Annotated in this window: 42 protein-coding genes (1 of these 42 running past the window's edge); 22 read left to right on the top strand and 20 right to left on the bottom strand. The window is 71.0% G+C overall.

Annotated features, from left to right (window positions below):
• The 5 genes in view from ACWED2_RS30545 to ACWED2_RS30525 are tightly spaced (at most 8 nt apart) and all read left to right on the top strand, a layout consistent with a single transcriptional unit that may run on beyond the window.
• Nucleotides 1–19, top strand: the 3' end of a protein-coding gene (locus ACWED2_RS30545; protein WP_449693959.1) for a hypothetical protein. Its footprint begins 629 nt before the window's first position; 19 of the gene's 648 nt are visible here — the last part of the coding sequence; its start codon lies beyond the left edge, outside the window; the stop codon is at nt 17–19.
• Nucleotides 16–264, top strand: a complete 249-nt coding sequence (locus ACWED2_RS30540; RefSeq protein ID WP_449693958.1) for a phosphopantetheine-binding protein — start codon at nt 16–18, stop codon at nt 262–264. Before ACWED2_RS30545 ends, ACWED2_RS30540 begins: the two co-directional genes overlap by 4 nt.
• Before the next feature lie 8 nt (nt 265–272).
• A complete protein-coding gene (locus tag ACWED2_RS30535) occupies nt 273–1,220 on the top strand; it encodes an acyl-CoA desaturase (protein ID WP_449693957.1) in 948 nt (315 codons plus the stop codon).
• Entirely contained in the window at nt 1,210–2,868 is a 1,659-nt protein-coding gene (locus tag ACWED2_RS30530; RefSeq protein ID WP_449693956.1) for an AMP-binding protein, read from the top strand. The genes ACWED2_RS30535 and ACWED2_RS30530 overlap by 11 nt, the downstream gene beginning before the upstream one ends.
• Nucleotides 2,865–3,737: a class I SAM-dependent methyltransferase gene (locus ACWED2_RS30525; protein ID WP_449693955.1), complete on the top strand. Its 873-nt coding sequence runs from the start codon at nt 2,865–2,867 to the stop codon at nt 3,735–3,737. The genes ACWED2_RS30530 and ACWED2_RS30525 overlap by 4 nt, the downstream gene beginning before the upstream one ends.
• Before the next feature lie 9 nt (nt 3,738–3,746).
• Here ACWED2_RS30525 and ACWED2_RS30520 read toward each other — a convergent pair whose 3' ends face one another.
• From ACWED2_RS30520 to fabG, 4 genes are all read right to left on the bottom strand, one after another.
• On the bottom strand, nt 3,747–4,730 hold the full coding sequence (locus ACWED2_RS30520) for a zinc-binding dehydrogenase (RefSeq protein WP_449693954.1): 984 nt from the start codon (nt 4,728–4,730) through the stop codon (nt 3,747–3,749).
• A 38-nt stretch (nt 4,731–4,768) separates the two neighbouring features.
• Nucleotides 4,769–5,035, bottom strand: coding sequence for a phosphopantetheine-binding protein (locus ACWED2_RS30515; protein ID WP_449693953.1), 267 nt, complete (start codon nt 5,033–5,035; stop codon nt 4,769–4,771).
• A 67-nt stretch (nt 5,036–5,102) separates the two neighbouring features.
• On the bottom strand, nt 5,103–6,086 hold the full coding sequence (locus tag ACWED2_RS30510) for a 3-oxoacyl-ACP synthase III family protein (RefSeq protein ID WP_449693952.1): 984 nt from the start codon (nt 6,084–6,086) through the stop codon (nt 5,103–5,105).
• Between the two features lie 47 nt (nt 6,087–6,133).
• Nucleotides 6,134–6,910, bottom strand: coding sequence for a 3-oxoacyl-ACP reductase FabG (gene fabG / locus ACWED2_RS30505; protein ID WP_449693951.1), 777 nt, complete (start codon nt 6,908–6,910; stop codon nt 6,134–6,136).
• Nucleotides 6,911–7,188: 278 nt separating this feature from the next.
• Here fabG and ACWED2_RS30500 point away from each other — a divergent pair, with 278 nt between their 5' ends.
• From ACWED2_RS30500 to ACWED2_RS30485, 4 genes are read left to right on the top strand one after another with little or no spacing between them, the layout of a single operon-like run.
• On the top strand, nt 7,189–8,607 hold the full coding sequence (locus ACWED2_RS30500; RefSeq protein ID WP_449693950.1) for an NAD(P)/FAD-dependent oxidoreductase: 1,419 nt from the start codon (nt 7,189–7,191) through the stop codon (nt 8,605–8,607).
• Nucleotides 8,608–8,635: 28 nt separating this feature from the next.
• The gene (locus ACWED2_RS30495) at nt 8,636–9,451 is read left to right on the top strand and encodes an alpha/beta fold hydrolase (protein ID WP_449693949.1); all 816 of its coding nucleotides are present in this window, start codon (nt 8,636–8,638) and stop codon (nt 9,449–9,451) included.
• Entirely contained in the window at nt 9,448–10,713 is a 1,266-nt protein-coding gene (locus tag ACWED2_RS30490; RefSeq protein WP_449693948.1) for a cation:proton antiporter, read from the top strand. Before ACWED2_RS30495 ends, ACWED2_RS30490 begins: the two co-directional genes overlap by 4 nt.
• Nucleotides 10,714–10,768: 55 nt before the next feature.
• Complete coding sequence (locus ACWED2_RS30485; RefSeq protein WP_449693947.1) at nt 10,769–11,263, top strand: MaoC family dehydratase; 495 nt, start codon at nt 10,769–10,771, stop codon at nt 11,261–11,263.
• Nucleotides 11,264–11,305: 42 nt separating this feature from the next.
• Here ACWED2_RS30485 and ACWED2_RS30480 read toward each other — a convergent pair whose 3' ends face one another.
• Nucleotides 11,306–11,917 carry an enoyl-CoA hydratase/isomerase family protein gene (locus ACWED2_RS30480; protein ID WP_449693946.1) on the bottom strand — a complete coding sequence of 204 codons (612 nt, stop codon included), beginning with the start codon at nt 11,915–11,917 and terminating at the stop codon, nt 11,306–11,308.
• Between the two features lie 117 nt (nt 11,918–12,034).
• On the opposite strand from ACWED2_RS30480, the gene ACWED2_RS30475 reads away from it, so the two are divergent.
• The 3 genes from ACWED2_RS30475 to ACWED2_RS30465 all read left to right on the top strand — a co-directional run bounded on the left by ACWED2_RS30475 (nt 12,035) and on the right by ACWED2_RS30465 (nt 15,407).
• Complete coding sequence (locus ACWED2_RS30475; RefSeq protein WP_449693945.1) at nt 12,035–12,727, top strand: GDSL-type esterase/lipase family protein; 693 nt, start codon at nt 12,035–12,037, stop codon at nt 12,725–12,727.
• Between the two features lie 185 nt (nt 12,728–12,912).
• Nucleotides 12,913–13,794, top strand: coding sequence for a TIGR03621 family F420-dependent LLM class oxidoreductase (locus tag ACWED2_RS30470; protein WP_449693944.1), 882 nt, complete (start codon nt 12,913–12,915; stop codon nt 13,792–13,794).
• Nucleotides 13,791–15,407: a DHA2 family efflux MFS transporter permease subunit gene (locus ACWED2_RS30465; protein WP_449693943.1), complete on the top strand. Its 1,617-nt coding sequence runs from the start codon at nt 13,791–13,793 to the stop codon at nt 15,405–15,407. Before ACWED2_RS30470 ends, ACWED2_RS30465 begins: the two co-directional genes overlap by 4 nt.
• A 42-nt stretch (nt 15,408–15,449) precedes the next feature.
• On the opposite strand, the gene ACWED2_RS30460 is transcribed toward ACWED2_RS30465, so the two are convergent.
• Both ACWED2_RS30460 and ACWED2_RS30455 read right to left on the bottom strand, forming a co-directional pair.
• Entirely contained in the window at nt 15,450–16,670 is a 1,221-nt protein-coding gene (locus ACWED2_RS30460) for a cytochrome P450 (protein WP_449693942.1), read from the bottom strand.
• A 42-nt stretch (nt 16,671–16,712) separates the two neighbouring features.
• A complete protein-coding gene (locus ACWED2_RS30455) occupies nt 16,713–17,453 on the bottom strand; it encodes an SDR family NAD(P)-dependent oxidoreductase (protein WP_449693941.1) in 741 nt (246 codons plus the stop codon).
• 360 nt (nt 17,454–17,813) lie between these two features.
• Here ACWED2_RS30455 and ACWED2_RS30450 point away from each other — a divergent pair, with 360 nt between their 5' ends.
• The 4 genes from ACWED2_RS30450 to ACWED2_RS30435 are packed head-to-tail and all read left to right on the top strand — an operon-like array spanning nt 17,814 to nt 22,496.
• Nucleotides 17,814–19,010, top strand: coding sequence for an acyltransferase family protein (locus ACWED2_RS30450; RefSeq protein ID WP_449693940.1), 1,197 nt, complete (start codon nt 17,814–17,816; stop codon nt 19,008–19,010).
• 42 nt (nt 19,011–19,052) lie between these two features.
• A complete protein-coding gene (locus ACWED2_RS30445) occupies nt 19,053–19,922 on the top strand; it encodes a sterol desaturase family protein (RefSeq protein WP_449693939.1) in 870 nt (289 codons plus the stop codon).
• Nucleotides 19,919–21,124, top strand: coding sequence for an FAD-dependent oxidoreductase (locus ACWED2_RS30440; RefSeq protein WP_449693938.1), 1,206 nt, complete (start codon nt 19,919–19,921; stop codon nt 21,122–21,124). The genes ACWED2_RS30445 and ACWED2_RS30440 overlap by 4 nt, the downstream gene beginning before the upstream one ends.
• Nucleotides 21,111–22,496 (top strand): MFS transporter, encoded by a 1,386-nt coding sequence (locus tag ACWED2_RS30435; protein ID WP_449693937.1) that lies wholly within the window; start codon nt 21,111–21,113, stop codon nt 22,494–22,496. The genes ACWED2_RS30440 and ACWED2_RS30435 overlap by 14 nt, the downstream gene beginning before the upstream one ends.
• 2 nt (nt 22,497–22,498) lie before the next feature.
• Here the strand turns inward: ACWED2_RS30435 and ACWED2_RS30430 are convergent, their stop codons facing one another.
• The 9 genes from ACWED2_RS30430 to ACWED2_RS30390 are packed head-to-tail and all read right to left on the bottom strand — an operon-like array spanning nt 22,499 to nt 31,949.
• A complete protein-coding gene (locus tag ACWED2_RS30430) occupies nt 22,499–23,206 on the bottom strand; it encodes a lysophospholipid acyltransferase family protein (RefSeq protein ID WP_449693936.1) in 708 nt (235 codons plus the stop codon).
• The gene (locus ACWED2_RS30425; RefSeq protein WP_449693935.1) at nt 23,203–24,936 is read right to left on the bottom strand and encodes an AMP-binding protein; all 1,734 of its coding nucleotides are present in this window, start codon (nt 24,934–24,936) and stop codon (nt 23,203–23,205) included. Before ACWED2_RS30425 ends, ACWED2_RS30430 begins: the two co-directional genes overlap by 4 nt.
• A gap of 3 nt (nt 24,937–24,939) precedes the next feature.
• Nucleotides 24,940–26,553 (bottom strand): acyl-CoA dehydrogenase family protein, encoded by a 1,614-nt coding sequence (locus ACWED2_RS30420; RefSeq protein ID WP_449693934.1) that lies wholly within the window; start codon nt 26,551–26,553, stop codon nt 24,940–24,942.
• A complete protein-coding gene (locus ACWED2_RS30415; RefSeq protein WP_449693933.1) occupies nt 26,550–26,954 on the bottom strand; it encodes a nuclear transport factor 2 family protein in 405 nt (134 codons plus the stop codon). The genes ACWED2_RS30420 and ACWED2_RS30415 overlap by 4 nt, the downstream gene beginning before the upstream one ends.
• Nucleotides 26,951–27,220: an acyl carrier protein gene (locus ACWED2_RS30410; protein WP_449693932.1), complete on the bottom strand. Its 270-nt coding sequence runs from the start codon at nt 27,218–27,220 to the stop codon at nt 26,951–26,953. The genes ACWED2_RS30415 and ACWED2_RS30410 overlap by 4 nt, the downstream gene beginning before the upstream one ends.
• Nucleotides 27,221–27,224: 4 nt before the next feature.
• Nucleotides 27,225–28,937: an FAD/NAD(P)-binding protein gene (locus ACWED2_RS30405; RefSeq protein WP_449693931.1), complete on the bottom strand. Its 1,713-nt coding sequence runs from the start codon at nt 28,935–28,937 to the stop codon at nt 27,225–27,227.
• The gene (locus ACWED2_RS30400; RefSeq protein WP_449693930.1) at nt 28,934–30,022 is read right to left on the bottom strand and encodes a pyridoxal-phosphate-dependent aminotransferase family protein; all 1,089 of its coding nucleotides are present in this window, start codon (nt 30,020–30,022) and stop codon (nt 28,934–28,936) included. The genes ACWED2_RS30405 and ACWED2_RS30400 overlap by 4 nt, the downstream gene beginning before the upstream one ends.
• Nucleotides 30,019–31,134, bottom strand: a complete 1,116-nt coding sequence (gene aepY / locus ACWED2_RS30395) for a phosphonopyruvate decarboxylase (protein ID WP_449693929.1) — start codon at nt 31,132–31,134, stop codon at nt 30,019–30,021. Before aepY ends, ACWED2_RS30400 begins: the two co-directional genes overlap by 4 nt.
• On the bottom strand, nt 31,131–31,949 hold the full coding sequence (locus ACWED2_RS30390) for an isocitrate lyase/phosphoenolpyruvate mutase family protein (RefSeq protein WP_449693928.1): 819 nt from the start codon (nt 31,947–31,949) through the stop codon (nt 31,131–31,133). Before ACWED2_RS30390 ends, aepY begins: the two co-directional genes overlap by 4 nt.
• A gap of 313 nt (nt 31,950–32,262) precedes the next feature.
• Between ACWED2_RS30390 and ACWED2_RS30385 the strand changes: the two genes are divergently transcribed.
• Together ACWED2_RS30385 and ACWED2_RS30380 are read left to right on the top strand one after the other, a co-directional pair.
• A complete protein-coding gene (locus ACWED2_RS30385) occupies nt 32,263–33,018 on the top strand; it encodes a lysophospholipid acyltransferase family protein (protein ID WP_449693927.1) in 756 nt (251 codons plus the stop codon).
• 158 nt (nt 33,019–33,176) lie between these two features.
• On the top strand, nt 33,177–48,467 hold the full coding sequence (locus tag ACWED2_RS30380) for an SDR family NAD(P)-dependent oxidoreductase (RefSeq protein ID WP_449693926.1): 15,291 nt from the start codon (nt 33,177–33,179) through the stop codon (nt 48,465–48,467).
• Between the two features lie 44 nt (nt 48,468–48,511).
• Here ACWED2_RS30380 and ACWED2_RS30375 read toward each other — a convergent pair whose 3' ends face one another.
• The gene (locus tag ACWED2_RS30375; RefSeq protein ID WP_449693925.1) at nt 48,512–49,426 is read right to left on the bottom strand and encodes a hypothetical protein; all 915 of its coding nucleotides are present in this window, start codon (nt 49,424–49,426) and stop codon (nt 48,512–48,514) included.
• 213 nt (nt 49,427–49,639) lie between these two features.
• On the opposite strand from ACWED2_RS30375, the gene ACWED2_RS30370 reads away from it, so the two are divergent.
• The 3 genes from ACWED2_RS30370 to ACWED2_RS30360 all read left to right on the top strand — a co-directional run bounded on the left by ACWED2_RS30370 (nt 49,640) and on the right by ACWED2_RS30360 (nt 52,668).
• Nucleotides 49,640–50,701, top strand: a complete 1,062-nt coding sequence (locus ACWED2_RS30370) for a hypothetical protein (RefSeq protein ID WP_449693924.1) — start codon at nt 49,640–49,642, stop codon at nt 50,699–50,701.
• Between the two features lie 48 nt (nt 50,702–50,749).
• The gene (locus ACWED2_RS30365) at nt 50,750–51,259 is read left to right on the top strand and encodes a SixA phosphatase family protein (protein WP_449693923.1); all 510 of its coding nucleotides are present in this window, start codon (nt 50,750–50,752) and stop codon (nt 51,257–51,259) included.
• Between the two features lie 107 nt (nt 51,260–51,366).
• Entirely contained in the window at nt 51,367–52,668 is a 1,302-nt protein-coding gene (locus ACWED2_RS30360) for an alginate lyase family protein (RefSeq protein ID WP_449693922.1), read from the top strand.
• A gap of 48 nt (nt 52,669–52,716) precedes the next feature.
• Here the strand turns inward: ACWED2_RS30360 and ACWED2_RS30355 are convergent, their stop codons facing one another.
• The 3 genes from ACWED2_RS30355 to ACWED2_RS30345 form a co-directional block, all read right to left on the bottom strand.
• Nucleotides 52,717–53,433: a S1 family peptidase gene (locus tag ACWED2_RS30355; protein ID WP_449693921.1), complete on the bottom strand. Its 717-nt coding sequence runs from the start codon at nt 53,431–53,433 to the stop codon at nt 52,717–52,719.
• A 225-nt stretch (nt 53,434–53,658) separates the two neighbouring features.
• Entirely contained in the window at nt 53,659–54,030 is a 372-nt protein-coding gene (locus tag ACWED2_RS30350) for a hypothetical protein (RefSeq protein WP_449694030.1), read from the bottom strand.
• Between the two features lie 22 nt (nt 54,031–54,052).
• Nucleotides 54,053–54,418 carry a hypothetical protein gene (locus tag ACWED2_RS30345; protein ID WP_449693920.1) on the bottom strand — a complete coding sequence of 122 codons (366 nt, stop codon included), beginning with the start codon at nt 54,416–54,418 and terminating at the stop codon, nt 54,053–54,055.
• 449 nt (nt 54,419–54,867) lie between these two features.
• Here ACWED2_RS30345 and lanKC point away from each other — a divergent pair, with 449 nt between their 5' ends.
• Nucleotides 54,868–57,432, top strand: coding sequence for a class III lanthionine synthetase LanKC (gene lanKC, locus ACWED2_RS30340; RefSeq protein WP_449693919.1), 2,565 nt, complete (start codon nt 54,868–54,870; stop codon nt 57,430–57,432).
• Nucleotides 57,433–57,671 lie beyond the last annotated feature (239 nt).

The raw sequence follows: 57,671 nt of genomic DNA, 5'->3' as shown, positions 1-57,671 counted from the left end.
GCAGGAAGGAATCCGATGATCACCGCCGAAGACGTGGCCCGGCTGGTCCGGGCGCAGCTGCGCGGCCGGGCACGCACCGACGTCCGGCTGGCCGCGGACACGGAGCTCGAGCAGGCCGGGCTGTCCAGCCTGCAGCTCGCCGAGGTCGTGTTCACGCTCGAAGAGGAGTACCGGGTGCAGTTCGACACGTCACGGGCGGCCGGCGTCCGGACCATCGGCGACCTGGTGTCACTGGCCAACGAGAGCCTGGCCCGCGAGGCGTAGGGGGTGCGATGAACGGGCGTCAACACCACGGGTACGTCCTGGCCGCGTCGGTCATCCCGCTGCTCGGGTTCGCCGTGGCGATCGTCCTGCTGTGGAACACGCTGGTCGGTCCGGCCGATCTCGCCGCGCTCGTGCTGATGTACCTGCTCACCGGCCTGGGGGTGACGGTCGGCTACCACCGGCTGCTGGCCCACCGGTCGTTCCGCACGACCAGAGCGGTCAAGATCGCCCTGGTGGTGTGCGGCTCGATGGCCGGCCAGGCACCCCCGCTGATCTGGACCGCGCACCACCGGCGGCACCACCGCGTCGCGGACCGGCCGGGCGACCCGCACAGCCCCTACGACGACGAGCGGACCGGGCTGATCGCGGCGTTGAAGGGGCTGTGGCACGCCCACATGGGCTGGCTGTTCGACACGAACCTCAGCTCGGATCCGGTGCGCTACTGCCCGGACCTCGCGCGGGACCGGGACATCCGCGTCATCTCGCGGAACTTCCTGCCGATCGTCCTGGCGGGGGTGGTGCTGCCGGGCCTGCTCGGCCTCGCGCTGACCGCCTCGGCCGCGGGGATGCTGAGCGCCGCGCTGTGGGGCGGCCCGGTGCGGATCCTGCTGCTCAACCACACGACCTACGCGGTCAACTCGGTCGGCCACTACTTCGGCACCCGCCGGTTCGCGACCCCGGACGAGTCCCGCAACGTCGCCTGGCTGGCGATTCCGTCACTCGGTGAGTCCTGGCACAACAACCACCACGCCTTCCCGAAGTCCGCCTCGCACGGCATGCGCTGGTGGGAGCCGGACCTGAGCGCGCTGCTCGTGCGTGGCCTCGAGGCGGCCGGGCTGGCCTGGGACGTGGTCCGGGTCGACCGGGAACGGCAGGACGAGAAGATGCGGACCTGGGCCCGGATGCCCCGCAGCGGGCGGCACGCCCGGATCACGGACGCCGCTCATGACGAGTGACCGGGGATCGTTGTGGGACCGCGTGTTCACCGCCGCCGGTTCCTCCGGTGCGAAGCTGCACTGCTGGACCGGCGCGGCGTTCGTCACCGCCACCTGGGCCGAGGTGGTCCGCGACGCGGAACGCATGACGGCGGGACTGCGGCGGCACGGCGTCCGCCCGGGCGCCCGGGTCGCGGCGGTGCTGACCAATTCGCCGTCCGCCGTCCGCGGCGTGCTCGCGGTGTGGCTCGCCGGCGGCACCCTGGCCTCGCTGCCGGTCCCGGCCAGGGGGATGAGCTTCGAGGAGTACACGCGCCAGCTCGGAACCATGTGCGCGCAACTGGAGCCCGAGCTCTTCGTGGTGGACGAGACGCTGCTGGGCCTCGTCCCGGCCGGCATCGCGGCGGGCCGGGACGCGCTGTCGTGGGAGTCCTTGGCCGACTCCGGGCGGGTGCCCGCCACCCCGCCCGAGCACGACGACGTGGCGTTCGTCCAGTACTCCTCGGGCAGCACCAGCACGCCGAAGGGGTGCCTGCTGAGCGCACGGGCGATCGCGGCCCAGCTGGACCTGATCATGGCGATGCTCGAGGGCGAACCGGGTCGCGACGTCACCGTGTCCTGGCTGCCGCTGTCCCACGACATGGGCATGTTCGGCTGCCTGCTCACCCCGCTCGCGCACGGCTTCGACCTCTGCCTGTCCACTCCGGAGCGGTTCACCCTTTCGCCGCGCACCTGGTTCGGGGACGTGGCCGACTTCGGCGCGAACATCACGGTGGGCACGAACACCGCGCTGCACCTGGCCGCCCGCGCCCACGCGAACGGCCGGGCCCGGCTGGGCGGACCGCTCGCACTGAAGACGTGCATCCTGGGTGCCGAACGGGTCGAGTGGGAGACCATGCGGTTCGCCACGGAGACCTTCGCCGGGTACGGCTTCCGTGAGACCGCCTTCATGCCCGCGTACGGGCTCGCCGAGGCGACCCTCGCCGTCACCCACACCCCGCTGCACGAGCCGCCCGCCTTCCTCAGCCTCGACGCGGCCGCGCTGGCGGCCGGCGAACTCGTCGCCGCCGATCCCGCCGGTGCCGGCGCGCGGTTGCTCGTCAGCGCGGGTGTCCCCGCCGCGGGCGTGCGCCTGCCGGGCGTGCCGGAAGCCGCGGTGGGGGAGGTCCGGGTCTCGTCGCCGAGCCTGGGCGACGGGTACTGGGCGGACCCGGACCGGACCCGGGCGCACTTCCACGACGGCACCCTGCTCACCAACGACCTCGGCTTCCTGCGGGACGGCCGGTTCTACCCCGTCGGCCGCAGCGACGACATGCTCACCGTCGCGGGGCGCAAGGTCTACGCCCAGGAGATCGAGCGGGCGATCGACACGATCGGCGTGGTGCGGCGCGGCTGCAGCTCGCTGCTCTCCGAAGGAGGCCGGCTGACGCTGTTCGCCGAGCTGTCCGAGCGCGTCGACGACTACACGAGCGTTGCCCTGCGTGCTGCCGACGTCGCCATGGCCAAGGCCGCCGTGGCGCTCGACGAATGCGTCTTCCTCGAGCGCGGCAGCCTGCCCAAGACCCCGAGCGGGAAGATCCAGCGGCACCGCTGCGCCGCCCTCCGCGAAACCGGCGGCCTGGACCCGCTCGCCGTCATCGAACTCGGCCGGAAAAGGAGCGGTGGATGACCGCGGACTACGCGGGGGCCTCACCCTCGGCGATCAGGAGCCACTACGACGCCGGCAACGGCTTCTACCGGCTCTGGCTCGGCGGATCGCTGGTCTACTCGTGTGCATTGTGGACAGACGACGAGCGCGACACGCTGGACGCGGCGCAGTACCGCAAGCTGGACCACCTGAGCGAGGCGGCGCGGGCCACCGGCGCCGGACGGGTGCTCGACGTCGGTTGCGGCTGGGGTGCGTTGCTCGACCGGCTGGTCGAGGTCCACGGGGTCGGGCACGCCACGGGGCTCACGCTCAGCCCGGCCCAGGCCGCCCACATCGCCGGGCGGGGCGACGAGCGCTCCGAAGCGCGGGTCGAGAACTGGGTGGATCACGACCCCTCGGCCGAGTACGACGCCATCATCTCCATCGGCGCCTTCGAGCACTTCGCGGACTTCGGGCTGGGCCGGTCCGGCCGGGTGGCGGCCTACCGCCGGTTCTTCGAGCGGTGCCGGCACTGGCTGCGGCGCGCCGGCGGCCGGCTCGTGGTGCAGACCAACATCAAGGGCAACAACGTGGTCATGGACCGGGAAACCGTCCGCGATCTGCTGTTCATGGCCGACACGGTGTTCCCGGAGTCGGAGCTGCCGTGGCTGTCGGAAGTCATCGAGGCGAGCGAGCGGCTGTTCGACGTCGTGCGCGTGCGCAACGACGGCGACCACTACGCCCGCACTTGCGACGCCTGGCAGCGGGCGTTGCGGGCGCGCTCGGCGGAGGCGGCCGAGCTGGTGGGTGCGAAGGTGGTGGCGGACTACGACCGCTACCTGGGCGCGGCCAGGAGCGGCTTCGAACGCGGTCACCTCGGACTGGCCCGGCTGGTGTTCGAAGCCCGCTGACCGGCGGGGTCAGAACGTCAGCACCGTCTTCCCGATGTGCCGTCCGGTGGTCATCGTGCGGAACGCCGCCGCCGCGTCGGTCACCTCGTGCACCGAATGCGGCAGCGGGGCCAGCGTGCCGTCCGCCCACAACGGGGCGAGCTCGTGCAGCAGCGCCCGCACGAGCGGCCGGTCGACCCGGCTGAGCAGCAGCAGATCGACGCTGTACATGCTGATGTTGTTCCGGAACGGCGCCAGCGCGATCGTCCCGCCGCCGTGGATGTCCCGCTTGCCGATCTCGACGAACCGGCCGTGCAGGCGCAGGAGGTCCAGACCGGCCTGCTGGGCCGCACCGGTGAGGCAGTTCAGCACGACGTCGACGCCGTCCTCCGCGACCGCGCGGGTCTCCGCCACGAAGTCCAGCGACCGCGACGGCATGACGTGCTCGAGGCCGATTTCGGCCAGGTACTGCCGTTTTTTCCCGGTGCCGCTGGTGGCCAGGATGCGGGCTCCCCGGTGCGTGGCCACGTTCACCGCGGCCAGGCCGACTCCGCCGGCCGCGGAATGGATCAACGTGGTCTCGCCCCGGGCGAGGCGGGCCAGGCGGACCAGGGCGTACCAAGCGGTCAGGTAGGCGACCGGGAGCGTCGCGGCCTCGGCCGCGGTGAGCGGACCGGGCACGGCCACGACCAGCTCCGCGGGCACCACCACGTGCGAGGCGAGGGCGCCTTCGGCGAAGAAGACCACCCGGTCGCCGGGGCTCAGCCCGTCGGCTCCGGGCCCGGTCCGGGTGACCGTGCCACTGCCGTCGAGGCCGAGGGCGTGCGCCCCGCCGGCGCCGATCGACTGGTACATCCCGAGGACGACCAGCACGTCCGCGAAGTTCAGGCTCGCCGCCGCGACTTCGACCTCCACCTCGCCGGGACCGGGCGCCCGCCGCGGGCGTGCGGCAGGCGCCAGGCTGCCGGGATCACCGGGCCGGTCCAGCCGGAGCACGTAACCTTCGTCGACCACGCCCTGCCCTCCTCTGCGCCCGGTTCCGCGGTGGCCGGCTACGACGCCCGCGCCTGCAGGCCGGGGAAGAACTTGCGCTGCAGGGCGGCCAGCGTGCGGAAGTCGTCGGGCTCGATCTGCATCCGGTCCACTTTCCGCCCGCCGGCCTGCTCGATCACCACCAGGAGCTCGATCACCTGCAGCGAAGTGAGGATCCCGGTCTCGAACAGGTCGAGGTCGGGTTCGAGTTCGGCACGCCGGGAGTCCGTGTCCTGCTGATCGGTGATCCAGGCCACGACTTCGTGCCAGCCGTCCGTGCTCGCCATGCTTGCCTTCTTTCTCCGGTTGTGGGCACTTTTCACTGAGCCGGTGGGAACACCGGGCCGGCGCCGCTCAGTACCAGGTGAGCAGGACGGCCCCGGTGCTGAGACCGCCGCCCACGGCGGCGAGCAGGATCCGCTCGCCGCGGCGCAGCGGCTTCCGCCGGTGCGCGGCGGCGAGGGTGATCGGCACCGACGCGACCGCGGTGTTCCCCAGTTCGACCGCGGTCAACGGCAGTTTCCCGATCGGCACCCCCAGTTCGGTCGCGCACATTTCGACGAGCTTCGGGTTCGCCTGGTGCACGATCAGCCGATCGATTTCGCCGAGTTTCATCCCCGCCTCGTCGAGGACCGCCCGCACGGCCACGGGCAGGGTTTTCAGCACGTACTCGCGGACCGTGAAGCCGTTCATCCGGAACAGGTAGTCCTCGTCCGCCGCGTCCGGGGACCCCCACGGACGCCGGGTCCCGCCGCCGGGGACCTCGATCATCTCGCTGTACTGCCCGTCGGTGATCAGGTGCGTGGCGTGGATCCCGTACCCCTCGGGGACCCGGCCCAGCACCACGGCCCCGGCACCGTCGCCGAAGAGGCTGACCGTTCGCCGGTCGGCCCGGTTCATGATCGCCGAGTACTTGTCGGCCCCGACGACCAGCGCGGTCGCGTCCGGCGTCGACCGGGTCAGCATGGCCTCGGCCACCGTGACCGCGTAGAGGAAGCCCGAACACACGGCGTTGAGGTCGAACGCGGGCACCCCGGGCAGCTCCAGCGCCCGCTGGACGAGCGCGGCGGTGGCCGGCTGCGGCTGATCCGGCGTCGAGGTCGCCAGGATGATCACCGCCAGCCGCGCCCGGAGCTCGGCGTCGTCGCCCAGCGCGGACCTCGCGGCGGCCACGGCGAGGTCGGACGTGGCCTCGTCGCCGGCGGCGTACCGGCGTTCCCGGACCCCCGTCGCCGTGGCGATCCAGTCCTCGGTGGTGCCCGCCCAGCCCGCGACCTCCGCGTTCGTCACCCGGCGCGCCGGGAGGTACGAGCCGAAGCCGACGATTCCGATGGACACAGGCACTCCTCAGGGTCGTTGAGCTGGATCGGGCCGGCGGCCGCCGGTCACATCGCGGCGCCGCCGTCGACCTGGAGCACCTGCCCGGTCACGTACGACGCGCGGTCGGAAAGCAGGAACGCGGCGACGCCGGCGATCTCCTCCGGCCGGGCGAAGCGGCCGAGCGGGATGTTCTCCAGCGCCTTGGGCCGGGCCGACGGCGGAATGTCGTCCAGCAACGCCGTTTCGGTGATTCCCGGCGCGACGACGTTGACCCGGATCCCGTACGGGGCCCCTTCGCGCGCCAAGGTCTTGCTCAGGCCGATGAGGCCGGCCTTTCCGGCCGCGTAGTTCGCCATGGTGACGAATCCGCGGATGCCGACGATGGACGAAATCGTGACGACCGCGCCACGGCGGCGGCGCATGAACCGGAACAGGACCGGCTGGCACACGTTCCAAACCCCGGTGAGGTTGACGTCGAGGACGTCGTGCCAAGCGGCGTCCGACATCAGCGCGACCGGCCCGTTGCGGGTGATGCCGGCGTTGTTGACCAGCGCGGTGAGCGGGCCGATTTCGGTGTCCGCGCGGTCGACGAGCTCTTCGACCGCCTGCCGGTCGCGGACGTCGCACGAGGCGAACAGCGCCCGCCGTCCCAGCTGCTTCACCTCGTCCGCCAAGGCTTCCGCTTCCGCCGCGCCGGTCATGAAGCAGCCGGCGACGTCATAGCCGGCGGCGGCCAGTTCGAGCACCACGGCGCGGCCGATACCGCGCGAAACGCCGGTCACGAAGGCGCAACCGGGCTCGCCGGTGCCGGTGCCCGATGGGGGGGACGCGACGTCGGACATGCACACTCCTCGAAGCGGTCGGAGACGACTGGGCACCGCGTCGCCGACGATAAACCCGGCCGCCAAACAATCGGCAGGAATTCGCTAAATTCGCTCTTAGTGCACTCTAGTGGGTTTCTGAAATCCAGTTCCCTTGACAACGCCGAATCGACGTTCATATCCTCCGAAAGGAGCCGGAATTCGCCAGGCGAGCGGCCCTCTTCGGTGCCGGGCGGAAAAATACCCGGCCCGCCCCGGGCAAGGAAAGTACCCGAGTACTCCACGAGCAAGGGAGCCACATGACCAAGAAGGTACTGGTGATCGGCGGCGGACCCGGCGGTTCGACCGCGGCCGCGCTGCTCGCGCGCAACGGGGTCGACGTGCTCCTGCTGGAGCGGGAACACTTCCCGCGGTACCACATCGGTGAGTCGCTGGCCTCGTCGTGCCGGGTCGTGCTCGGCCTGTCCGGTGTCGTGGACAAGATCGACGCGCAGGGGTACCCGGCCAAGCGCGGCGCGCTCCTGCGGTGGGGCGCCGAAGAAGACTGGACCATCAACTGGTCGGAGCTGTTCGGCACCAACGTTTCCTCGTGGCAGGTCGAACGCGAGCACTTCGACCAGATCCTGCTCGAGCACGCGGCGGAGCAGGGTGCCGACGTCCGGCAGGGCGCGAACGTCAAGCGCGTCCTCTTCGAGGACGGCCGCCCCTACGCCGCGGAGTGGACGGATTCCGCCGACCCCGGGAAGACGAACACCACCGGCTTCGACTACGTGATCGACGCCTCGGGGCGCTCGGGAGTGCTCTCTTCGCAGTACTTCAAGAACCGGCGCCCGCACGAAATCTTCCGCAACGTCGCCATCTGGGGCTACTGGAAGGGCGGGAAGACCCTGCCCAACACGCCCGCCGGCGGGATCGACGTCATTTCCCACCCGGAAGGCTGGTACTGGGTCATCCCGCTGCGCGGCGGTGTGCACAGCGTGGGCTTCGTGACCCACCAGGCGAATTTCCTCGAGAAGCGGCGGAAGTACGGTTCGAACGAGGAGATGCTGCTGAGCATCGTGGACGATTCGGACACGGTCAAGGAGCTGATGAGCGAAGCCGTCTTCGAGCAGCCCGTCCGGATCGAGCAGGACTTCTCCTACGTGGCGGACCGGTTCTGCGGCCCCGGCCACTACGAGGTCGGCGACGCCGCGTGCTTCCTCGACCCCCTGCTGTCGACCGGCGTCCACCTGGCCCTCTACAGCGCGATGCTCGCCTCCGCGTCGATCCTCGCGACGATCCGCGAGGAGGTCACCGAGGCCGAGGCGGCCGGGTTCTACGAAACCCTGTACCGCAACGCCTACGCGCGCCTGCTGGTCCTCGTCTCCGGCGTGTACGAGCAGTACAAGGGCAAGGACAGCTACTTCTGGCTGGCCCAGCGGATGGTGCGGCAAACCGAGAACCTCCAGCGGGACGGCTCCAACGCGGCCTTCGTGGAGATCGTCGCCGGGCTCAGCGACCTCCGCGACGCCGAGGCCGCCGAAGGCACCGCCGTGCTGACCGAGCTGGTCGAAGAGGCCGAGCGGGCGAAGGCCCGGGCCGACGCGGGCAACGAAGACGGGCAGCCGTCGAACCTCGCACCGCTGCGGATCGACCCGAGCGACCTGCACGACACGGCCTCCGGGCTCTACCTGGTGACCAAGCCGCTCGGGATCGGCCGCGAGCGGCCGGCCGGCTGACCCTGCCTGCCGCCGGGAGGGCACCACGATGCCGACCGTCGAAATCAGCGACACGGAGGTGTCGTACCAGGACCGGGGTGCGGGTGAGCCGGTCCTGCTGATCCCGCCCGCCGCCTCACGCGCCTCGATCTGGCAACGGCACCAGGTGCCCGCGCTGGAGGCGGCGGGCTACCGGGTCCTGACCGCCGACCTGCGCCACACGCGGCGCACGCGGGAACACCCGAAGCCGTTCACGCTGGCCGATCTGGTTTCGGACGCGGTGGAGTTCGCCGAGGCGCTGGAGCTCGGGCCGTGCCGGCTGGTCGGTGCCTCGCTCGGGGCGATGATCGCCCAGGAGTTCGCGCTCGCCCGGCCCGATCTGGTCCGGGCCGTGTGCCTGCTGGGGACCCGGGGCCGGGCGGACGCCTACCGGAGTGCGCTCGGCCGCGGCTACGCGCAGGCGATGCGGGCCACCGGCCCGGACACCGGGCTCTTCGAAGCCGTCGTGTCGATGTCCCAGCTGTTCGGGCCGGCCACCCTGGCCGACGACGATTTCGTCGCGGCCTGGCTGTCCGCCTACGACTTCTTCCGCCCGGGCGGCGAAGGCGCGGCGGCCCAGTACGAGGCGACCATCGGCTACGACCGGGTGGCCGAGCTGCGCGGGGTGCGCTGCCCGGCGCTGGTCGTCGCGTTCGGGCGCGATGTGATCATGCCGCCCGCCGAGGCGCGTGCCGTCGCCGGCGCGATCCCGTCGTGCCGCTACGCGGAGTTCCCGGACTGCGGGCACTTCGGTTTCCTCGAGCGCCCGGCCGAGGTGAACGCCCTGATCACGGACTTCTTCGCCGGGGAGGATCAGCCGAAATGACTGCTGCCGTCCAACTGTTCGCCGCGGTCGCCGTCATCCTGGCGCTGGGCCGGCTGCTCGGCGGGCTGGCGGTCCGGCTCGGCCAGCCCGCGGTCGTCGGGGAGATCGTGACCGGTGTCCTGCTGGGGCCCACGTTGTTCCACGGCGAGCTGGCGGCGACGTTGATCCGGCCGGCCATCCGGCCGGAGCTGACCGCGTTCGCGAGCCTCGGCGTCGCGCTGTTCATGTTCGCCGTCGGGCTCGAGGTCGACCTGGCCCGCACCGGCGGGGCCCGGGCGGCCGTCGCGGTGTCCGCCGCGGCCACCTTGCTGCCGCTGGCCCTGGGCACCGGGCTGGGGTTGTTCCTCGCTTCGTCCCGCGGCGTCCCGGACCGCACCGCGTTCGTCATGTTCTTCGCGGTGTCCATGGCGGTCACGGCATTCCCGGTGCTGGCGCGCATCCTGTTCGAGCGCGGCCTCCAGCGCAGCAGGCTCGGGGTGCTGGCGCTGACCTCGGCGTCGCTCAGCGACGCGCTCGTGTGGTGCCTCCTGATCGTGGTGGTCGCCCTGGTGAACCCGCTGGGGGCGAGCCCGTGGCGGCTGGTGCTGCTCGTGCCGTACCTCGCCGTCCTCCTGGCGGTCCGCCCGCTGGTGCGGCGGCTGCTGCGGCCGGGTGGCGCGCGGTCGTCGCGGAGGCTGCCGAAAGACCGGTTCGTCGTCCTGTTCGTCGGCATGCTGGTCTCCGCCGGGATCACCGAGTTCCTGGGGCTGCACTTCATCTTCGGCGCGTTCCTCTTCGGCGTCGTGCTGCCGCGCGACGTCGAACCGGGGACCCACGCGGAAATCATCCGCCAGGCGAGCCGGCTGGGCGGGCTGCTGCTGCCGATCTACTTCGTGATCGCGGGCCTGCAGGTCGACCTCTCCGGCTTCGGCCTCGCGGACCTGCTGACGCTGACGGTGATCCTGGTGGTGGCCGTGGGCGGCAAGCTCGGCGGCGGTTACCTCGGTGCCCGCGCCGCGCGGCTGGACAACCGGACCGCGCTCGCGGTCGGCGCGCTGATGAACACCCGCGGGCTGACCGAACTGGTGGTCCTGACGGTCGGCCTCCAGCTGGGACTCCTGGACCCTCCGCTGTACACCCTGCTCGTGGTCATGGCCGTGGTGACGACGGCCATGACGGGACCGTTGCTGGTGGCGCTGAAGGTCACCGACCTGAAGGTGCCGCCGGCCGGTGTCGACGGCTTCCTCCCGGTGGGCACCGACTCGAAACGATCCGTCTCCTGACCGGTCACGCTCCGTGCTACGGTGGGCGCGAGCCGTGGAGACTTCAGGAGATGGCATGAGTGAACCGGCGGCGAGCCAGGAGTTCGCCACCCCGCTCGACCAGCGCTACTTCGAGGACTACGTCCCGGGTTCGACGTACGAGTTCGGATCGGTGTCGGTCACCGAGGCCCAGATCGTCGAGTTCGCGAAGGAATACGACCCCCAGCCGTTCCACGTGGATCCGGTGGCCGCGGCGGACGGGCCGTTCGGCGGGATCATCGCCAGCGGCTGGCACACCGCGGCGCTGATGATGCGCTTGTTCGCCCAGCACTACCTTTCCAGTGTCGCAAGCCTGGGCGGCCCGGGCGTCGACGAGCTGCGCTGGCTGCGTCCGGTGCGGCCGGACGACCGCCTGCACCTGCGCGTCACCGTGGTCGACAGCAAAGCGTCGAATTCGAAGCCCGATCGTGGTCTGGTGCGCACGCTCGCGGAGCTGGTCGACGACGCGGGGGAGCCGGTGTTCCGGGTGACCGTGCTCAACTTCCTCCGCCGGCGCGAGCCAGGAGCCTGACGGCGCCTGCACTGTCCGCAAAGGACAGTGAACCCGGTCCGGTCAGGCCGGCGGACCGGCGAACCGGGCCGCCCACGCGGTGGCCGCGGTGAGCACCTCGCCGGCCGGGACCACGGTGTCGACCAGGCCGATTTCGTGGGCACGGCCGGCAGGCAGGACCTCGCCGGTGTAGATCAGCTCCTTGGCGCGGGAGACGCCGACCAGCCGGCTGAGCCGCTGGGTTCCGCCCGCGCCGGGAATCACGCCGAGCGTCGTCTCCGGCAGCCCGATCCGCGCGGTGTCGGCGCAGATCCGGTGATCCGCGGTCAGCGCGAGTTCGCAGCCACCGCCGACGGCGAACCCGGTGATCGCCGCGACGACCGGTTTCGGGATCTCCGCGACGGCGGTGAACGCGTCCTGCATCCGCTGCACCAGGGGAAGCACTTCGGCGTAGGCCAGCGTGGCGATTTCCCGCACGTCGATGCCCGCCGAGAACTTGTTGCGGCCGCCGTACAGGATCACGGCCGCGACGTCCGGATCTTCCGCCGCCATGGCCGCCGCCCGGCGCAGTTCCTCCCGCCCCCGCGCGTCGAGTGCGTTCAGCGGCGGGGAATTCAGCCGGATCGTGCCGATTCTCCCTTGCACCGCAAGGGTCACCGCCGGCAACGAGGTCACGGACTTCCCCCTGGGCCCGGAATGTGCGCTCGACCCTAACCGGCTCGCGCGAGCCTCGTCAAGGTCGGCAAGGCAGGATTCCCGTTAGCATGAAGGAAAAGCGGAGCGGGGGCACGCGTGGCGTACGCGCACGAAAGCGACGATCCGGATGTGCTGGGCCGCGATCAGGAAGACGAGCTGCTCCGGGGCGCGCCCTGGCGGCGCGTCGCCTTCCTCGGCGACAGCCTGGCCGAGGCGAAGTCGGCCGACCCCGTCGCGGGGTACGAGCGGCTGGGCTGGCCGGACCGGGTCGTCCGCGCGCTCCGGCGGCAGCAGCCCGGGTTGGCCGCGCTCAACCTGGGCGAACGCGACGCGACCTCGGCGCAGGTGGCGGCGACCCAGCAGGCCGCGGCCGTCCGGTTCGGCCCCGGCCTCGCGTTCGTCGTCTGCGGGGGCAACGACGTCATGCGGCGGGACTTCCGGCCGGCGCGCACCGCGGAGAACATCGACGGGATCATCCGGGCGCTGCTCGCCTGCGGCAGCGACGTGGTGCTGGTGGCGACGTTCGACACCGGGCCGCTGCCGGTCCCGGAACCCTTGCGCGGCCGGATCGCGGCCGGGATGCCGGTGGTGCGCGAGCTGGTGCGGGAACTGTCCCGGGCGCACGAGCGGGTGACCCTGGCCGACCTCGCCCGCCATTCGCGGGCGCGTGATCGGGGAATCCTCAGCGCCGACGGCATTCACGCCAACGACGCCGGTGAAGCGATCATGGCTTCCGCCGTTCTGGCGAGCCTGCCGGTCGGCCGCATTGATCACTCTCGGTACCGCTGACCGCCGGGCGCGAAACCGTGTCCACGACCGGGCCCGCCGTGTATGCTGGCGAAGATTGAGCCGAGTACCCAACAGGCCGTTACCGGGGGATAAATTGGTGGCATGGGCAACAAACGGGCCAATTTCGGACAGTTCAGTTCGCCCTGATCCGGGCATTGAGACCCGCGTTACGGGGTGGTGCTGAAATGGCGGACAGCACGAGACCGTTCCGGTTCGGACTGAGTCTGCACAAACGCTGTAGCCGCGAGGACTTCATCGCGAAGTGCAAACGGGCCGAAGAGCGAGGATTCGACGTGCTCGTGGTCCCCGACCACCTCGGCATGCCTTCGCCGTTCCCCGGTGCCCTGCTCGCCGCGGAGTCCGCCGGCTCGGTGAAGGTCGGCACTTTCGTGCTGAACAGCGGGTTCTGGAACGGCAGCCTGCTGGCCAGGGAGATCGCGACCGCGCAGCTGCTGACGGGCGGCCGGTTCGAGCTCGGGCTCGGGGCCGGTTACGTCGCGGCCGAATACGAGCAGGCGGGCATTCCCTTCCCCAGCCGCGCCGGCCGGGTCGCCAACCTGCGGCGGGCGGTGGAGGTCGCCCGCTCCGAAGAGGCGTCGCCGGGCGCGCTCCCCAAGCCCCCGCTGCTGATCGCCGGCCGCCAGGACCGCACGCTCGGCCTCGCCGCGCAGTACGCCGACATCGTCGGGCTGAGCACGCTCACCGATGAACCGCCCGGGCCCGGCGAGCCCGCCCAGCTGCGCGCGATCACCGCGGAGGAACTCGACACCCGCGTGAAGACGGTCCGCGCCGTCGCCGGTGATCGCTTCGCGGACCTCGAGCTGAACCTGATGATCCACCACGTGCACCCGACGGAGAACCGGTCGGCCGCCGCCCAGGACCTCAAGGCGATCGCCCCGCGCATGTCCGACGAGGAGCGCCTGGGCGCCCCGGCGGGGCTCATCGGCACCACCGCGGAGATGGTCGAGAACCTGAAAGAGCGCCGGGAACGGTGGGGGGTCACCTACATTTCCGTCCACGAGCAGTACCTGGAGGCGCTCGCTCCGGTGATCGCGGAACTGAAGTGACGACGACCCCGGACGAGCTGGCCGGTGCCACCCGCAAGGGCGGCGCGCTGCGCGACCCGAAGCTGATCCTCGCGATCGTCAGCTTCGGGTCGTTCATGTCGTCGCTCGACATGTCGATCATCAACATCGTCACGCCCGTGCTGGCGCGGGAGTTCGGCAGCGGCCTGGCCGCGATGACCTGGGTCATCAACGCCTACCTCATCGCCAACGCGGCGCTGGTGATCCTCTGCGGCCGGCTCGGCGACATGTTCGGGCACAAGCGGATGTTCGTCGCCGGGGCCACCGTCTTCACGGTCGCCTCGGTGGCGTGCGCGCTCGCCCCGAACCTGAGCGGTCTCCTCGTGGCGCGGGCGGTGCAGGGCGTCGGATCCGCGATGCTGTACCCGCAGGCGATGGCCATCATCGTGGCCGTCTACCCGCCCGCCCGGCGGGGCGCGGCCATCGGGATCTGGAGTGCGGTCTCGAGCCTGGCGTCCGTGCTCGGCCCGCTGATCGGCGGCACGCTGACGTCGCTGCTCGGCTGGCGCGCGAACTTCACGCTGAACCTGCCGATCGGCTGCGCGCTCGTCATCGCCGGCCTGATCGTGCTGCCCGCGGCGGGCACCCGGAAGCGGCAGAGCCTGGACTGGCCGGGCGCGGCACTGGTGACGGCCGCGGTCACCGGCGTTTCGTTCGGGCTCATCGAAGGCGCGAACTACCACTGGGGAACGGTGTACGGCTGGATTTCGATCCCGCTGATCCTGGGGCTTTCCGCGGTGCTGTTCGCCGCGTTCGTCGTCGTCGAGCGGCGCAAGCAAGGGCATTACCCGCTGATTTCGTTCGAGTTCTTCCGCGATCGCAATTACACGTTGATGGTGCCGGCGACGACCACGGTTTCGCTGGTCATCGTGGGCACCATGTTGCCGATGGCGATGTTCGGCCAATACGCGCTCGAATTCAGCCCCGCGCAGGTCGGCGCGCTGATGTTCCCGATGTTCCTCACGGTCGCGATCTGCGCCCCGCTCGCCGGGAAGCTCGCGGACAAGATCGGCGGGAAGCGCGTGTTCCTGGCCGGGCCGGTGTTGTTCGGGGTCGGCATCCTGTGGTTCGTCGCCGTCGCGGAGGTGGACACCTGGTGGCTGCTGCTGATGCCCGGGCTCCTGCTCGTCGGCATGGGCCTCAGCTGCACGTTCACGCCGCTCAACTCGCTGGCCATGCACAACGTGCCGAAGCAGCTCGCCGGAGCGGCCTCGGGTGTCCTGCACACCGCCCGCCAGTTCGGTTCCGTGATCGGCGGTTCGGTCATGGCGGTGTTGATGCAAGCCTTCCTGCTGAGCGCCGTGACGTCCGAAACGGCCGCGCACGCCGCTCAGCTCCCGCAGTCCGACCGCGCGGCCTTCGAGGCGTACGTCGGCGGCTCCATGTCCTCGATCGGCAAGGCCGCCGAGTTCGCCGGCACCCGCGGCGGAGTGCCCGTGCCGGGTGGCCCGGCCGGCGAAGCCGCTGCGCGGGAAATCCTCCGCGAGTCGGTGATCAGCGCGGTGCGGCCGACGCTGCTGGTGCTCGCCGGGATCCTGATGATCGCCCTGGTGTGCGCCGTCTTCGCCCGGTCGCCGCGCCGGCAGGCCGCTTGACCGGTGGTGCTGCCGTCCACAGTGGACGGCAGCACCACCGGCTCAGCCGAGCGTCACCGGGATGGTCTCGTACCCGTTCATGTTGAACGTCCTGCGCCGCACCGGCTCGCCCGCGGGCGCGAGCTTCGGGAAGTGTTCGAACAGCGACCCGAAGACGATGTTGCCTTCCAGCCGGGCCAGCCCGGCCCCGAGGCAGAAGTGCGAGCCGAAGCCGAAGGAGGCCAGCGGCGCCCGGGATCGGCCGAGTTCGAAACTGTCGGGATTTTCGTAGGCCGCCGGATCGCGGTTCGCCGAACCGAGCATGAAGACGACTTCGGTGCCGGCGGCGATCGGCGTGTCGCCGATGACGACCGGCTCCGCCGCGATGCGGCTGACGAACTGCAGCGGCGGGTCGTACCGCAGGACCTCTTCGGTCACCGCCTGCCCGCCGGCCGCCGGATCACGCCGGATCTCGGCCACGACTTCCGGCCTGCCGAGCAACGCGACACAGCCGTTGCCCAGCATGTTGGTCGTCGTCTCGAAACCCGCGGCGAACAGCAGGAAGACGGTCTGGATGAGCTCGGCTTCCGAAAGCATCGAGGAATCCTCGTCCCGGACGCTGATCAACGCCGAAGCGAGGTCGTTCCGGGGCGCTCGCCGGCGTTCCGCCACGAGGTCGAGGAAGTAGTCGTGCAGGGTCTGCCCGGCCGCGACGGCGCCGTCCGACGCCTCCGCCGCGTGCACGGGATCGATGACCAGGAGGAAGTCGAGGACGTGCGGCAGCAGCTCGAACTGGTCTTCCTCGGGGACGCCGACCAGGTTCCCGATGACCTGCATGGGGATGCGCGAACAGAGGTCGCGGGCCAGGTCCGCTTCGGGGCCGGCTGTTTCCATGCGGTGGTACAGACCGGTGGTGATCCGGGTGATGCCGTCGGCGAGCTCGGCGACCCGTTTCGGGGTGAAGGCCTTGTTGACCAGCCCGCGCAGCCGGCGGTGGGTGTCGCCGTTGTGCCACAGGAGTGACTGGTAGAACTGGGAAAGACCGACCCGGTCCCGCCAGCCGGGGTGCTTCACATCCCGCCGCTGCGGGTCCTGCTTGACCAGGCCCGCCAGCCGGAACCCGGCCGTGACGTGCTCGTACTTGCCGACGCAGACCATGTTGAGCCCCGGAACGGCGAACGGCGACCGCTCGCGCACGGCGTGGTAGAACTCGTACACGGCCTCACTGCGCTGGTTCGTGAACATCGCGCCGACTTCCGCGCTGAGGTCCGGGGGTGTTCGCACGACCATTCTTCCCTCCCGAATGGATGGACCGCCCGAGCGGCTTCAGCCGAGGTAGCCGCCGTCGATCTCGAGGACGTGCCCGTTGACGTAACTGCTGGCGTCGGTGCAGAGGTAGACCAGCGCCCGCCCGATGTCCTCGCCGGTGCCCGCGCGGCCGAGCGGGATCTTCTCCAGGTACTTCTCCCACAGGCCCGGCACCTGCTGGAGGTCCGCGCCCATGCCGACGTCGAACAGCCCCGGCGAGATGCAGTTGACGGTGATCCCGTAGCGGGCGAGCTCCACGGCGCTGGTCTTGGTGAGCATCTCGACGCCCGCCTTGCTCGCGCTGTACGCGGCGGCGCCGGGCATCGGGCGGCGGGCCATGCCCGACGAGATGTTGATGATCCGCCCGCCCCGCTCGGCCAGGTACGGGATGGCGGCGTTCGTCAGCAGGAACGTGGCGGTGAGGACGGTGTCGATGGTCTCGCGCCACTCCTCGAGACGAAGCTTCTTGACGAAGCCGTCGTGGCGCACCGCGGCGTTCGAGACGACGATGTCGACCCCACCGAACGTGGCTTGCGTGGTCCGCAGGACGCCGGTCACCGAGTCCGGGTTCGTGACGTCGGTTTCGCAGTGCAGGACCCGGTCGCCGAAGCGCTGCCGGAGCTGGTCCGTCCCACCCGGGGTGCGCGAGGCGCACACCACCCGACACCCCTCGGCGAGGAGCGCCTCCGACATGGCCAGCCCCAGGCCCTTGTTGCCGCCCGTCACGATCGCGATCTTGCCGGTGAGTCGTTCGTCCATGCAGGTACCCCGTGCTGTCGGCGAGCGGCTGCTCGCGGTGGGTGGAGCCGTCCGGTGCCGGCGAATGCGTTCGCCCGCGGTGCGGGCTGGCCTATTCTTAATGGCTGCTAAAAGTGCACTAAAATTTTCCTAACAATGTCGGCGATAGTGGCCTGTGCTCCGCCCATGATCGCACTTGCGTCAAGTCCGCCGTTATGGACGTTGGGCAAACTCTGTGCAAGTATACGGGTGTCGGCCGCCGGGCGATGCGGGGCGGAGGCGGACCGATAGGCTATTCGGACTCGGCACTTGGGGGCATTGTTGGGCAGGGGAAAGCGCGCGGACGAAATTCGCCGGTGCGACTCGCCGATCGGGGAATAGATGAGCCTGAGCAAGGAGATTCACGACCCGCTTCCGCTCACGCCGACGCCGCGGGTCCAGCTCCATTCGCTGACGGGACTGCGCGGTCTGCTCGCCGCGCTGGCCTTCCTCGCGCACTTCTCCACGCTTCACCTGCTGCCGGTCGACGGGCACATGCGGTTCGTCAGCACCCCGATGCCGTCGATCCTCGTGCCGATCCAGTACGCGGGGATGAACGTCTTCTTCGCGATGAGCGGTTTCGTGATGGCGTGGGCGGCGCGGCCGGACGACACGGCGCAGGCGTTCTGGAAACGCCGGTTCGCCCGGCTGTTCCCGATCTACTTCGTGACGACCATCCTGGCGACGGCGGCGCTGGTCATCCTGCACCTGCCGACCGGGCTCGGGAACGTCCTGCTGCACATCTTCCTGCTGCAGGCGTGGGTGCCCGACCAGGGCATCATCTACGGCATCAACCCGGTTTCCTGGTCGCTCAGCGTCGAGGTGTTCTTCTACCTGGTCTTCCCGGCGATGCTCCTGCTGCTGTCCAGGGCGACCGACCGGCTGCTGCGGATCATGGTGGTCGTCCTGCTCGCGCTGGCCTGGTGGCTGCCCTTCCTGGTCGGCGACACGTTCACGCTGGCGCAGCCGCCCGGCACCTCGTTCTTCAACCACGCGGAGCAGGGCGGCGAGTTCACCTTCTGGTTCACCATGATCTTCCCGGTGTTCCGGCTCATCGACTTCGCCACGGGTGCGGCGGTGGGCATGCTGATGCGCCGCGGTTCGTGGCGCGGCCTGAACATGCCGGTGACCCTCGTCATCGTCGTCGTGATGTTCTTCGTCGACTGGCTGTTCCTCCCGAACCGCATCCAGCGCGTGGGCGGCCTGCTGCCCGTCGTGCTGCTGCTGATGGCGACGCTGTCCCAGGCGGACCTGAAACGGGAGACCTCCTGGCTGCGGGCCAAGCCGTTCGTGTGGTTCGGCGACCGGTCCTACAGCTTCTACCTGGTGCACGTGCTCGCGTTCCTCCCGTTGCAGCCGGTGATCCTGCAGCTGTACGTCGCGCTGGGGATCATTCCCGAACCGTCGGTGAATCTGCCGGTGCTGCTCACCATCTTCAGCGGCTTGCTGTCCTTCACGATCTGCACCATTGCGGCGTGGGCGCTGCACAAATACATCGAAGTGCCGATGTCGAGACGGCTGCGAAAAGCGAAGAAATGAATTTCGGGTGGGGACTCAGTTGAACTCATGGGGAGAGGTGTCTTGAAGTTCAAGGATCCGATCAAACGTGCGCTGCCGGCCATTTCGGTGGTCCTGGTCGCCGAGGCGATCGACGCGATTCAGGACCAGAAGGGCGACGATCGCCAACGGTACATCAAGGACACCGCGACGTCGGTGGCGGAGGGACTGATCGGTCTCGGCTTCTCGACCGCGATGCGTGCCCTGATGACGATCCCGTACACCTTCCTGTACGAGCGCGTCGCACCCAGCAAGCGCCGGCTGGAGTCCCCGAAGGACTGGCTGCTCCTGTTCGTCGCGGTGGACTTCCTGGTGTACGTGTACCACCGCAACGCCCACGAACGGCGGCTGCTCTGGGCCGGGCACCAGGTGCACCACTCGAGCGACTACCTCAACGTCTCCACCGCGTTCCGCCGCAAGTGGTCGCAGTGGTTCGAAAAGCTCGTCTGGGCGCCGCTGCCGCTGCTGGGCTACCCGCCGCAGGCGGTCTTCAACATGCACGCCTGGCACCTGGTCTACGGCGTTTTCGCGCACATGGACAAGATCGAGCGGATGCCGCGCTGGTTCGAGAAGGTCTTCGTCTCGCCGTCGCACCACCGCGTGCACCACGGCATCGAGCCGAAGTACATCGACAAGAACTACGGGTCGATCCTCATCGTCTGGGACAAGCTGTTCGGCACGTTCCAGGAGGAGGAGGAACGGCCCACCTACGGCCTGACCACGCCGCCGCCGACGCAGAACGTGGTCGGCTTGCAGACCTTCGAGTTCAAGCAGTTGTGGCGGGACGTGCGCAAGGCACGCACCGGGCGGGAGCGCCTCAAGTACCTGTTCGGTCCGCCGGGCAGCGGCCCGGAGGAGACCGCGGACCTGGCCCCCGAGCCGGGACGTCGATGACGTCGGTCGCCGTCCTCGGCTCGGGCCTGTTCGGCATCGCGGCGGTCCGTAGCCTGCAGCGGACCGGCTTCGAGGTGACCTGGCTGTCCGAGGACGAGGTCCCCGGCGGGTTGTGGCACGAGGAGTCCCGGGCCGGCAAGGTCTACCCGTCGCTGCTGATGATCACTCCGCACGGGGACTCGGTGTTCGGCGAAGACCGGGCGCACGTGGCCGAACCGGACCGGTTCCTGCGCTGGCGGGAGTACGCCGAGTACCTGTCCCGGGCGGTGCCGGAGGGCAAGGAGAAGAGGGTCTTCGGGGTCCGGGTGCGGGACTGCCGCCCGCTCGGCGGGAGCTGGGAGGTGCGGGCGGACGGCGGGTTCGCCGGGGAGTTCGATTGGATCGTGAACGCGACCGGCCGGAACAACCGCTCGCGGGGGCCGGCGCTTCCGGACGGCGGTACGACCTACCGGCACGCGCACTCGTCGGAGTACCGGCAGCTCGCGTCGGTGCAGGGAGCGCGCTGCCTGGTGATCGGGCTCGGCCAGTCCGGTGTGGACATCGCGAGCGATCTCGCCCTGCGGGGCAACGACGTCGACTGCAGCTTCCGGTCGCCCAGCTGGATCGTCCCGAAGTACCTCCTCGGCAAGCCCGCCCGCGTGTCCGGCTCGTCCGGAGCAGTCGGGCGCGTCACCTCGCCGGTCAAACGCCGGTTGACGCCGCACCTCCTGCGTCTCCTGGTCGGGCGCCAGGAGAAGTGGGGGTTGCCGGAACCCGCGGGCGGGGCGATGCCGGTGGTCTCCGACCTCTTTCTCCACGTGCTGCGGCACGGCCTGGTGACCTTGCGGCCGGCGGTCGGCTCCCTGGGCGAGAGCAGCGTCCGGTTCGTGGACGGCAGCGAGGGGCGGTACGACGTGGTGGTGTCGGCGACCGGCTACGAGTGGGCGCTTCCCCACCTGCCGTCCGACGTCCGGCAGTCGGTTCGGGACGACGGCCTCCTGCTCGGTATGGTGCCGCCGGCGGTGGAGCGCCTGATCCTGCTGAACGGCTTTCGCTGCAAGGGCGCCGCGATGGCGTGCGCGGAGATCCAGGCGGGCCTGTTGCCGCGCGTGGTGAGCGGCGAGATCGATCCGGCGCGGGATGCCCGGCCGATCGGCCACGAGCGGGCCCGGGCCGGCCTCACCGGAGCGGACTACCGAGGCCATCTCCGTGACCACCTCTGAATCGAAGACGGCGCGGCCGGTCCTGCTCGTCGCCGGGGTCGTGTCGGTGCTCTTCCTGATCCTGGTGGACGCTTCCGGGACCATCGCGCTGCGCGACGCGGTGGGTGCCTACTTCGGCGAGGGGCGTGCCGGACTGGTGTACGCCTGTTACTTCGTCGCCTACGCGTCGCCGCTGCTGGTGGCGGGGAGGCTGGGCGACCGGCTGGGCCACCGCAGGCTGCTCCTGTGGAGCACCGCGGGCTTTCTCGTCGCCACGCTCGCCGCCGGCCAGGCGGACACGTTCCCGCTCCTGATCCTGACGCGAACGTGCCAGGGACTGCTCGGGGGAATCGCCACGCCTCAGCTGCTCAGCTTGCTGAAGCTGCACGTTCCGGCGCGGCTGCGGGGTGCGGCCATGACCGCGCACGGCGTCGTGGTCGTGATCGCGTTCTTCGGTGGCCCGGCTTTCGCCGGGGTGGCCACGGTGGTCGGTTCGTGGCGGCTGTTCTACCTCGGCCAAGTGCCGCTGGGTGTCGTCTCCCTCTGCCTGATCGCGGCGTCGTCCGAACCGGACCGGGCCGGCTCGATGTCCCGGGTCGACCCGCTGAGCGGGGTGTTGAGCTTCGTCCTCCCGCTGACGATCTGCGCGGGTCTGCTGGTCGGTGGCGCGGACGTCGTCGTGGCGCTGGTGCTCCTCGCGACCGGCGTGGCCGCGCTGTTCCTGTTCCGGTGGCGTCAGCGGGTCCTGCCGGCCGACACCGCGATCAGCCCGCCGCGGATGTTCGGCGTCCGCAACTTCACGCTCGCCTCGGTGGTGGCCGTGCAGCTCGGCTTCGCCACCACCGTGATGCTCGCCGCGGTGATGCAGTACCTCCGGGAAGACCGCGGGCTCGGGGAAGTCCAATCAGGACTGATACTGACCCCGATGGCCGTGCTGGCGCTGCTTTTTGCGCCGGTGGCCGCGCGCCAGACGTCTCGCGGGCGCGAGTGGCACCTGGTGCTGAGCGGGTTCGTGCTCTTCTCGTTGTGCGTGGGGTTCCTGGCTTTTCGCGGCGGTTCCGGCACGCCCATCGCCACCCTGCTCGGCCTCTCCGCTGTCTGCGGGATCGCCTCCACCTGCGTTTTCGGGGCGCTGAGCGCGGTCTCGATCCGTGACGTCGAGCCTTCGCTGAGCGGAGCGAGTTCGGGGTTCTACAACTTCGGGCGGCAGTTCGGCGCCGCTTTGGGCGCCAGTGCGGCCGTGGCGCTCGCCCACGTCGACCGGACCGACGGCTCCTGGAGCTGGTTGCCCGGCACGCGGGCGGCCGCGGTTCTCGTGTTGAGCACGGCCGTGATGATCACCGGGGCGATCACCACGGCCGTGGCGCTGCGGTCACGGCCCGGCCGGAGCTGAGGTCAGGTCGCGCGGCCGGGGGAGAACGTCTCCTGGATCTCCAGGTTCCCGAGCTCGGCGATCCTGGCCATCACCTGCTTGGTGAACTTGTGCATTTCCTTAGGGCTCTTCGGGCTGACGTCCGGAGGCGGGGCGATCGGTTCGCCGATCTCGACGGTGCAGTGGGTGAGCTTTCCGGTCAGCAGTGCCTTGACCGAAAAGGCCTCGGTCCCGGTGATCACGACCGGGTGCACCGGCACCCCGGCGCGGAACGCCGCCTGCGCGACCCCGGTGTGCCCGCGGTAGAGCCGGCCCGCCCGGCCCCGCGTGCCCTCCGGGAAGACCCCGAACACCTTTCCCGCTTCCAGGCTCGCCACGGCGGCGTCGACCGCGTTGAGGCCCCCGATCGTCCCGCCCCGGATGGTGCTGATCTGTCCCTGGCTCTCGAACAGCGTGCGCATGAGCGCGCCGCGGATCCCCGGCGCTTCGAAGTATTCGCGCTTGGCCAGGAAGATGATCCGCCGCGGGCACACCAGCGACAGCAGGAACGGGTCGAACGGCGAAAGGTGGTTCGGCGCCAGGATGACGGGGCCTTCGGCGGCGAGCCGCTCGAGGCCCTTCACCCGCGGCCGGATGATCGCCTTCAGGATCGGGCCGGGGAAGACGTACCTCAGCACGAAGAACGACGGCTTCAGGTCACGCCGGTGCCATTCCCGCCGCGGGTTGATCATGACGCACCTACTTCGCTTCCGGAGTTCTGCGGGGTCGTGACCAGCGCCGCGATGTCCGCCGCCACCGTGCTCGTGCCGAACACCGGGAACTGCCGGTCGCGGAACCGGCTGCGCGCGAGCCCGCGCTGGACCTTGCCGCTCGTCGTGCGCGGCAGGGAGCCCGCGGGGACGATCTGGATGCCGACGCGCGGGAGGTCCAGCGCTGCCGCGAGTTCCCGGCCCCAGGTGTCGAGGACCGCGCCCAGATCGCCGGCGTCGCGGAACAGGGTGCGGGGAGCTTCCAGGAGGACCATGGCCTCGTCGTGGGTTCCGTTCGCGACGCCGAACGCCGCGGAGGGGATCTCGCGCATCGCGATTTCGGAGAGTTTCCGCTCGATGTCGACGGCGTGGTAGTTGACGCCGTTGCGGCTGATCAGGTCGGCTTCGCGGCCGCAGACGTACAGTTCGCCGTCGTGGAAGAAGCCGATGTCGCCGGATACGTGCCACGGCGGTTCCGGCGCTGCCGACGTGGCCGGGATCGAGGTGATCGAGCGGCAGTACGTCCCGTCGAAGACGTTGCTCCCGCGGATCACCACCGAGCCGACCGTGCCCTCCGGCACCGGCAGCCCGCCCTGGCGGATCTCGACCTCGCAGCCCACCGGCGAGCCGGAGCTCACCAGGCGTCGCCCGGTCCGCTCGTCGGGCGCCGGCCGCGCGACTCCGGTGTGGTCGAGCTCTTCGGCCGAGAAGAACCGGCTCATCGCGCCGGTGCCCCTGGCCCGGCCGGAGACCATCAGCGTGGCCTCGGCCATTCCGTAGCACGGGATCCAGGCGGCGGGGTCGAAGCCCGCACCGGCGAAGCGGTCTTCGAACTTCTTCAGCGTCGCGTGGTTGAGGGGCTCGGAGCCGTTCAGCACGGCCTGCAGCGTGGACAGGTCGCCCGACCAGCTCGCGGGCACGCGGTCGACGCACAGGCGGTACGCGAAGTCCGGTGCGACGGTGATCGTCGCCCGCACGTACCCGATGAGGTCCAGCCAGCGACCGGGGCGCCGGACGAACGCCGACGGCGTCATGAAGTTCACGGTGCACCCCCGGTAGAGGGGGAGCAGCAAGCTACCGATGAGTCCCATGTCGTGGTGGAACGGGATCCACCCGACACCGACGTCGTCCGCCGTCAGTCCGGTCATTTCGACGATGGAGCGCAGGTTCGCCCCGAGTGCGCGATGCGTGATCGGGACGCCCTTGGGGGACGACGTGGAACCCGACGTGAACTGCACCATCGCCACGTCGTCCCCGGACACCGCGGGCGTTCCGGGCCAGGGATCGGTGCCGGCCGGCAGATCCTCGACGTAGAGCAGCCGCGACCGGCCGAAGTCACCGGCCTGCTCCTCCGGGATCGCGGTCCGGGAAGTGAGGATCAGGGCGCCTTCGCCGTCGTTCACGATCCTGGCGAAGCGCTCCTTCGCCCGGGAACCACCGGAAGGCGGCGGCAGCGGGACAGCGGGAACCTTGCGCAGCAGGCAGGCCAGGAACGCGTGGACGAACTCGATCCGGTGGTCCAGCGCGATGACGACGCACGGGTGGGTGATCTCGCCCAAGGCCGACGCGAGCCGCCGCGCCTCGGTGTCGATCTCGGCGAACCCCCGCTTCTCGATGACGATTTCGTCCCGTTCGAACTCGCAGAAGCCGACCGTGTGGACGGTGTCGTTCGCAACGTTGGCCGTCCACTGGTCCAGGAACAACGGCTGCATCGGTCACGCCTTTTCGGTCAACATGCTGATGGCGGGCCAGCCGGCCCGGTTCTCCTGGAGGACGAGGTCGATCACGCGGCCGGCGAGCACGTCCGGGTAGGTCGAGCGGACGCCGAGCAGGTGCAGCGCCCGGATGGCGGCCAGTTCGGCGATGTCCTTCTGGCAGCTGGTCAGGACGTCGGCGTTGACCGTCAGGAAGCCGCACACCGCGCCGAGCAGGTGCAGCCAGACGAGCGCGTAACCGGTGGCCGAAGAGCGGGCTCCTTGCCGCACGCGGGCGAGGTGCTCGAGGAGCGCGTTCGCCTCCGCCCGGCAGAGGTCGATCGGCGTGGTGCCGGTTTCGAGGCCGTGGACCAGGCCGGCGAGGATGGGGTTGTCGCCGAGGCTGGTGACCCGCAGGTCGCGGCCGGACGGCTGCCAGACCAGCGGCGGGCCGTCCAGGGACATCAGCGGTACCAGCGCTTCGGGGTCGTGCGGCTGGAGTTCCGTGCCGGCCTGGTCGAGGAGGTTCCGCAGGTTGACGTGCGACGTGCCCTCGAAGATGCCGGCGATGTCGTGCTCGGTCGAAATCTGGTGCAGGCGCCGGGCGTACGGCGTGTCGAGGAAGCTACGGGCGCCGAGAACGCGTTGCGCCCCCCGGATCCCGCCTTCCGCGAGGTGCGGTACGCCGGCCTTGGTGATCGACGACCACAGGGCGAAGCTCTGCGGCCGGAGGACGAGCGAGCGGAGCGAGACGTGGGCGAACAACTCGCCCAGCGCGGCGTCGAGCGCCATCGCCAGGATTTCCTCGCGCACCTCGGGCAGGGCGGAGATGGGCTGTCCGTACAGCCGGCGCCGGTCGGCGTACTTGACGGCGATCGCCAGCGCGGAATCGAGACAGCCCAAGGACAACCCGGAGATCACGGTGCGGGTGACCTGCAGGGTTTTGAGCACCTGGGCGACACCGATGGATTCCGGCCCCACGACCGTCGCCGGCACCCGGCCCTCGAACCGGATGCCACCGAGGTCGTGTCCCCACAAGCCGAGGCACACGGCGGGCTCCCCGGTGCTGATGGCGCCGCCGGCGGCCCGGTCGACCAGCAGCAGGGAGAGCTTGCCGCGGTCCGAACAGGCGAGGGTGGTGCAGACGGTGGATCGCGCCGCGTTCCCGATGGGCCACTTCTCGCCGCGGAGCTCGATCCCGCCGTCGCCGGTCACCCGGTACCCGGTGGCGGTCGCCCGGAGGTCGCTGCCGGCGTCCCGTTCCGACACCGCGAAGCTGGTGACGCCGCCGTTCAGCAGCCGGGAGGCGACCAGTGCCTGCTGCTCGTCGCTGCCCCAGAGCCACACGGGGTTCGCGCCCAGCAGGCTGGACCCGTACTTGATGGCGGGCGTGATGGACCGCTGCGAGATCCGGCGCGCCATGGCGAACAGGTCGCCGGGATCCGTCAGGCGGCCGCCGAGGGCCTGCGGCACCACGTACTTGTCGAAGCCCGAGCGAAGGGCGGCGTCCTCGACCTCACCCGGGTAGACCCGGCGGTCGAACCGGTCGTTGAGGGCGTGCAGGCCGCACGGGTTGTCTTCGGCGAAGAAGTCGCCCAAGTCGATCGGCGGCCGATCGGCGGTTCCGGTGATCATTGCAGGCCTCCCGCCTTCCCCACGGCCCTGGCCAGGGTCATGAGGGCCGGCATCGGCCGGGCGTAGACGACGATTTCGTGGATCAGGTCGTTCTTCACGGTGAGCACGTCCATGCCGTGGACGACCTTGCCGTCGACCCGGGCTTCGAACTGCAGCGCGTACCGCTGCCGGTCACCGGTCCCGGCCGCCATCGGCTGCTCCGGGTACTTGATTTCGTCGAGGGCGACCGACAACGCCGAGAGGAGTCCCATGACCGCCTCGCGCCCCTGGTAGGGCTTCGGCATGACGGGACTCCTCAGGACGACGTCGCCGGTCAGCATGCGTTCGAGGGCCGGCAGGTCGCCGGCGACCGCCGCCGCCTCGAACGCCGCGCAAATCGAGCTCGTCCGCGCAGTCGTCACTCGGGCACCTCGTCGGCGACCCTGGTCGCGAGCTCCCGCACGGTGCGCACTTCCGCGAGCTTCGCGGGGTCGAGCTCGACGTCGAGTTCCTCTTCCAGGTCGGTCACGATGCTGAGCAGGTAGACCGAGTCGACCCCGTAGTCGCCGAGCGGCCGGTCGACGTCGACCGCGGAGTCCGGCAGGTCCAGGTAGTAGGACGCGCGCTCGACGACGAACTTGGTGATCCGTGCCTGCAACGCCGTTCCCGTGGTGCCGATGTCTGTCATGGGATCAGTCCTCCCTCGTGGTGCCGCCCCCAGCGGGCGCGTGGACGAGCTGGTGCCTCGGCTCGTGCAGTCCGAGCAGGGTGGTGCCGACCAGCCGGACCTCGTCCAGCACTTCGTGGCCGGCGGCCGGACGCGCGGCCGAGAATTGGAACGACTTGAAGCCCTCGAGCGGAGCCCCGAGCGCGAAGAACTCCCGGACCGCGTGGCCTTCGGCGGTGACGACCTGGAACCGGTCGTTCACCACGACGCCCTCGTACCCGGCCTTCCGCCCGGTGCTCAGCTGCCCCTTGCCGATCAACCGCGCCGTCAGGGTGGCGCTCGGCGCCAGCTCGTTCGACCCGGCGATCCGCCCGGAAAGGACGTGGCCGGGCGCGGGGCCGGCGAGCCGGCGCGGCAGCACCTCCAGGATTCCGTCGGCGACGAGGGCCTGCACCCGCCGGGTGGATTCCCGGCTGGCGCCGTTCACGCACTTGCCGATCATCGGGAACAGGTCCCGGCGGACGGCCCGGTCCTGCTCCGGGCTGAGCAGCCGCCGGTCGCAGAGCAGCTGGATGGCGGGGCGCAGCCGCCGCAGGACGATCTCGAGCGCGGCGCACAGTGCGTCGCCCGCGATGCCGCGCCGCGCGGTCATGGTCGCGTTCTCGAGCAGCTCGCCGACCGGTGGCCGCGAGCCGGACTTGAGGACGTAGACCTGGAAGAGCGGGTGCTCGGTGATGCGGGGCAGCTCCCGGGGCAGCAGCCGGTCGACGGCCTCGGCCACCTTCGTCCAGCCGGTGAGCCCGGCCAGATCCCGGAATTCCGCCAGGCGCTCCGGCAGCTCCGACGGGTCGCCCCACCGGAGCGCCGCGGCGTGCACCACGACGAGTTCGGAGAGGATCATCGTGCGGATCATGTCCACGGTGACGTCCGGTCCGCGCGTCGCCGGGTCGAGGAAGACCGGTTCGATGTCCGGCACCGGCCGGTCCGCGTCCAGCGGGCGGGGCAGCGGCAGCAGCCCGCTGGGACTGACCATGGTGATCCGGCCCGGCTCCCGGCCCGACGCCCGGTACCGGTAGCGCTCGCCGGCGTCCGGGACGAAGCGCCCGCCCCGGCCTTCGGTGAGGTGCAGGGCCAGCTCGATGGCGGTGAGCCCGGTGCCGTCGATCCTGACCGTGCTGCCGGGGAGCGGGGAATCCGGCAGCGGGTACGGCGCTCGCGCCGTGTCCGGCAGCAGATCGCGGTGCCCGGCCTCGTGCCCCACCAGGAGCACGACCGCGTGGGCGACGAACGGCGGTTCCGTCGCCGTCACGATCGTGAACGGCCCCCGGCCGCGGGTGGACCGGATGTCGACGACCAGCGCCCGCACCGGGCGGACCTGGATCCCGTGCCGTTCGGCCAGTTCGCGGCACGCTCGCCGGAACGCCTGGTCCAGCGCGGACCCGTGCTCCGCGCGAAGCGCCCACGACCGGGGCTCACCCGGGCCGTTCTCGGCCAGCCACGAGTGCAGCGTCCGCTCCCGCGGGCCGAGCGAAAGGCCTTCGGCCGACCGGTTCAGCACGGCGTAGCCGGGCAGGCCGGGGTCGTGCACCCAGCCCGCCCCGAACACGCCCGCGGCGTTGAAGACGACGATCTCGTCGAACCAGCTCGTCGCCCCGTCGTCGAGCAGCTGGACGAGGCTCTGCAGCAGGTAGGTCGCCCGCGGCCCGCCGCCCACGAGCGCGGCTCTGGCACCGCTCATCGGACGATCTCTTCGAGCGCGGCCGCCAGCCGGTCGAGGTCGTCGTGCGTGATGGCGCCCATCGTGCTGATCCGGAAGCAGCTGCCGGCGTATTCGCCCTGCGCCGCGTAGGCGCGCAGACCACTCCGGGCGAGGTGGGCCGACAGCGCCGCGAAGGAGTACCCGGCCGGCAGCCGGGCCAGCGTGAGCGCACTCGCCTGCTCGACGTCCTCGATGACGGGCCACAGCCCCAGCCCGGCCAGTCTTTCCCTGAGCGCTTCACTGCGGTTGCGGTACCGGAGGTTGCGTTTCGGCCAGCCGCCTTCGGCCGCCAGTTCGTCCAGCGCCACGGAAAGACCGGCGGCGACCTGGGTGGGGACCGTGAAGGCCAGGTCCTGTCCGGACTGGTGGGCGACGTGCCTGCCGAGGTCGAGCGTGATCGGTGCGCGGACCGCGGCCGCGGCTTCGGGAACGTCGCGCGGGCGCAGGCAGATCGCGAGCCCCGGCGGTGCTTCGAGCGCCTTGTTCGAGCACGTCGCCCACCAGGTGCGGACACCCGCCGGTGCGGCCAGGTCTTCGCACGCGAAGCTGCTCACCGCGTCCACGACGAGGCCCAGGCCCTCCTGCTCGCACAGCGCGCCGGCGCCCGCCAGGTCGCCGAGCGTGGCGGTCGAGGTGTCGTGGTGCACCATGGCGAGCCGGTGCGTGCCCGGCTCGAGCCCGGCCCGCACGGCGTCCACGAGCGGTTCGCCGGGCCGGTGGCCGATCCGGTAGGCCGGATATCCGACCGCGGACAACGTCTGGAACATCCGTTCCCCGTACGGCCCGCCGACCAGGACCGCGGTTGCGCCGCCTTCCCTGGCGGCGTCCAGCACGATCGCGTCGACCGCGGTGGCCCCCGATCCGGCGAAGACGGCCGGCTCGTGCGTACTCCCGAGGAGTGGTTCGTAGACCGCCAGGACGCGCTCGCGGATCGCGCCGAAGAGAACCTGGAAGTCCGGGTCACGGTGCCCGATCTCGGGCCACGAAGCGGTTTCCCGGACGGCCGGGGAGAGCGATACGGGGCCCGGGTTGAACAGCGGGCGCCGTGGCCACGGCGCGGTCATCCGCCGATCACCGCCGCGGTGAACCGGGCGCCTTGCTCGCGCGGCTCGAGCCGCGGCCTGCCCACCGGGACGACGTCACCGGGACGTGCCTTCAGCACGCACAGGTGCGGGCCGGGCGTCGTGAGGGCAAAGGACCGGCGCAGCAGTGCGTCCGCCGTGGCCAGACTGTCCGCGGTGGCGGCCGACCGGTAGCCGGCGGCTTTCGCGAGGGCTTCGAAGTCGACCTCACCGCTGAGCGTCGCCTGCGCCCCCGTCGAATCGTAGGAGCCGTTGTCGACGACGATGTGGGTGATCGGGACCGTGGCGTAGCGCGCGAGGGCCACCATGCTTTCCAGGCGCATCAGCAACGCGCCGTCGCCGTCGAGCACCACCAGCCGGTTCGTCGGCGCCCCGAGGGACACACCGAGGGCGAGGCTCGGCGCACAGCCCATGGAGCCGACCATGTACAGGTCCTCGTCCCGCGGGCAGATCGACTCCAGCTCGCGCCCGGACATCCCGGTGGTGGCGATGACGGACAGGGAGTGCTCCACCCGGATCTTCGCCAGCAGTTCGATGAATTCACGCCGGTTCGGCAGGGTGCTCGCGGAGACTTCCTCGCGCTGCTTCGCGAAAACGCCCTTCGGGACGAGCCAGGCGTGGCTGCGTCCTTCCCGGATCGCCCGTGCCGCCTTCCCGGCCGCGAGCTGCAGGGAGGTGTGGTCTTCGACGACCGCGTGCTCGATGCCGATCGCGTCGAGCACCCCCGTCGTCGCCGCGCCCATCAGCCGGTGCTGGGGTTCGTCGGCCGAACCGGGCCTGCCGCGATAGCCCACGACGAGCAGCAACGGCACGCCGAAGGGGGCGGCCAGCGAGGTCAGCGGATTGACGGCGTTGCCGAGCCCCGAGTTCTGCAGGTACACGGCGGGCCGCTTCCCCGCGAGCCGGGAACCCGTCGCGACCGCGACCGCCTCGCCCTCGTTGGTGCTCCGGATGTGCTGCGGCACGAGGGAATCGAGCTCCTGCAGCCAGGGTCCCAGCAGGGAACAGGGGACCCCGGCCGCGAGATCGGCACCCCCCAGCGCCTCGTCGACCGAGGCGTGGAAGGAATCCGGGCTGATGTGCTGGTCGGTCACCTCACGTACCTCTGGAACAGTTCCGTGACCTCGTCGAGGCGCTGCATGGCGAAGACTTCCTTCACCGGCGCGATTTCCCCCTCGACCTGCCGGCTGGTCCCGTCGGCCCGGATCTGGGCGAGGACGCGCTTGACGGCCGCGATCTGGGACCGGATGCCCTGGTTGGCGTAGATCGCCAGGGAGAAGCCGGCTTGCTCCAGCTCCTTGGTGGTGACTTCGTAGAACGTCGTCGGCACGCAGACCAGCGGCACCGGCGAGGTCCACCGTTCGGCGAACTCGAACAGCTTCTCGGCGTGCCTGGTCTTGTCGTGGATGAGAACGGCGTCGGCGCCCGCCTCGGCGTAGGCGAGGCCGCGTTCCAGGGCCTCGTCGACGCTCGCGCCCGCGATCAGGGCCTCGGTGCGCGCGATGACCTGCTGCTGCTCGACGACCTTGCAGCTGCGCATCGCTTCGAGCTTGCCCACCATGGACGTGATCGGGATCAGTGCGTGGCTGTGCTCGGCGAAGCTGTTCATCTTCGGGAACGTCTTGTCCTCCAGGCAGAGGCCGTAGACGCCCGACTCGAAGTAGTTCTGGGCCGTGTACCAGGTGTTCACGGCGTTGCCGTACCCCGCGTCGCAGTCCACGATGACGGGCAGCGAGGTGGCGCGCTGGATCGCGCTCACCGCCTGGGCGGACTCGGTGCGCCCGACGATGTCCGCGTCCGCGAGGCCGAGCGAGGCGGAAATCTCCAGGCCGCTCGCCCAGACGAAGTCGAAGCCGGCTTCGTCGACCAAGCGTGCACTCAGGCCGTTGTGGGCGCCGGCGGCGGTCAAGATGTGTTCGGTGTCTCCGATTGCCCGCCATTTCTCATTGGCGGCGACAGAGCGGACATTGTCAAGCAATATTCCCCCTAACGGATGCCGGAAGCACAATATGCGGCTCAGCTGCCCCCAGTGGCGGCCGTTCCCGCCACGTTACCTTGCGAGGATAACGTTCGTCGAGGATTCATTTTGACGTTCCACGGAGAGGACTCACCGGGGTGGTGCGGCGCCGCGGTCGTTTCAAGATCGAGTAGGCAAGCCGAGGATTCCGCGACGCCGGTCGCATGCGACTGTCTTCCGCGACGGCGTGGTTACACTCGCCGCCATGGGATTCGAGCCGGTCTACCGGTCCGTCATCGTCGCCGCCCGTACGTTGTTCGCGTTGCAGGGCCTGCGGTTCACCAGGTCGGGGACCGAGTACATCCCGGACACCGGTGGTGCCGTGATCGCGATGAACCACGTCGGCTTCTTCGACTACGCGTACGTCGGGCTGTCCGCCCTCCAGCGTGGTCGCGTGATCCGGTTCCTGGCCAAGAAGGAGGTGTTCGACCACCCGGTTGCGGGGCCGCCGCTGCGGGCCATGAAGCACGTCGAGGTCGACCGTTCGGCGGGTGCCGGTGCCTACCGTGCGGCGGTGTCCGCCCTGCGTGCGGGCGAACTGGTCGGCGTCTTCCCGGAAGGGACGATCTCGCGCAGCTTCGAGTTGCGGCGCTTCAAGTCCGGCGCGGTGCGCATGGCGCAGGAGGCCGGCGTGCCGATCGTCCCGGTGATCGTGTGGGGCTCACAACGGGTGTGGACAAAGGATCTGCCGAAGCGGCTGGGGCGCAGCCGGACGCCGATCGTGGTGCGGGCCGGTGCGCCGATCACGATGCCGCCGGACGCCACCGTGCCCGAAATGTCCGCACGGCTGCGGGAAGTCATGCAGGTCATGCTGCACGAAGTCCAGGACGCCTACCCCCGGTTCGCCGATGCCGACGCGAGGTTCCACCCCGTGCGGATCGGCGGGGCGGCGCCGACTCCCGAGGCCGCCGAGGAGCTGGACAAAGCCGAAGCGGAGGCGCGCCGTTCGGCGAAGCGCTGACGTCCGGGCATTGCGGACCCGAGGGCCGAATGGACGAGTCCTGCCGTCGCCTAAGTCATTCTTTAGCGGCCTTTAGGCGCTAAGTAAGATTTTAGCGGCGCCTAAGTCGGCTTTACTAGATTCGTGACTGAAGTCCGCCCAGTCTATTCGGAGTGCCTGTGACGAAGTTGGACGAGCCTCTCGGTGACATCGCGGTGATCGGAATGGCGTGCAGGCTGCCACGGTCGCGTGATCCCGAAGAGTTCTGGCGGCTGCTCCACGACGGCGTGAATGCGATCGCCGCACCGCCGGCGGGGCGGACACCGGGCGTGGCGCGCGGCGGTTTCCTCGACGACGTCGAGGAGTTCGATCCCGCTTTCTTCGGCATTTCGCCCCGTGAGGCCACGGCGATGGACCCGCGCCAGCGGCTCGTGCTCGAGCTGGCCTGGGAGGCGCTGGAGAACGCCGGGATCGTGCCACGGGAGCTGCGCGGCACCGAGCTGGGCGTGTTCGTGGGCGCGATCGGCGACGACTACGCCACGATCACCCAGCGGCTGGGCCCGTCCGCCACGACGCGGCACACCCTCGCCGGCACGCAGCGCGGCATGCTCGCCAACCGGGTCTCCCATCTGCTGGACGCCCGTGGGATCAGCATGACCGTCGACACCGCGCAGTCGTCGTCGCTGGTCGCGGTGCACCTCGCTTGCGAGAGCCTGCGCACCGGGACGAGCACGATGGCGCTCGCCGGCGGCGTGAACCTGAACCTCACCCCGGAGACCACCGCCGCGGTGGCCGAGTTCGGCGCCCTCTCGCCGGACCACCAGTGCTTCACCTTCGACGCGCGGGCGAACGGGTACGTGCGGGGCGAGGGCGGCGGCCTGGTGGTGCTCAAGCCGCTGGCACGGGCGCTCGCGGACGGGGACCCGGTGCACGCGGTGATCTCCGGCAGCGCGGTCAACAACGACGGCGAAACCGAGGCGTTCGCCGTGCCGGGCGAAGCCGCCCAGCGCGACGTGATCCGGGCGGCGCACGCACGGGCGGGCCACGATCCCGCCGAGGTGCAGTACGTCGAGCTGCACGGGACCGGGACGCGGCGCGGCGATCCGATCGAGGCGGCGGCGCTCGGCGCCGCACTGGGCGAGGGGCGCGCCGAACCGCTGGCGGTCGGGTCGGTCAAGACCAACATCGGCCACCTCGAAGGCGCCGCCGGGATCGCCGGCCTGATCAAGACCGTGCTGGCGATCCGGCACCGGGTGCTGCCCGCCAGCCTGAACTTCGCCCGGCCCAACCCGCTGATCCCGCTGGCCGAGCTCAACCTTGCCGTGCGGGACACGACCGGGGCGTGGCCACGGCCGGACCGGCCGCTCGTCGCCGGGGTGAGCTCGTTCGGGATGGGCGGGACGAACTGCCACGTCGTGCTCGCCGAGGCTCCGGCTCCGGCTCCGCTGAGCGTGGAACCGCCGTCCGGCCGGGGCGGCGCGCCGGCGCTCTGGCTGCTGTCGGCTCGTGACGGGCAAGCGCTGCGGGCGCAGGCGCGGGCGCTCGCGGAGTTCGTCACCGAAGACACCGACGTGTTCGCCGTCGCGCGCGCCTTGGCGACGACCCGCACGCACTTCGCCAGTCGAGCGGTGATCGTCGGGCGCGGGCGCGACGACCTGCGCGCCGGTCTGGCCGCGCTCGAAACCGGCGAGCGCACGGCCGCCGTGGTCACCGGCTCGGCGGCCGAGCAGGGACCGCTCGCGTTCCTCTTCACCGGTCAGGGCTCGCAGCGACCGGGCATGGGCAGACGGCTCGCCGAGGACCACCCCGTCTTCGCCGCGGCTCTCGACGAGCTCTGCGAGCAGTTCGACCGGTACTTCGACCGTCCACTGCGGACGGTGATGTTCGCCGAGGCGGGCACGCCCGACGCGGCGTTGCTCGACGAAACGCACTACACCCAGGCCGCGCTGTTCGCCTTCGAGGTCGCGCTGTTCCGGTTGTTCGAGCACTGGGGCGTGCGGCCCGGCGCGCTGCTGGGCCACTCGATCGGTGAGCTGGCGGCCGCCCACGTCGCCGGCGTCTTCGGCGTGGCGGACGCCTGCGCGCTGGTCGCGGCGCGCGGCCACCTGATGCACGCCCTGCCCGCGCGCGGGCTGATGCTTTCGGTGTCGGCGAGCCTGAGCGAGGTGGAGCCGCTCATCGAGGGGCACGAGGCCGAGCTGAGCGTCGCCGCGGTGAACGGCCCGGCCGCGACCGTGATCTCCGGGGACGACGACGCCGTCACCGCGCTCGCGGCCGTCTTCGAGCGGCACGGGCACCGGACCAAACGGCTCCGGGTCGCCCGTGCGTTCCATTCGCCGCACATGGACGCCATCCTCGAGGAGTTCCGGGCGGTGGCGGCCAAGATCTCGTACGCGCCGCCGCGGGTTCCGGTCGTGTCGAACCTGACCGGTGCGCCCTCGGCGACCGGCGACCTGATCACGCCCGGCTACTGGGTGGCGCACGTGCGGCGCGCGGTCCGGTTCCACGAGGGGGTGCGCAGCCTGCTGGATGCGGGCACCACGACGTTCGTCGAACTCGGCCCCGACAGCGTGCTCAGCGTCGCCGGCCGGGTGTCGGCGGACGGGCGCGCGGAGTTCGTGCCGACCCTGCGCGGGAACCTGGACGAAGGCACGGCGGTCGCCACGAGCCTGGCGCGCCTGCACGTGCTCGGCCGATCGCCCGACTGGTCCCGGGTGCTCGGCACGTCGAGGCACGAACTGCCGACGTACGCCTTCCAGCGGCGGCCGTACTGGGCGGGCACCGCCGAGGTGCGCCCGGACCCGCCCGCCGCGGTCGCGCCGGATCTCGACCCGCTCGATCTGGTCCGGAGCGTGGTGCGGGAAGTGCTCGGCCATCGTGCCGAGGACACAGTGGACACCGCGGCGTCGTTCAAGGACCTCGGGTTCGATTCCCTCGGCACGCTGGAGCTGCGCGACCGGCTCGCCGAGCTGACCGGCCTGGCGCTCGACTCCACGGTGATCTACAACCACCCGAGCCCGGACGCGCTCGCGCGTCACCTGAGCACCCGGACGCGCGGTGACCGGGCCGCCGAGCCCACCCCGGCCCCGGAGCCGGTGGCGGCGGTGGCCGAACCGATCGCCGTGGTCGGCATCGGCTGCCGGCTGCCCGGCGGGGTCCGGTCCCCGGAGGACCTGTGGGACCTGCTGATGGCGGAGCGGGACGTGATCGGCGGCTTCCCCGGCAACCGGGGCTGGGACCTGCGGACGCTCTTCGACCCGGATCCCGGCCACCCGGGCACGACGTATGCGCGCGAGGGCGGTTTCCTCCACGACGCCGACGAGTTCGATGCGGAGTTCTTCGGGATCTCGCCCCGTGAAGCGGCGGCGATGGATCCTCAGCAGCGGCTGCTGCTGGAGGTCAGCTGGGAGGCGCTGGAGCGCGCCGGGATCGATCCGGCTTCGCTCGCCGAAAGCCCCACCGGCGTGTTCGCCGGCGTGACGGCGCAGGAATACGGCCCGGGCCTGTCCGCCGGCGCGGACGGTTTCGCGCTCACGGGCGGGACCGCGAGCGTGGCGTCCGGGCGGATCTCGTATTCGCTCGGCTTGCGGGGCCCGGCGTTGACGGTGGATACGGCGTGTTCGTCGTCGTTGGTGGCGATTCACTTGGCGGTGCAGTCGTTGCGGCAGGGTGAGTGTTCGCTGGCGCTGGCCGGCGGGGTCGCCGTGATGGCGACACCGGGGATGTTCGTGGAGTTCAGCAGGCAGCGGGGATTGGCGCCGGACGGCCGCTGCAAGCCCTTCGCGGCGGCAGCGGACGGGACAGCGTGGGCCGAGGGCGCCGGGGTGTTGGTGTTGGAGCGGTTGTCGGATGCGCGGCGGTTGGGGCATCCGGTGTTGGCGGTGGTGCGTGGTAGTGCGGTGAATCATGATGGGGCGTCGAATGGTTTGACGGCGCCGTCGGGTCGGGCGCAGGAGCGGGTGATTCGGCGGGCGTTGGTGAGTGCGGGTTTGTCGGCTGGTGATGTGGATGTGGTGGAGGGGCACGGGACTGGGACGAGGTTGGGTGATCCGATTGAGGCTGGTGCGTTGTTGGCGACGTATGGTCGTGGTCGGGAGCGGCCGTTGTGGTTGGGGTCGTTGAAGTCGAATATTGGTCATACTCAGGCGGCTGCGGGTGTGGCTGGTGTGATCAAGATGGTGTTGGCGTTGCGGTATGGGGTGTTGCCGCGGTCGTTGCATGTTGATGTGCCGAGTCCGCATGTGGATTGGTCTTCGGGTTCGGTGCGGTTGTTGACGGAGCGGGTGGGGTGGGTTGGTGGTGGGCGGCGTCGTGCTGGGGTGTCGTCTTTTGGGATCAGTGGGACGAATGCGCATGTGATTGTGGAGGAGGCTCCGCCGTTGGTGGAGCCGGAGGTTTCTGCTGTGGTGCCGGTGTTTCCGTTGCCGTTTGTGTTGTCGGCGCGGTCGGAGGGGGCGTTGGCGGCTCAGGCTCGTTCGTTGTTGGGGTTTGTGAGGCCGGAGCATTCGCTTGTGGATGTGGCGTTTTCGTTGGTGACGACGCGGACTTCGCATCCGAGGCGCGCTGTTGTGGTGGCTGGTGATCATGACGAGCTCCGCACCCGCCTCACCGCGCTGAGCCGGGGCGAAACCCCCGCGCACGTCGTCCGCGGCACCGCCGAGCCCGGTGGCAAGGTCGTGTTCGTGTTCCCCGGTCAGGGATCGCAGTGGGCGGGCATGGCGAGGGAGCTCCTTGAGTCTTCGGCGGTGTTCGCCGAGTCGATCGCGGCGTGCGAACGGGCGCTGGCACCGTTCGTCGACTGGTCGCTGACCGACGTGCTGTGCCGGCGTCCGGGTGCGCCGTCGCTGGACCGGGTCGACGTCGTGCAGCCGGCGATCTTCGCGGTGATGGTCTCCCTCGCCGAACTGTGGCGCTCGTTCGGCGTGCACCCCGCCGCCGTGGTCGGGCACTCGCAGGGCGAGATCGCCGCCGCCTGTGTCGCCGGTGCGCTCACGCTGTCCGACGCCGCCAGGATCGTCGCACTGCGCAGCCACGCGCTGCTCGCGCTCGCCGGCGGCGGCGGAATGGCGTCGGTCCAGCTGCCCGCGGCGGAAGTGCGGAACCGGGTCGCCCGGTATTCCGTGCAGATCGCCGTCATCAACAGTCCACTCTCGACAGTGGTGGCCGGTGCGGCGGACGCGATCGACGAGTTCCTCGCCGCCTGCGCCCGGGACGGCGTGCAGACCCGGCGGATCGCGGTGGACTACGCCTCGCACTCCGCCATGGTCGACGCGATCGAGGACGAGCTGCACACGGCGCTCGACGACGTGCGCCCGCTCGCCGCACCGATCTCGTTCTACTCCACCGTGACCGGGTCCATAGTGGACACGTCCGGTCTGGACGCCGGCTACTGGTTCCGCAACCTCCGGCAGACCGTCGACTTCGAGCGCGCCACCCGGCTGCTGCTGGAGCACGGCCACACGACGTTCGTCGAATGCAGCCCCCACCCGGTGCTGACGTCGGCACTGCACGAAACGTTCGAAGCGGCCGGGGCGGAAGCAGCCGCCATCGGCTCGCTCCGGCGCGACGACGGCGGGCTCGGCCGGTTCCTCGGCTCGCTGGCCGAGGCGTACGTCCGGGGTGTTCCCCTCGACTGGTCCGCGTTGTTCGACCCCGCCGCAAAACGGGTCGACCTGCCGACCTACGCGTTCCAGCGCCGGCGGTTCTGGCTCGACGCGGCCCGGACGGCGGACCCGGCCACGCTCGGCCTGTCGGCGGCGGAACACCCGATGCTGGGCGCGGTGGTCCCACTCGGCGCGGACGACGGCGTGGTCTGCACGGGCAAGCTCGCGGTGAGCGCCGGTTCGTGGCTGGCCGACCACATGGTCTTCGGCTCGGTCGTGCTGCCGGGCACGGCGTTCGTGGACCTGGTCCTCGCGGCGGGCCGGCAGGTCGGCTGCGACCGGATCGACGAACTGACGCTGCACGCGCCGCTGGTGCTGCCCGGCGAGGACGGCGTCCGCTTCCAGGTTCTGGTCGGTGCCGACGACGGCGCCGGGCGGCGGCCGGTGACCGTGTACGCCGAGTCCGCGGACGGAATGCGTTCGCACGCGAGCGGCACGCTGGCCGCCGGCGGCGCCGAAGGGCGCGCCACGGTGGAATGGCCGCCCGCCGGCGCCGAGCTGATGAACCTCGACGGGGTGTACGACACCCTGGCCGGCCACGGCTACGACTACGGTCCCGCCTTCCAGGGACTGCGCACCGCCTGGCGGCGCGGTGACGAAATCTTCGCCGAAGTGGAGACCTCCGTCGACGCCTCCGGGTTCGGGCTGCACCCGGCCCTCGTCGACGCGGCCCTGCACGCCGTGGTCCTCGGCATGGCCGGGCCCGGCGGGCCGGTCCTGCCGTATGCCTGGCGTGATGTGCACTTCACCGGCGTGACGGCGGTGAAGGTCCGGGTGCACAGCGTCCCGGTCGGGGAAAACGCGGTCCGGCTCGTCCTGACCGACGCCCAGGGCAGGCAGGTGGCCACCTTCGGCTCGCTGACCCTCCGCCCGATCTCCCCGCGCGCGCTCACCGAAGCCGGCGGCGGTGCCGGGCGGCTGCTGCGCCTGGCGTGGCCGCAGGCCGATCCCACGGACCCCGTCGAGCGGCCGTCGGACGTCATGTTCGTCGTCGAACCCGGCGAAGACGTCCGCACGGCCACCGCGCGCGTCCTCGAACGCCTCCAGGCGTTCCTCGCCGAAGACTCCGGTGGCGGACGGCTGGTGGTCGTCACCGAACGGGCCTTGTCCACTTCGGACGAAGACGGGCCCGTCGACCCCGCCGGTGCGGCGGTCTGGAGCCTGGTGCGATCGGCGCAGGCGGAAAACCCCGGCCGGTTCGTGCTGCTCGACCGCGACGCCGGCACCTCCGGCGAGCTGCCGGCCACCGGTGAGCCCCAGCTGGCCCTGCGCGGCGGTGCCGTCCGCGTGCCGAGGCTGGTGCCGGCCGAGCACCTGCCGCGGTCCGGCCGCGAGCTCGATCCCGGCGGCACGGTCCTGATCACCGGCGGCACCGGCACGCTCGGGCGGCTGCTGGCGCGCCACCTCGTGGTCCGGCACGGCGTCCGGCACCTCCTGCTGCTCAGCCGCCTCGGCCCCGCCGCCACCGGCGCCGGGGAGCTCCGCGCCGAACTGACGGGCCTGGGCGCGGACGTCACGATCGCGGCCTGCGACGCCGCCGACCGCGACGCGCTGGCCCGGGTGCTGGCCGGCGTGCCCACCGGGCACCCGCTGACCGCGGTCGTGCACCTCGCCGGAGTACTGGATGACGGGATCCTGCAGTCCCTCGACGGTGCCCGGCTCGACGCGGCGCTGCGGCCCAAGGCCGACGCCGCGTGGAACCTGCACGAGCTCACGCGCGAGCACGAGCCGGCGGCGTTCGTGCTGTTCTCGTCGGTGGTCGCCACGGTCGGCGGCCCCGGTCAAGCGAACTACGCGGCGGCCAACGGCTTCTTGGACGGACTCGCCCAGCTCCGCGCGGCCGAGGGCCTGCCCGCCCTCTCGATCGGCTGGGGCCTGTGGGCCGACGCGAGCGGGATGACCGGGCACCTGGCCGAGGTCGACCTCGCCCGGATGGCCAGGCGCGGCATCGCGCCGCTGGGTGCGGACGACGGTCTCGCGCTGTTCGACGAGGTCTTCGGCACCACCGGCGCGGTCGTGGCGGCGGCGCTGGACGCCGGTTCGCTGCACCGGCAGTCCCGCGCGGGCGGGCTACCGGTGGTTTTCGAAGGCTTGTACCGCCGTCCGAAGCGGCAGCCCGCCTCGGCGGCGGTGCCCCTCGCGGAGCTGCTGGCGGGCAAGGCCGACGAGGAGCAGGCGGAGATCTGCCTGGCCGTCGTCACCACCGAGGCGGCCGCGGTACTGGGCCACGAGAGCCGCGACACGATCGCCCCGGACCGGACGTTCAAGGAGCTGGGCGTCGACTCGCTGATCGGGGTGGAGCTGCGCAACCGGCTCGTCGCCGCGACCGGCGTCCGGCTCGCGACCACCCTCGTGTTCGACCACCCCACGCCGGCCGAGCTGGCCGCGCACCTGCGCGCCGAACTCGGCACGCGTGCCGTCGAGACGCCCGCCGGAGCCGCACCGGTGGCGCTGCCCGACGGCGACGCGATCGCGATCGTGGCCGTCGGCTGCCGCTATCCCGGCGGTGTCCGGTCCCCGGAGGACCTGTGGGACCTGCTGATGGCGGAGCGGGACGTGATCGGCGCGTTCCCCCGCACCCGCGGCTGGGACCCGGACGCGCTGTACGACCCGGACCCGGACCGGGCGGGCAAGTCTTCCACCGCAGACGGGGGATTCCTCTACGACGCGGACGAGTTCGATGCCGAGTTCTTCGGCATCAGCCCGCGCGAAGCCCTGGCGATGGATCCTCAGCAGCGGCTGCTGCTGGAGGTCAGCTGGGAGGCGCTGGAACGCGCGGGTATCGACCCGAAGGCCCTGCGCGGCAGCGACACCGGTGTCTTCGCCGGGGTGATGTACGGCGACTACCGCGCGCGGCTGCCGAAGGTGCCGGAAGACCTCGAAGGACACCTCGGGAACGGCAGCTACGCGAGTGTCGCCTCCGGCCGGATCTCCTACACGTTCGGCTGGGAAGGCCCGGCGGTGACGGTGGACACGGCGTGTTCGTCGTCGTTGGTGGCGATTCACCTGGCGGCGCAGTCGTTGCGGCAGGGTGAGTGTTCGCTGGCGCTGGCCGGCGGCGTGACCGTGATGGCGACACCCGCCACCTTCGTCGAGTTCAGCAGGCAGCGGGGGCTGGCGCCCGATGGCCGGTGCAAGCCGTTCGCCGCGGCGGCCGACGGCACCGGATTCGGTGAGGGTGCCGGGATGGTGGTGTTGGAGCGGTTGTCGGATGCGCGGCGGTTGGGGCATCCGGTGTTGGCGGTGGTGCGTGGTAGTGCGGTGAATCATGATGGGGCGTCGAATGGTTTGACGGCGCCGTCGGGTCGGGCGCAGGAGCGGGTGATTCGGCGGGCGTTGGTGAGTGCGGGTTTGTCGGCTGGTGATGTGGATGTGGTGGAGGGGCACGGGACTGGGACGAGGTTGGGTGATCCGATTGAGGCTGGTGCGTTGTTGGCGACGTATGGTCGTGGTCGGGAGCGGCCGTTGTGGTTGGGGTCGTTGAAGTCGAATATTGGTCATACGCAGGCGGCTGCGGGTGTGGCTGGTGTGATCAAGATGGTGTTGGCGTTGCGGTATGGGGTGTTGCCGCGGTCGTTGCATGTTGATGTGCCGAGTCCGCATGTGGATTGGTCTTCGGGTTCGGTGCGGTTGTTGACGGAGCGGGTGGGGTGGGTTGGTGGTGGGCGGCGTCGTGCTGGGGTGTCGTCTTTTGGGATCAGTGGGACGAATGCGCATGTGATTGTGGAGGAGGCTCCGCCGTTGGTGGAGCCGGAGGTTTCTGCTGTGGTGCCGGTGTTTCCGTTGCCGTTTGTGTTGTCGGCGCGGTCGGAGGGGGCGTTGGCGGCTCAGGCTCGTTCGTTGTTGGGGTTTGTGAGGCCGGAGCATTCACTTGTGGATGTGGCGTTTTCGTTGGCGACGACACGGACTTCGCATCCGAGGCGCGCTGTTGTGGTGGCTGGTGATCACGACGAGCTCCGCACCCGCCTCACCGCACTCGCGAACGGGGACATCCCACCGGACGTCCCGACCGGCAAGACCGCTTTGCTGTGCACCGGGCAGGGCGCCCAGCGTCCCGGCATGGGCAAACAGCTGTACGAGACCTTCCCCGTCTTCGCCGCGGCCCTGGACGAGCTCTGCGCCCACTTCGACGCGCACCTCGACCGGCCACTGCGGGACCTGATGTTCGACCCCGCCGGCGACGGTGCCCTCGACCGGACCGGGTACGCCCAGCCCGCACTGTTCTCCTTCGAGGTCGCCATGTTCCGGCTCCTCGAACACTGGGGGCTGCGCCCGGACTACCTGATCGGCCACTCGCTCGGCGAGCTGGTCGCCGCCCACCTCGCCGGGGTGCTGAGCCTCGAGGACGCCACCGCGCTCGTCGCGGCGCGCGCCACGCTCATGCAGGCCCTGCCCGAGGTCGGGGCCATGGCCGCGATCGAGGCGAGTGAGGCGGACGTGCTGCCGCTGCTGGGGCCGGAGGTGGCCGTCGCGGCGGTGAACGGTCCACAAGCGACAGTCGTTTCGGGGCAGGCGGAGGCGGTCGCGGCCGTCGTCGCCGCGTTCGAGGCGCAGGGCAAGCGGACCAAACGGCTGAACGTCAGCCACGCCTTCCACTCACCGCTGATGGCGGGCATGCTCGACGACTTCCACCGCGTCGCCCAAGGCCTCACCTATGCCCCGCCGGCCATCCCGATGGTGTCCAACACGACCGGCGAGCTCGCCGGCGAAGAAGTCGCGACGCCCGAGTACTGGGTGCGGCACGTCCGGCACACCGTGCGGTTCCACGACGGGCTCACGACGCTCGATCGGGCGGGCGTGACCACCTACGTCGAAATCGGACCGGAAGCGGTGCTGAGCGCACTCGGCCAGTCCGTCGCCGGCGGTGCGTTCCTCCCCGCGTCGACGGGGAAGCGGCCCGAAGCGGAGACGGTCACCGAAGCCGTCGCCGGCCTGCACAAGTCGGGGATCGCGGTGGACTGGCCCGCGTACTTCGAGGGCACCGGCGCGCGACGGACCGAGCTGCCCACTTACCCGTTCCAGCGCCGGAAGTACTGGCTCGACGCGCCGGCAGGCCAGGGCGAGCCCGCGTCCGCCGGCCAGCAGGCGACCGGCCACCCGCTGCTCACCACCGCCGTCGCGCTGGCGGGCGGCGGGCACGTGCTGACCGGGCGGCTTTCGACAGCGGCCCAGCCCCTGCTCGCCGAGCACACCGTCGCGGGAACCACGCTCGTCCCGGGCACCGTGCTCGTCGAGCTGGCTCTGCTCGGCGGGCGGCTGGCGGGCGCCGAGCGGCTCGGGGAGCTGACCATCGAAACGCCGCTGGTCCTGCCCGCCGACGGCGAAGTGCGGATCCAGCTGGCCATCGAGGAGGCCGACGACGCGGGCCGCCACGCGATCGGGTTCCACTCGCAGCCCGGATCGGCCGGCACCGAACCCTGGACCCGGCACGCCACCGGTTTCCTCGTCGCCGGGCCGGAACCCACGGCCGACCTCGCGGTCTGGCCACCGGCCGGCGCGGCCGAAGTCGACGTCGCGGATCTTTACGACCGGCTCGCGGACGACGGCTACGACTACGGCCCGCTGTTCCGCGGCGTCACCGCGGCCTGGCGGTCCGGTGACCGGATCTACGCGGAGACGCGGCTGCCCGAGCACACCGACGGCGGCTCGTTCGCCCTCCACCCCGCCCTGTTCGATTCCGCGCTGCACGCCGTGTTCCTCCACGAGCGCTCCGGCAGTGCCCCGCTGGTGCCGTTCTCCTGGCACGACGTTTCCCTCAGGCCGACGAAGGCCACGGCGCTGCGCGTCGCGTTGACCCCGCGCGGTGCACACGCCGTGCGGCTCGTGCTGGCCGACGACCGAGGTGCGCCGGTCGGGTCCGTCGGGGAACTGCGGCTCCGGCCGGTCCAGGCGGCCGGCGTGCCCCTGCTGCGCCTGGCCTGGCACCCGACGCCGTCCGGGGAGCCGGCCGCAGGCGCGGTGATCGGCAGCAAGCCCGACGGACTGGCGGCCGAGCACTACCCCGATCTCGACGCGCTGCGCATGGCGATCGCGACCGGCACGTCGGTGCCGGACTTCGTGGTCGTGCGGTGTTCCGGCGCCGAAGGGGACGTGCCGGACGCGACCCGGGCCGTCGTGCACGGCGTGCTGGACCTGGTGCGGCAGTGGCTTGCCGACGAGCGGTTCACCGCCGCGAAGCTGGTGCTCGTCACGGAGGGCGCGGTCATGGCGGGCGAGGATCCGAACCTGCCGCAGGCGGCGGTCTGGGGGCTGGTTCGCAGCGCCCAGACGGAGCACCCGGATCGGCTGGTGCTCGCCGACCTCGACGACGACGAACGTTCGTGGCAGTCGCTCGCCGGCTCGGTGACCGGCGGTGAGCCGCAGCTGGCGATCCGGCGCGGCACCGTGACCGCGGCACGCCTGGTCCGGGCGGCGGGGCAGAGCGGCCGCGCCGGTGAGCTCGCCCCCGAGGGCACGGTCCTGATCACCGGCGGCACCGGCGCGCTCGGCTCGTTGGTCGCCCGCCACCTGGTGACCGGGTACGGCGCCCGGCACCTGCTGCTGGTCAGCCGCCAAGGCCTGGCGGCACCCGGTGCCGAGGCACTGGCCGGCGAGCTCGCCGCGATGGGCGCACAGGCACGGGTGGCCCGGTGCGACACGGCCGACCCGGCCGCGCTGGCGGACCTGCTCGCGAGCGTGCCGCCCGAACACCCGCTGACCGCGGTGGTGCACACCGCCGGTGTCCTCGACGACGGCGTGCTGACCTCGCTCACCGCCGAGCGCGTGGACGCGGTGCTCCGCCCGAAGGTCGACTCCGCCTGGCACCTCCACCGCCTCACCGCGCACCTCGATCTGCCGATGTTCGTGCTGTTCTCGTCCGTCGCCGGTTACCTCGGCACCCCGGGGCAGGCGAGCTACAGCGCGGCCAACAGCTTCCTGGACGCGCTCGCCGAACACCGGCGCTCACTCGGGCTCAGCGGCACGTCCGTGGCGTGGGGGCAGTGGGAGACCGGGATGGCCGGTGGCCTCGGCGACGTCGATCGCGCCCGGCTTTCGCGGCTCGGGCTCGCTCCGCTCGGCGAGGAGCTCGGGCTGGCCCTGTTCGACCAGGCCGTGCGTCACGACGTGGGCGCGCTGGCGGCAACGCCGCTGGACCAGGCGGCGTTGCGGGCCGGTGCGGCGCCGATCCTGCGTGACCTCGTCCGCGAGCGGGTCCGGACCGGGCCCGCCGGACGAACGGCTCTGCGGCAGCGACTGGCCGGGCTGTCCGAAACCGGGCAGCGGCGGGCGGTGCTCGCCCTGGTCCAGGCCGAAGCCGCCGTGGTGCTGCGGCACGACGACCCGTCGGCGGTCGCCGCCGACCGAGCGTTCAACGAACTGGGCTTCGACTCGCTGATGGCCGTCGAACTGCGCAACCGGGTGTCGGCCGCCGCCGACGTCTCGCTGCCGGCGACGCTCGTCTTCGACTACCCGACACCCGAAGCGCTGGCCGAGTACCTCCGGACGGCCGTGGCCGGCACCGTCCCGGCGCCCGCCGCACCGGCTGTCACGACGCCGGTGGCCGACGACGACATCGCGATCATCTCGATGAGCTGCCGGTACCCGGGCGGTGTGCGCACCCCCGAGGACCTGTGGCGGATCGTGGCCGACGGCACCGACGCCACCAGCGAATTCCCGGCCGACCGCGGCTGGGACCTGGCGGCCCTGTACGACCCGGAGAGGTCCCGGACCGGCACCTCCTACACCGCGCGCGGCGGCTTCCTGCACGACGTCGCCCAGTTCGACGCCGGGTTCTTCGGGATGAAGGAGGTCGAAGCGCTGGCGACGGACCCGCAGCAGCGGGTGCTGCTGGAGCTCGCCTGGGAGTCGCTGGAGCGCGCCGGGATCGACCCGGCCACGCTGCGCGGCAGCGACACCGGCGTCTTCGCCGGAGTGATGTACAACGACTACGGCGCGCGCCTGATGGCGGAGCCGAACGGGCTCGAGGGGTACCTGAGCACCGGCAGTTCGGGCAGTGTCGCGTCCGGCCGCGTCGCCTACACGTTCGGGTTCGAAGGTCCCGCGGTCAGCATCGACACGGCGTGCTCCTCCTCGTTGGTGGCGTTGCACTGGGCGTGCCAGGCCATCCGGCAGGGCGACTGCTCGATGGCGCTGGCCGGTGGCGTCGCGGTGATGGCGACGCCCGCGACGTACGTGGCGTTCAGCAGGCAGCGCGGGTTGTCGGAGGACGGCCGGTGCAAGGCGTTCTCGGCGGACGCGGACGGCACCGGCTTCGCCGAGGGCGCGGGTTTGGTGTTGCTGGAACGGCTTTCGGAGGCCCGGCGCCACGGCCACCCGGTGCTGGCCGTGGTCCGGGGGAGCGCGGTGAACCAGGACGGGGCCAGCAACGGCCTCCGCGCGCCGAGCGGCCGCGCGCAGGAACGCGTGATCCGCCAGGCGCTCGCCAACGCCGGGCTGTCGCCCGCCGACGTCGACGCGGTGGAGGCGCACGGCAGCGGAACCCGGCTCGGCGACCCGATCGAGGCAGGCGCGCTCATCGCCGAATACGGGCAGCAGCGCCCGGCGGACCGGCCGCTGTGGCTGGGCTCGGTGAAGTCCAACATCGGCCACACCCAGAGCGCCGCGGGCGTCGCCGGCCTGATCAAGATGATCATGGCGATGCGCAACGGCGTGCTTCCCCGGACGCTGCACGTCGACGAGCCCACACCACGGGTCGACTGGTCTTCCGGCGCCGTCTCCGTGCTCACCGAGCCGGTCCCGTGGCCGGGTGACGAACGTCCGCGCCGCGCGGCCGTGTCGTCGTTCGGGGTCAGCGGCACCAATGCGCACGTGATCATCGAAGAGGCCGCTCCGGTGGCCCCGGCCGCCGCGGAGCCCGTCACCCGGGACCTGCCCTGGATCGTGTCGGCGCGAACCGCCGACGCGCTGCGGGAGCAGGCCCGCTTGCTGCACGAACACGCCGGCCGCGCGGAGGCACCCGGCACGGCGGACATCGCGCACGCACTCGTCACCACCCGGTCCGCGTTCCGGCACCGGGCGGTGATCACCGGCCGGGACCGCGCAGAGCTCCTGCGCGCGACCCGTGAGCTCGCCATGGGCCGGCACTCGGCCGACGTCGTCCTGGGAACGGCAGGTGGGGCCACCGCCATCGCTTTCGGCACCGGGTCGGAGCTTCGTGCCGGTGCGGGCGTTCAGCTCTACGACACCTTCCCGGCGTTCGCCGCCGAGCTGGACCGGGTCTGCGGAGCGCTCGATCCGCACCTGGACCGCCCGGTGCGCGACGTGCTGTTCGGTGCCGCTGTCCTCCCGGGACACGCCGGCCCGGCTGCGTTCGCGCTGGACGTCGCCCGGTTCCGGCTGCTCGCCGCCTGGGGAGTCCGGCCCGACTACCTGGTCGGCGACGGCGTGGGAGAGCTGACCGCCGCCCACGTCACCGGTCTGCTCCCGCTCGACGTGGCGGGTGAACTGGCCGCCACCGGCAAGTCGGCCGCGGGCGTGGCCGAAACCGCGGGGCGCACCCCGGAGATCCCGGTCGTCTCCATGGTGACCGGGATCGAGACACTGCGGGCGCAGGGGGTGACCGTGGTGCTCGAACTGGGCGAGGGTCTCGCGGTGGCCGAACCGTCCCCGCTCTTCGTGCCGACAGCGCGCAGTGGCCTGACCGAGGTCCGCGCGCTCATCGAGGGGCTTGCCATCGCGCACGCCCAGGGCTTGGCGGTGGACTGGGCGGCGGTGACGGGCGGCCGCGCCGTGCCGGATCTGCCGACCTACCCGTTCGAACGCAAGCGGTACTGGCTGGACGCCGCGGCCGATGCCACGACCGGCTAGCGGCAGACGCTGCCTGGGACCCAGACAGCGCCCGCCGCGGGCTTTCAGAGCACGGACTGGGAGTACACGTCCCGCGTCAGGTCGGTGATCCGGGTGGCGGAGTCCTGCCAGGACAGCGTGGTCGGCTCCAGGGTCAGCACCACCACGATCTTGCCGTTGTCCACGCCCACCGTGCCGCTCGTGTGCATGGCGCGGCTGGTCAGGTCGATGTCCTGGGTGCCGAACGTCCGTTCGCCGGCGGCGGTGCCTTCGCCGCTGGAGGCGACCGCGGTGGCGGCCCTGACCTCCGGCGAGTTCAGCACGCGCAGCGTTTTCGCGTTGGTCTCAGTGCATTCCTGACCGGGCGCGGGCGCCGCACCGAAACCGGACCACCCCTGCTTGACCGCCTTCGGCCCGGGCACCGCGCTCGGAAGGCCGAACGACTGGTCGAAACGGTCCGAACCGCACTTGGTCGACTGCGCCAGGTTGCCCATGATGAAGTCGCGGTACTTCGGGTTCGCGTCGTGCAGGATGTACTGGTAGGTCTTGACGATGTCCGCGGCGCTGATCGCGGTGTACCCCCACTTGCCCCGGCTGGCGGGCGGCGCGGTGTCGGTGAGGCCGAGCTTGGCGACCATGCGCTTGACGATCTCGTCCCAGCCGTCGCGCACCCACAGCGTGCTGGCGGCGTCGTCGTTGCTGGAGCGCAGCATCGGCTCGAGCAGCGCCAGGTCGCTGGCCGGGATCTCGTAGTCGGGCCCGTGCGATTCGAGGTAGTCGAGGGCGATGAACAGCTTGACCAGCGAGGCGGAGCGGTACTGCTTGTGCTCGTCGGCGCCGAAGGTCGTGCCGGTCTGCTCGTCGACGACCAGGTAGCTGGCGGTCATCCCCTCGGGGAGGTCCACCGAAGACGTCACCGCCGAAGCCGGTGCAGCCGCCATCGCCACACTGGCCACGACACCGGTCGCGATCGTTGCCAAACGCCGGATTTTCCCCAAAACAACCACCCCAGTCAGCTAGATCAACTTTGTTGGGGGGTCACCCTATCGGGTTATTTGCCGCCGGCGAAGCGGTATCCCCGCATCGCGCGGGAACGGCCGCACGCGGCTCCGATCCGTCCTTCCCGGGCACTTCGCCGATGCCGGGTACGCTTCCGCAGCTGAGCGGACGCACTGACCGGGGGACGACGAACCATGGACATCGCTTCCGGCGCGGACAGAGTCCGCGTCCACGAACCCGCGCCGAACGTGCCTTCGGGATCCGAACCGGTGTTCGCCGGGTACCTCCGGCAGCTGACCAAGGCGACCGTGTTGCGCATGGGGCTCAGCGGCGCGCTCGTCGCCTTCGGTGTGGTGCTCGTGCTGACCGAACCGCGGGAGAGCGCGCCGGGCTACATCTACTTGGTCGCCTTCGGCAGTTCGCTGGCGCTGTGGGGCTACGTCCTGAGCCTCTACGTGCGGGTTCGGCGCCTATCCGCGGAGCCCTACCGCCCGCTCGACGTCGCCCCGGACGGCTTGCTCGTGAACCGGTCGCGGGTGTCCGTGCGGCTGCCGGACGGACGGTGGCTGCGGACCCGCCTCACCGACGGGCCGCGGGTGCAGCTGGCGGGCCAGCGACGGCTGTGGGTGCTCGGGAGCGGCCGGCGGGTGTTCGTCCGCCTGCCCGGCGCGCTCTGGTTGCGGCTGGGGCGGATCGAGGACGCGCCCCCGGCCGGTGCAAAGCCCGCGGAGCTCGTCTCCCGCCACCCGACACCGCCGCGTCTCGATCCGGTGCTCGCCGCGCACCGGGCGTTCCAGGTCCGGCGGATGGTCGGTTCCGGACTGACGTTCCTGGTGCTGGGCGCGGCCGCGCTCGCGGTGGTGCCGAACCTGCCGTTCGATGGCCTCGGCATCGCGGGTCCGGCCGCGGTGGGCGGCATCGCCGGCGGCACCGGAGCTCTCGCGATGATGGGACTCGTGATGATCGTCGGGTCCCTGCGGATCCGCCGTCCGATCACCGAGGACATCTGGGTGGAGCTGCGGGTCGCGCTCGACACGCCGTTCGTGCCGCGCACCCGGGGCGTGGCCCGGCTGACCGGCTGGGCGCTGCACCCGGACGGCCGCCAGACGCGGTTCCGGCTCGTCGCCGACGTTTCGATGGCCGCGAACGTGGCGGCGACCGGGCAGCTGTGGCTGCTGGGGCAGCCGCGGCCGGGCAAGCCGACGAAAGCCGGCGTTCCCGGCTACCCCTGCGTGGGCAGCTTCCGCCTCGCCTGAGCTCGCCGGCGGGCACGGCGCCTCAGCTGCGCGGTTAGGGTGGCGGGCATGGACGCGACCAGGTGGCTCATCGTTGTCCGGCACGCGAAGTCGGACTGGTCCGAGGGCCTGCCCGACCACGAGCGTCCCCTCGCGCCGCGGGGTCTCCGTGACGCGCCGAGGCTCGGCCGGTGGCTCTCCGAAGAGGGACACGTTCCCGAGCTGGTCGTCTGCTCCACCGCGCGTCGCACCCGGGAAACCTGGCTGCGGGTGAGCGATGAACTCCCCGCGCGGCCGCCCGTCGAGTACGACGACGACCTCTACGGCGCCGACGTCCCCGAGCTGCTGGCCGCCGCCGGCCGGACGCCGCCCGACGTCACCACGCTCGCGCTGGTGGGGCACGAGCCCGGGGTCAGCGACGTGACCCTGCACCTCGCCGGGCGCGGCGAGGAGACCCGGCCCGTCCAGGCCAAGTTCCCCACCGGCGCCGCGGCCGTGCTCGCGACCACGGATCCCTGGGACGCGTTGCGCACCGCCCGGCTCGTCGCCTTCTTCCGGCCCCGCGACTTCGCCGGCTGACGGGTTCGGACAAGAAGGTCTGGACCAGGCATTGCCTTGGCTGTGTTCACATGCGTACCCTCCATTCACTCACAGGTTTGATGTTCATATTTGTGAATGGAGCGGACATGGTTTTCCGCCACACCGTCGTGGCCGCGCTCGCCGCGCTCGGCCTCGTCGCTTCTTCCGCCGCGCCGGCCGAGGCCGCGTCGCACCCCACCGGCTGCAGCGTCCCGGTCATCGGACCGGTGTGCGCACCGGCGACCGTCGTCCTCGACGGCAAGCAGCTGCTTCGCACGAAGTTCGCCGCGCTGGTCGGCGAGAAGACGTCCCACACCGCGCTGACCAACCTGCTCGCCGCCGCCAAAACCGACCTCACGGCGGGGCCGTGGAGCGTCACGTCGAAGAAACAGGTCCCGCCCAGCGGGGACAAACACGACTACCTGAGCCTGGCGCCCTACTGGTGGCCGACGACGCAGCCGACCGCCGAAAACCCGTGGGGCTGCCCGTTCGTGCAGCGCGACGGCCAGCGCAACCCGATCGTCGACGAGATCACCGACCACGCCTACCGCGGTCAGGCGTTCGCCGCGATCTACCGGCTCGCCTTGGCCTGGTACTACACCGGGGACGCGCGGTACGCCCGGCGCGCGGCGCTCGACCTGCGCACGTGGTTCCTCGACGCGGCCACGAAGATGAACCCGAACATGAACTTCGCCCAGGGCATCCCGTGCAAGGTGGACGGCCGCGGCATCGGCATCATCGAGTTCTCCTACACGCTGAGCCAGGTCGTCGACGCCACCGCGATCCTCGCCACCGGCGCGCCCGGCTGGACGAAGACCGACCAGGCCGGCATGACCGGCTGGTACACGCAGTTCCTGGACTGGTTGCGCACCAGCAAGAACGGGACCGACGAAGCCAAGGCCCAGAACAACCACGGCAGCTTCTACGACATGCTCGTCGCGGCGCTCGCCCTCGGCACGGGACAGCGTGACCTGGCGGCGGCCATCGCGCGGGACGCCGGGCCGAACCGGATCGCGCCGCAGATCCAGGCCGGCGGTCTCCAGCCGCAGGAGACGAGCCGGACGCGCAGCTGGCACTACTCGGCGTTCAACCTGGTCGCGCTGACCCGCCTCGCGCAGATCGGCCAGCACGTCGGCGTCGACCTGTGGCACTACACGGCGCCGAGCGGGGCGACGCTGTTCGCGGCGGCCGACTTCCTGATCCCGGGAGCCACGCAAGGGCAGGCCGCCTGGCCGTACCCCGAGCTGGACTTCCGGCCGTACGCGGCGCTCGACGTCCTGCACGCGGCGGCCGACGCGGGCGATCTCCCGGCACGATCCGCGTTGCCGCGGGTGCCGGTGGAGCCGGGCGGAGACCTCTACCCGGTGCGGCCGGCCGCGGAACAGCTCGACGACATTTCGACGTCCTGACCGCGCGGGAAAGGGCCCGGCCATGCGCCGGGCCCCTTCCGGGCGGAATCAGACGCCCGCCACCTGCGAAATCCAGCTGCGGTACCGCGTGATGTTCGTGTAGGCGGTGTTGTTCGACCGGTCGCTGGTCGACGCGACGCCGACCTGGCGGCCGGAGGCGAACATCGGACCGCCGGAGTCGCCGCCGGCGGTGATGCCATTGACGCGGTTCGCGCACACCGCGACGCCGCCGGTGTAGTCGCTGCAGCCGATCGAGTTCATCCGCACGGTCGCGACCTTCAGGTACCGCGACTGGCAGTTGATCTCGGAGCCGCACTGGCTGGTCGCGCCCCAGCCGTAGACCGAGACGTTCTGGCCGACCGAGACGTCACCGACACTGCCGAGCGGCGAGTAGGTGGCGTTGACCGAGGTGGTGAGCCGGACGATCGCCAGGTCGGCGGAGCCCGGGTACCGCGTGATGGTGGAGCCGGTGGCCATCGTGCCGCCGCTCGACTGGTCCAGGCTGCCGATGCGGAACGTGTAGGTGCCGGAGCTGCTGACGCAGTGCTTCGCGGTGAGGATGTACTGCGGGGCGATGATCGTCGCGGTGCAGTTCTGCCGGCCGTTGACGAACAGCCGGGCCGCCCAGGGGCCGCTCGTGGCGGTGCTGCCGCCGATGATCGACGGCTGGGCCTGCGGGGTGCTGTCGGCGGCCGCCGGACCGCCGAGGCCGACGACGGCCAGTGCGGTGCTCGCGGCCAGCAGGACGAACTTGCCGAATTTCACGCTCACTCCTTTTCACGCGAGGGGAGAACCGCGTGGGGAAAGCCGGTGGGGACCGAACTCGAAGATTGTCCGAGTTGCCGGTGAATGTCCGGAACCGACGAAAGTCGCCGGTCGAATCCGTATTTATTTCCCGGAGTGGGCTACGTGCAGTTCCCGTACTGTTCCGCGCTCTTGCGCCGGGTGGCCGCGCGCTAGCGCTGTCCGTGACTCGCGGCGGCGTGCCGGTCAGGCGGCGATCTTCGCCGGGGCGGTCTTGCGCAGCCAGTACAGGCCGATGACCGGCAGGACCAGCGGGATGAAGAGGTAACCCTCGCCGTAGACCGACCAGACGGTCGGGTGCCGGAAGGCCGCCGCGTCGACGAGGCTCAGCGTGCCGATCGTCAGGACGCCCAGCAGCTCGATCGAGCAGGCGACGAGGGCCACGTGCCACCAGCCGTCACCGCGCCGGGCCAGCGCGACGGTCGCGACGATGTAGACGGCCGCGGCGAACGCCGAGAGCAGGTAGGCGAGCGGGGCTTCGTGGAACTTCGTGCCGATCTGGACGCCGGCTCGCGACGTCGCAGCCAGCGCGAAGATCGCGTACACGGCGACGAGCACCCGGCCGGGGCCGCCGGCCGTCCTACGCTGTTGCTCCACTCCACACCTCGTTCAGTCGCAGCACCATCACGGGGATGGCCAGGCAGGCGATGCCGAGCACGGCGGTGCTCGACCGGCTCCGCTCGGCCAGCGCCCAGGCGGCGCCGACGGGCAGGACGACCAGGCTGCCGATCAGGTAGGCCAGGTAGGTCGCCAGGCTGCCGGGCCGGTCCCCGCCGACGAGCAGCACGATCCCGATCACCAGCTGCGCGACCAGCAGCAGTTCGATGGCCGCGAGCGCGATCAGGAGCGGGTTGTCCGGAAGCCGGTTCCGAGCCGACTGGACGAAGCTCCAGAGCGCGACGGCCGTGGCAGCCACGGCGACCGTCACGGCGAATCCGAAGATCACCCGTTCCTCCTTCCGGTCCACCGGCCGTCAACTTACTCCGTGGTACCGGCGGGCCCGTCCGCCGAGGTGGCGCGGGCGTGGCGCAGGCCACGACCGTGATCGGCTCTCCGGGCAACGTGCGCTACAGGAATGGCGCGCATCGAGAAAGTTGATCACTGGGCAAGCTTGATGGCGTCGCGTCAATTCGATGGGATAATTCGGCGCGATCCGCTGCTCGACCTGCGGAAATGCCGAAAAGATCTTCATGTTACACCACTATGGTGTGGTCGTTCGACTGGACAAAATCACCCTGTGTTCCTCTACTGGTCGGTAGCGGTTCTTTTCGCCTACCTCGGATAGCCCAGCTGAACCGCCGGGTTGGCGGATTGGCCCAGAGCTGTCCGGCATGGGGGAATATTCCTCGTCCCGGGGGCTGTGATGCTCGGGACTCGCACGGAGGGGTATCACGGATGGACCTGCGCTACGAAGCTTTTTGCTTCGCCGACCCGTTGTTCTACGACGAACACGCGGGAAACGATGCGCCGGTCGAGGATTTCACCGCGGCGCTCCCCGCACCGAGCGCCGGCTGGACGGCAACCGACCGCGGAGTATGGCGCGCGACACAGCCGGCGGGGCGAGTTTTTCCCGCTCAGGGCTGGCAGATCCACGTGACCGCTGGTCTCGACAATGCGACCCGGGTGCTCGCGCAGGTTCACCAGTCCTGTACCGAGCACGTGGTCGCCTACAAGCACCTACGCTCGCTGCTGAGCTTGCTCGCCCGGAATTCGAAATATGCGTCCTGTGCCGACGGGGTCGAGCTGGCGACCATTTATCCGGCCGACAACAACGAACTCGAGCGAGTACTCACAGACCTGTCGGCCCGGCTGAAGAGCGAGCGTGGCCCGGAAATTTCAAGCGCCTTGCGGTACGGCGACGGACCCATCTACGTGCGTTACGGCGGATTCGCCGAACAGTGGGTGGAGCTCAACGGCGACCGCGTACCGGCAGTTCGCAAGCCGGACGGTCGGCTCGTGCCCGAGAAGCGTGAACTGACGTTCTCCGTGCCCGACTGGGTCAAGCTTCCGGCGTGTCTGCAAAGCAGCAACGTCTCCGCGCGCAAAGCGAGCGCCTCAGTCCCGTACCGGCTGTTGATGCCACTACGGGTCGCGAACGGCGGTGGCAGCTACCTCGCCACCCCCAAGACGGGCGGCGAACAGGTCGTCCTCACGGAGGCGCGCCCGCACGCGGGCTTCGACGAGGCGCGGCTCGACGCCGTCGAGCGCCTGCGCCGAGAGCACGAAGCGCTTGAACGCCTCGTTGGCATCCCGGGTGTGCCGCGGATCGTCGAGCGGTTCACGGTCGCGGAACGTCACTACCAGGCCACGGAGTACCTGCCGGGTACCTCGTTAGCCGGCTGGCTGACCCACAACTACCCCCTGACCAGGCGCAACGCGTCGACCGCCGAGCTCGCCGCATACGCGCGACGCGCGCTGGACATCGTCGCGAGCGTGGAGAAGGTCATCGCGGAAGTCCACGCCCGCGGCATCGTCCTGGGCGACCTGCATCCACTGAACATATGGATCGACGAGGACCACGACGACCGCATTTCTCTCACCGACTTCGGGACGGCGTTCGACGCCGAGGTCACTGATCGCCTGGCGCCGGGCACACCCGGCTTCCGCGCTCCGGCCGACCGCAGCGGCTTCGCAGTCGACGAGCACGCACTCGCGGCATTGCGGCTTTGGCTGTTCCTCCCGCTGTTGCCGCTGGCCGAACTCGCTTCGGCGAAGCTGCGTCGTCTCGCCGACTTCGTCGAACGCCGCTTTGCGCTGCCCGAGGGATACGTTGACGACGCAGTCGCAGTGCTGACCCCGCGTGGGGTCTCCCCGGAGGCGGCACCGGTCCACACGGAGCTTGACCAAGACAAACCGGACTGGCCATTGGTTCGCAAGCAGATCGCCGAGGCGATCCTCGCCAGTGCCACCCCGGGCCGCCACGATCGGCTGTTCCCCGGCGACATCGAACAGTTCCGTGTCGGCGGTGCCTGTTTCGGCGTCGGCGCCGCCGGCGTGCTGCACGCTCTCGACGTCGCCGGGGCCGGCCGCTTCCCCGAGCACGAACGCTGGCTGATCGAAGCAGTCCGCCGGGAGCCGCCGACCCGGCCCGGCTTCTACGACGGCAGCTCCGGCATCGCCTACGTGCTGGAGGGCTTCGGGTACCACGACCAGGCCGGCAAGCTGCTGGCGTCGTCCGCACGGCTCGTGGAGCAGACGACCGACCACTCGCTGGAGCGCGGCCTGGCCGGCATCGGGCTGACCATGTTGCACTTCGCGACGGTCCGCCAGGACAACGAGTTCGGTCGCCAGGCGCTGAACACCGCCGTTCGGCTGGCCGAGGCCCTGGAGACAGCGGCGCCGCCGGGGAACTCGGCCCGCGCCGGCTTGCTCTCCGGCTGGGCCGGGCCCGCGCTGTTGTTCCTGCGGCTCTTCGAGCGCACCGGCGAGCAGGCTTGGCTCTCCTTCGCCGATCAGGCGCTGTGCCGCGACCTCGAGGAATGCATCGAAGCCGACGACGGCTCGCTGCAGGTCCGCGATGGTGTGGCCCGGACGTTGCCGTACGCCGGCGTCGGCAGTGCCGGGATCCTCCTGGTCGCCGAGCAACTGGCCCGACACTGCCCGGACGCGGAGACCAGCGACAGCCTGCGGGCTTTGCGTGAGTCGTGCCTCGGCGAGTTCGTCGTCCACCCGGGCCTGCTCAACGGCCGCTGCGGGCTCGCGGTCGCGCTGGCCGCGAACCCGGACCTGGATGAGCCGAGCCGGATGGCGGCGATCGACCGGCACCTGGCGTGGCTGGCCTGCTACGCGGTTCCGTACAAGGGCGGGCTCGCGTTTCCGGGCAACCGGCTGCTGCGCCTCTCGATGGACGTCAAGACCGGCGGCGCGGGAATTCTCCTTTCTCTCGCTTCGCTCCTCGATGGCAAGGAAGTGCTGCCCTTCTTGGGCAGTACGCCCGCTTCTCCTGCTGGCGGTCGCTGAGCAGAGCCGTCACGACGGCCGGTGCGGGCAGCCAACCGCCCAGGGTCGGGAGGCGGCTGCCCGCGGTCGCGGTACGGCCCGTCGGCGGGGCGCCTTCCGGCGACGGGTCCGCAACCACTACCAGGCCGTCTGCGGTGGGGCGGTCGTCGGCGGGGCACCTTCCGGCGACGACCGTGACCTTCACCTGGCCACCTGGGGCAGTGGCGCGTCCGCTCCCGGGGCGTCTGCCGGGAGCGGAC

It is taken from the genome of Amycolatopsis sp. NPDC005003 (genome assembly GCF_053600695.1).
The sequence above is the reverse complement of the archived record's forward strand: the minus strand, read 5'-3'. Positions and strand labels throughout refer to the sequence as shown.

Bases quoted from the DNA above. Each gene is read 5' to 3' on its own strand.
- ACWED2_RS30540 (WP_449693958.1), top strand. From the start codon at position 16: ATGATCACCGCCGAAGACGTGGCCCGGCTGGTCCGGGCGCAGCTGCGC.
- ACWED2_RS30535 (WP_449693957.1), top strand. From the start codon at position 273: ATGAACGGGCGTCAACACCACGGGTACGTCCTGGCCGCGTCGGTCATC.
- ACWED2_RS30530 (WP_449693956.1), top strand. From the start codon at position 1,210: ATGACGAGTGACCGGGGATCGTTGTGGGACCGCGTGTTCACCGCCGCC.
- ACWED2_RS30525 (WP_449693955.1), top strand. From the start codon at position 2,865: ATGACCGCGGACTACGCGGGGGCCTCACCCTCGGCGATCAGGAGCCAC.
- ACWED2_RS30515 (WP_449693953.1), bottom strand. From the start codon at position 5,035: ATGGCGAGCACGGACGGCTGGCACGAAGTCGTGGCCTGGATCACCGAT.
- fabG (WP_449693951.1), bottom strand. From the start codon at position 6,910: ATGTCCGACGTCGCGTCCCCCCCATCGGGCACCGGCACCGGCGAGCCC.
- ACWED2_RS30500 (WP_449693950.1), top strand. From the start codon at position 7,189: ATGACCAAGAAGGTACTGGTGATCGGCGGCGGACCCGGCGGTTCGACC.
- ACWED2_RS30495 (WP_449693949.1), top strand. From the start codon at position 8,636: ATGCCGACCGTCGAAATCAGCGACACGGAGGTGTCGTACCAGGACCGG.
- ACWED2_RS30490 (WP_449693948.1), top strand. From the start codon at position 9,448: ATGACTGCTGCCGTCCAACTGTTCGCCGCGGTCGCCGTCATCCTGGCG.
- ACWED2_RS30485 (WP_449693947.1), top strand. From the start codon at position 10,769: ATGAGTGAACCGGCGGCGAGCCAGGAGTTCGCCACCCCGCTCGACCAG.
- ACWED2_RS30470 (WP_449693944.1), top strand. From the start codon at position 12,913: ATGGCGGACAGCACGAGACCGTTCCGGTTCGGACTGAGTCTGCACAAA.
- ACWED2_RS30455 (WP_449693941.1), bottom strand. From the start codon at position 17,453: ATGGACGAACGACTCACCGGCAAGATCGCGATCGTGACGGGCGGCAAC.
- ACWED2_RS30450 (WP_449693940.1), top strand. From the start codon at position 17,814: ATGAGCCTGAGCAAGGAGATTCACGACCCGCTTCCGCTCACGCCGACG.
- ACWED2_RS30440 (WP_449693938.1), top strand. From the start codon at position 19,919: ATGACGTCGGTCGCCGTCCTCGGCTCGGGCCTGTTCGGCATCGCGGCG.
- ACWED2_RS30430 (WP_449693936.1), bottom strand. From the start codon at position 23,206: ATGATCAACCCGCGGCGGGAATGGCACCGGCGTGACCTGAAGCCGTCG.
- ACWED2_RS30425 (WP_449693935.1), bottom strand. From the start codon at position 24,936: ATGCAGCCGTTGTTCCTGGACCAGTGGACGGCCAACGTTGCGAACGAC.
- ACWED2_RS30420 (WP_449693934.1), bottom strand. From the start codon at position 26,553: ATGATCACCGGAACCGCCGATCGGCCGCCGATCGACTTGGGCGACTTC.
- ACWED2_RS30410 (WP_449693932.1), bottom strand. From the start codon at position 27,220: ATGACAGACATCGGCACCACGGGAACGGCGTTGCAGGCACGGATCACC.
- ACWED2_RS30405 (WP_449693931.1), bottom strand. From the start codon at position 28,937: ATGAGCGGTGCCAGAGCCGCGCTCGTGGGCGGCGGGCCGCGGGCGACC.
- ACWED2_RS30400 (WP_449693930.1), bottom strand. From the start codon at position 30,022: ATGACCGCGCCGTGGCCACGGCGCCCGCTGTTCAACCCGGGCCCCGTA.
- ACWED2_RS30385 (WP_449693927.1), top strand. From the start codon at position 32,263: ATGGGATTCGAGCCGGTCTACCGGTCCGTCATCGTCGCCGCCCGTACG.
- ACWED2_RS30370 (WP_449693924.1), top strand. From the start codon at position 49,640: ATGGACATCGCTTCCGGCGCGGACAGAGTCCGCGTCCACGAACCCGCG.
- ACWED2_RS30365 (WP_449693923.1), top strand. From the start codon at position 50,750: ATGGACGCGACCAGGTGGCTCATCGTTGTCCGGCACGCGAAGTCGGAC.
- ACWED2_RS30360 (WP_449693922.1), top strand. From the start codon at position 51,367: ATGGTTTTCCGCCACACCGTCGTGGCCGCGCTCGCCGCGCTCGGCCTC.
- lanKC (WP_449693919.1), top strand. From the start codon at position 54,868: ATGGACCTGCGCTACGAAGCTTTTTGCTTCGCCGACCCGTTGTTCTAC.